General features: G+C 46.8%; 53 protein-coding genes and 1 tRNA gene (2 of these 54 only partly in view). 9 read left to right on the forward strand and 45 right to left on the reverse strand.

All coding sequences use genetic code 11. The features are described from left to right. The 18 genes from ACMXI2_RS22625 to ACMXI2_RS22710 all read right to left on the reverse strand — a co-directional run. On the reverse strand, positions 1 to 199 hold the 5' portion of the coding sequence (locus ACMXI2_RS22625; protein ID WP_483778325.1) for a redoxin domain-containing protein. The gene continues 941 nt to the left of window position 1, outside the view; only the first 199 of its 1,140 coding nucleotides appear in the window; the start codon lies at positions 197 to 199; its stop codon lies off the left edge, out of view. 70 nt (positions 200 to 269) lie between these two features. After that, positions 270 to 1,352 (reverse strand): redoxin domain-containing protein, encoded by a 1,083-nt coding sequence (locus tag ACMXI2_RS22630; protein ID WP_483778326.1) that lies wholly within the window; start codon positions 1,350 to 1,352, stop codon positions 270 to 272. Positions 1,353 to 1,610: 258 nt separating this feature from the next. Further along, positions 1,611 to 2,204, reverse strand: a complete 594-nt coding sequence (gene hisIE, locus ACMXI2_RS22635; RefSeq protein ID WP_483778327.1) for a bifunctional phosphoribosyl-AMP cyclohydrolase/phosphoribosyl-ATP diphosphatase HisIE — start codon at positions 2,202 to 2,204, stop codon at positions 1,611 to 1,613. A gap of 23 nt (positions 2,205 to 2,227) precedes the next feature. Next, positions 2,228 to 2,983: an imidazole glycerol phosphate synthase subunit HisF gene (gene hisF, locus ACMXI2_RS22640; RefSeq protein ID WP_483778328.1), complete on the reverse strand. Its 756-nt coding sequence runs from the start codon at positions 2,981 to 2,983 to the stop codon at positions 2,228 to 2,230. Between the two features lie 11 nt (positions 2,984 to 2,994). After that, positions 2,995 to 4,140, reverse strand: coding sequence for a 1-(5-phosphoribosyl)-5-[(5-phosphoribosylamino)methylideneamino]imidazole-4-carboxamide isomerase (gene hisA / locus ACMXI2_RS22645; protein WP_483778329.1), 1,146 nt, complete (start codon positions 4,138 to 4,140; stop codon positions 2,995 to 2,997). Between the two features lies 1 nt (position 4,141). Next, complete coding sequence (hisH, locus tag ACMXI2_RS22650; RefSeq protein WP_079470571.1) at positions 4,142 to 4,735, reverse strand: imidazole glycerol phosphate synthase subunit HisH; 594 nt, start codon at positions 4,733 to 4,735, stop codon at positions 4,142 to 4,144. Positions 4,736 to 4,739: 4 nt separating this feature from the next. Then, positions 4,740 to 5,513 carry a tryptophan synthase subunit alpha gene (gene trpA / locus ACMXI2_RS22655; RefSeq protein WP_483778330.1) on the reverse strand — a complete coding sequence of 258 codons (774 nt, stop codon included), beginning with the start codon at positions 5,511 to 5,513 and terminating at the stop codon, positions 4,740 to 4,742. Positions 5,514 to 5,521: 8 nt separating this feature from the next. Next, positions 5,522 to 6,730: a tryptophan synthase subunit beta gene (gene trpB / locus ACMXI2_RS22660; protein WP_483778331.1), complete on the reverse strand. Its 1,209-nt coding sequence runs from the start codon at positions 6,728 to 6,730 to the stop codon at positions 5,522 to 5,524. A gap of 6 nt (positions 6,731 to 6,736) precedes the next feature. Then, the gene (locus tag ACMXI2_RS22665) at positions 6,737 to 7,372 is read right to left on the reverse strand and encodes a phosphoribosylanthranilate isomerase (protein ID WP_079470575.1); all 636 of its coding nucleotides are present in this window, start codon (positions 7,370 to 7,372) and stop codon (positions 6,737 to 6,739) included. A 4-nt stretch (positions 7,373 to 7,376) separates the two neighbouring features. Beyond that, complete coding sequence (gene trpC, locus ACMXI2_RS22670) at positions 7,377 to 8,180, reverse strand: indole-3-glycerol phosphate synthase TrpC (RefSeq protein WP_483778332.1); 804 nt, start codon at positions 8,178 to 8,180, stop codon at positions 7,377 to 7,379. A 15-nt stretch (positions 8,181 to 8,195) separates the two neighbouring features. Next, on the reverse strand, positions 8,196 to 9,191 hold the full coding sequence (gene trpD / locus ACMXI2_RS22675; protein ID WP_483778333.1) for an anthranilate phosphoribosyltransferase: 996 nt from the start codon (positions 9,189 to 9,191) through the stop codon (positions 8,196 to 8,198). Positions 9,192 to 9,251: 60 nt separating this feature from the next. After that, a complete protein-coding gene (locus tag ACMXI2_RS22680; protein ID WP_483778334.1) occupies positions 9,252 to 9,821 on the reverse strand; it encodes an anthranilate synthase component II in 570 nt (189 codons plus the stop codon). A gap of 1 nt (position 9,822) precedes the next feature. Continuing rightward, a complete protein-coding gene (locus ACMXI2_RS22685; RefSeq protein ID WP_483778335.1) occupies positions 9,823 to 11,235 on the reverse strand; it encodes an anthranilate synthase component I family protein in 1,413 nt (470 codons plus the stop codon). A gap of 256 nt (positions 11,236 to 11,491) precedes the next feature. Continuing rightward, the gene (gene hisB / locus ACMXI2_RS22690) at positions 11,492 to 12,628 is read right to left on the reverse strand and encodes a bifunctional histidinol-phosphatase/imidazoleglycerol-phosphate dehydratase HisB (protein ID WP_483778336.1); all 1,137 of its coding nucleotides are present in this window, start codon (positions 12,626 to 12,628) and stop codon (positions 11,492 to 11,494) included. Further along, positions 12,625 to 13,698 (reverse strand): histidinol-phosphate transaminase, encoded by a 1,074-nt coding sequence (gene hisC / locus ACMXI2_RS22695; protein ID WP_483778337.1) that lies wholly within the window; start codon positions 13,696 to 13,698, stop codon positions 12,625 to 12,627. Before hisC ends, hisB begins: the two co-directional genes overlap by 4 nt. Before the next feature lie 10 nt (positions 13,699 to 13,708). Next, a complete protein-coding gene (hisD, locus tag ACMXI2_RS22700) occupies positions 13,709 to 15,001 on the reverse strand; it encodes a histidinol dehydrogenase (RefSeq protein ID WP_483778338.1) in 1,293 nt (430 codons plus the stop codon). A 15-nt stretch (positions 15,002 to 15,016) separates the two neighbouring features. Then, positions 15,017 to 15,871 carry an ATP phosphoribosyltransferase gene (gene hisG / locus ACMXI2_RS22705; protein ID WP_483778339.1) on the reverse strand — a complete coding sequence of 285 codons (855 nt, stop codon included), beginning with the start codon at positions 15,869 to 15,871 and terminating at the stop codon, positions 15,017 to 15,019. Positions 15,872 to 16,294: 423 nt separating this feature from the next. Continuing rightward, entirely contained in the window at positions 16,295 to 17,284 is a 990-nt protein-coding gene (locus ACMXI2_RS22710) for a DUF8189 domain-containing protein (protein WP_483778340.1), read from the reverse strand. 328 nt (positions 17,285 to 17,612) lie between these two features. On the opposite strand from ACMXI2_RS22710, the gene ACMXI2_RS22715 reads away from it, so the two are divergent. Beyond that, positions 17,613 to 18,032, forward strand: a complete 420-nt coding sequence (locus ACMXI2_RS22715; protein ID WP_483778341.1) for a LexA family protein — start codon at positions 17,613 to 17,615, stop codon at positions 18,030 to 18,032. A 63-nt stretch (positions 18,033 to 18,095) separates the two neighbouring features. After that, complete coding sequence (locus ACMXI2_RS22720) at positions 18,096 to 18,848, forward strand: SOS response-associated peptidase (RefSeq protein ID WP_483778342.1); 753 nt, start codon at positions 18,096 to 18,098, stop codon at positions 18,846 to 18,848. Between the two features lie 81 nt (positions 18,849 to 18,929). Here ACMXI2_RS22720 and ACMXI2_RS22725 read toward each other — a convergent pair whose 3' ends face one another. The 4 genes from ACMXI2_RS22725 to ACMXI2_RS22740 are packed head-to-tail and all read right to left on the reverse strand — an operon-like array spanning position 18,930 to position 26,382. Next, the gene (locus ACMXI2_RS22725; protein WP_483778343.1) at positions 18,930 to 20,267 is read right to left on the reverse strand and encodes an alkaline phosphatase family protein; all 1,338 of its coding nucleotides are present in this window, start codon (positions 20,265 to 20,267) and stop codon (positions 18,930 to 18,932) included. Positions 20,268 to 20,284: 17 nt separating this feature from the next. Next, positions 20,285 to 22,051, reverse strand: coding sequence for a RagB/SusD family nutrient uptake outer membrane protein (locus ACMXI2_RS22730; RefSeq protein ID WP_483778344.1), 1,767 nt, complete (start codon positions 22,049 to 22,051; stop codon positions 20,285 to 20,287). 12 nt (positions 22,052 to 22,063) lie between these two features. Then, complete coding sequence (locus ACMXI2_RS22735) at positions 22,064 to 25,390, reverse strand: SusC/RagA family TonB-linked outer membrane protein (protein WP_483778345.1); 3,327 nt, start codon at positions 25,388 to 25,390, stop codon at positions 22,064 to 22,066. 17 nt (positions 25,391 to 25,407) lie between these two features. Then, the gene (locus ACMXI2_RS22740; RefSeq protein WP_483778346.1) at positions 25,408 to 26,382 is read right to left on the reverse strand and encodes a FecR family protein; all 975 of its coding nucleotides are present in this window, start codon (positions 26,380 to 26,382) and stop codon (positions 25,408 to 25,410) included. 169 nt (positions 26,383 to 26,551) lie between these two features. On the opposite strand from ACMXI2_RS22740, the gene ACMXI2_RS22745 reads away from it, so the two are divergent. From ACMXI2_RS22745 to ACMXI2_RS22765, 5 genes are all read left to right on the forward strand, one after another. Continuing rightward, a complete protein-coding gene (locus tag ACMXI2_RS22745; RefSeq protein ID WP_483782407.1) occupies positions 26,552 to 27,148 on the forward strand; it encodes an RNA polymerase sigma-70 factor in 597 nt (198 codons plus the stop codon). 177 nt (positions 27,149 to 27,325) lie between these two features. Next, complete coding sequence (locus ACMXI2_RS22750) at positions 27,326 to 27,517, forward strand: hypothetical protein (protein ID WP_483778347.1); 192 nt, start codon at positions 27,326 to 27,328, stop codon at positions 27,515 to 27,517. A 38-nt stretch (positions 27,518 to 27,555) separates the two neighbouring features. After that, complete coding sequence (locus ACMXI2_RS22755; RefSeq protein WP_483778348.1) at positions 27,556 to 28,029, forward strand: PRC-barrel domain-containing protein; 474 nt, start codon at positions 27,556 to 27,558, stop codon at positions 28,027 to 28,029. 120 nt (positions 28,030 to 28,149) lie between these two features. Further along, the gene (locus ACMXI2_RS22760; RefSeq protein WP_483778349.1) at positions 28,150 to 29,124 is read left to right on the forward strand and encodes a hypothetical protein; all 975 of its coding nucleotides are present in this window, start codon (positions 28,150 to 28,152) and stop codon (positions 29,122 to 29,124) included. Between the two features lie 109 nt (positions 29,125 to 29,233). Beyond that, the gene (locus tag ACMXI2_RS22765; protein WP_483778350.1) at positions 29,234 to 29,503 is read left to right on the forward strand and encodes a hypothetical protein; all 270 of its coding nucleotides are present in this window, start codon (positions 29,234 to 29,236) and stop codon (positions 29,501 to 29,503) included. Between the two features lie 53 nt (positions 29,504 to 29,556). Here the strand turns inward: ACMXI2_RS22765 and ACMXI2_RS22770 are convergent, their stop codons facing one another. The 8 genes from ACMXI2_RS22770 to ACMXI2_RS22805 all read right to left on the reverse strand — a co-directional run bounded on the left by ACMXI2_RS22770 (position 29,557) and on the right by ACMXI2_RS22805 (position 42,907). After that, positions 29,557 to 30,588, reverse strand: coding sequence for an isoaspartyl peptidase/L-asparaginase family protein (locus ACMXI2_RS22770; protein ID WP_483778351.1), 1,032 nt, complete (start codon positions 30,586 to 30,588; stop codon positions 29,557 to 29,559). Between the two features lie 23 nt (positions 30,589 to 30,611). After that, a complete protein-coding gene (locus ACMXI2_RS22775) occupies positions 30,612 to 31,646 on the reverse strand; it encodes a cyanophycinase (protein ID WP_483778352.1) in 1,035 nt (344 codons plus the stop codon). After that, positions 31,646 to 33,043, reverse strand: coding sequence for a RagB/SusD family nutrient uptake outer membrane protein (locus ACMXI2_RS22780; protein ID WP_483778353.1), 1,398 nt, complete (start codon positions 33,041 to 33,043; stop codon positions 31,646 to 31,648). The genes ACMXI2_RS22775 and ACMXI2_RS22780 overlap by 1 nt, the downstream gene beginning before the upstream one ends. A gap of 12 nt (positions 33,044 to 33,055) precedes the next feature. Further along, the gene (locus ACMXI2_RS22785) at positions 33,056 to 36,409 is read right to left on the reverse strand and encodes a TonB-dependent receptor (protein WP_483778354.1); all 3,354 of its coding nucleotides are present in this window, start codon (positions 36,407 to 36,409) and stop codon (positions 33,056 to 33,058) included. Between the two features lie 111 nt (positions 36,410 to 36,520). Continuing rightward, a complete protein-coding gene (locus tag ACMXI2_RS22790) occupies positions 36,521 to 37,597 on the reverse strand; it encodes a FecR family protein (RefSeq protein ID WP_483778355.1) in 1,077 nt (358 codons plus the stop codon). 90 nt (positions 37,598 to 37,687) lie between these two features. Next, the gene (locus ACMXI2_RS22795) at positions 37,688 to 38,239 is read right to left on the reverse strand and encodes an RNA polymerase sigma factor (RefSeq protein ID WP_483778356.1); all 552 of its coding nucleotides are present in this window, start codon (positions 38,237 to 38,239) and stop codon (positions 37,688 to 37,690) included. Between the two features lie 14 nt (positions 38,240 to 38,253). Next, a complete protein-coding gene (locus ACMXI2_RS22800; RefSeq protein ID WP_483778357.1) occupies positions 38,254 to 41,298 on the reverse strand; it encodes a S41 family peptidase in 3,045 nt (1,014 codons plus the stop codon). Between the two features lie 70 nt (positions 41,299 to 41,368). Continuing rightward, positions 41,369 to 42,907, reverse strand: coding sequence for a hypothetical protein (locus ACMXI2_RS22805; RefSeq protein ID WP_483778358.1), 1,539 nt, complete (start codon positions 42,905 to 42,907; stop codon positions 41,369 to 41,371). A gap of 167 nt (positions 42,908 to 43,074) precedes the next feature. Here ACMXI2_RS22805 and ACMXI2_RS22810 point away from each other — a divergent pair. Further along, positions 43,075 to 43,145: transfer RNA gene (locus ACMXI2_RS22810), tRNA-Gln, on the forward strand. Between the two features lie 121 nt (positions 43,146 to 43,266). Then, entirely contained in the window at positions 43,267 to 44,640 is a 1,374-nt protein-coding gene (locus ACMXI2_RS22815) for a hypothetical protein (RefSeq protein WP_483778359.1), read from the forward strand. Positions 44,641 to 44,777: 137 nt separating this feature from the next. Here ACMXI2_RS22815 and ACMXI2_RS22820 read toward each other — a convergent pair whose 3' ends face one another. The 15 genes from ACMXI2_RS22820 to ACMXI2_RS22890 all read right to left on the reverse strand — a co-directional run. Further along, entirely contained in the window at positions 44,778 to 45,329 is a 552-nt protein-coding gene (locus tag ACMXI2_RS22820) for a glycoside hydrolase family 73 protein (RefSeq protein WP_483778360.1), read from the reverse strand. Positions 45,330 to 45,331: 2 nt separating this feature from the next. Beyond that, positions 45,332 to 46,237, reverse strand: coding sequence for a carboxylesterase family protein (locus ACMXI2_RS22825; RefSeq protein WP_483778361.1), 906 nt, complete (start codon positions 46,235 to 46,237; stop codon positions 45,332 to 45,334). 6 nt (positions 46,238 to 46,243) lie between these two features. After that, a complete protein-coding gene (locus ACMXI2_RS22830) occupies positions 46,244 to 47,776 on the reverse strand; it encodes a carboxylesterase family protein (protein WP_483778362.1) in 1,533 nt (510 codons plus the stop codon). Positions 47,777 to 47,781: 5 nt separating this feature from the next. After that, the gene (locus ACMXI2_RS22835) at positions 47,782 to 48,537 is read right to left on the reverse strand and encodes a hypothetical protein (RefSeq protein ID WP_483778363.1); all 756 of its coding nucleotides are present in this window, start codon (positions 48,535 to 48,537) and stop codon (positions 47,782 to 47,784) included. Further along, positions 48,534 to 48,908, reverse strand: a complete 375-nt coding sequence (locus ACMXI2_RS22840; protein ID WP_483778364.1) for a hypothetical protein — start codon at positions 48,906 to 48,908, stop codon at positions 48,534 to 48,536. Before ACMXI2_RS22840 ends, ACMXI2_RS22835 begins: the two co-directional genes overlap by 4 nt. Next, positions 48,905 to 49,426, reverse strand: a complete 522-nt coding sequence (locus tag ACMXI2_RS22845) for a hypothetical protein (RefSeq protein ID WP_483778365.1) — start codon at positions 49,424 to 49,426, stop codon at positions 48,905 to 48,907. Before ACMXI2_RS22845 ends, ACMXI2_RS22840 begins: the two co-directional genes overlap by 4 nt. Further along, positions 49,423 to 49,680, reverse strand: coding sequence for a hypothetical protein (locus ACMXI2_RS22850; protein ID WP_483778366.1), 258 nt, complete (start codon positions 49,678 to 49,680; stop codon positions 49,423 to 49,425). The genes ACMXI2_RS22845 and ACMXI2_RS22850 overlap by 4 nt, the downstream gene beginning before the upstream one ends. Positions 49,681 to 49,682: 2 nt before the next feature. Then, on the reverse strand, positions 49,683 to 50,018 hold the full coding sequence (locus ACMXI2_RS22855; RefSeq protein ID WP_483778367.1) for a hypothetical protein: 336 nt from the start codon (positions 50,016 to 50,018) through the stop codon (positions 49,683 to 49,685). 17 nt (positions 50,019 to 50,035) lie between these two features. After that, the gene (locus ACMXI2_RS22860; RefSeq protein ID WP_483778368.1) at positions 50,036 to 53,839 is read right to left on the reverse strand and encodes a beta strand repeat-containing protein; all 3,804 of its coding nucleotides are present in this window, start codon (positions 53,837 to 53,839) and stop codon (positions 50,036 to 50,038) included. A 3-nt stretch (positions 53,840 to 53,842) separates the two neighbouring features. Next, on the reverse strand, positions 53,843 to 54,217 hold the full coding sequence (locus tag ACMXI2_RS22865; RefSeq protein WP_483778369.1) for a hypothetical protein: 375 nt from the start codon (positions 54,215 to 54,217) through the stop codon (positions 53,843 to 53,845). Positions 54,218 to 54,456: 239 nt separating this feature from the next. Continuing rightward, complete coding sequence (locus ACMXI2_RS22870; protein ID WP_483778370.1) at positions 54,457 to 54,801, reverse strand: hypothetical protein; 345 nt, start codon at positions 54,799 to 54,801, stop codon at positions 54,457 to 54,459. A 277-nt stretch (positions 54,802 to 55,078) separates the two neighbouring features. Further along, complete coding sequence (locus ACMXI2_RS22875) at positions 55,079 to 55,624, reverse strand: hypothetical protein (RefSeq protein WP_483778371.1); 546 nt, start codon at positions 55,622 to 55,624, stop codon at positions 55,079 to 55,081. Further along, positions 55,621 to 56,259, reverse strand: a complete 639-nt coding sequence (locus ACMXI2_RS22880; protein WP_483778372.1) for a hypothetical protein — start codon at positions 56,257 to 56,259, stop codon at positions 55,621 to 55,623. Before ACMXI2_RS22880 ends, ACMXI2_RS22875 begins: the two co-directional genes overlap by 4 nt. Continuing rightward, positions 56,241 to 57,209: a hypothetical protein gene (locus ACMXI2_RS22885; protein ID WP_483778373.1), complete on the reverse strand. Its 969-nt coding sequence runs from the start codon at positions 57,207 to 57,209 to the stop codon at positions 56,241 to 56,243. The genes ACMXI2_RS22880 and ACMXI2_RS22885 overlap by 19 nt, the downstream gene beginning before the upstream one ends. A 51-nt stretch (positions 57,210 to 57,260) precedes the next feature. Next, positions 57,261 to 57,671, reverse strand: the 3' end of a protein-coding gene (locus tag ACMXI2_RS22890) for a hypothetical protein (RefSeq protein WP_483778374.1). 900 nt of this gene lie beyond the right edge of the window; the window shows 411 of its 1,311 coding nt (coding positions 901–1,311); the start codon falls outside the window, past its right edge; it ends in the stop codon at positions 57,261 to 57,263.

Consider the following 57,671-nt stretch of genomic DNA (forward strand, 5'->3'; position numbering starts at 1 on the left):
ATTTACCGTCTTTGATCTGCGCGCTGTCCATGAAGTTCTCACCGCTCTTGCGCATCCGGAGGTATATAGTAGCAGGATTGTGCTGCTGAGAAACAGTTCCCTGTATAGTATATGGTTTGCCTGTAGCCACACCTTTCTTGTCCTGGGCAAACATCATCGCCGGCGCTAAAAGGGCAACACCTATAATTGCTTTTTTCATTGGTTTTTGTTTTACGAATAACAAATTTGTAAAATCCGCCGCTCTTTAACAACCTGATTTTGATAAGCGGCTATTTTAACAACTGTTCCAGCTTTGCCTCCAGCTCTTCCCCACGCAGATTGCGGGCAATAATTTTCCCGGCGGGATCTACGAGGAAGTTAGTGGGAATAGACTGAACGCCATACTGCACTGCTACTTCATTGCCCCAGCCACGCAAATCGGATACCTGGGTCCAGGCCAGTCCATCCTGGCTGATAGCCCGTAACCAGCGCTCACGGTTATCGTCCAGCGAAACGCCCAGAATGGTGAAGTTTTTATCCTTGAACCTGTTATAAGCCTTTACTACATTAGGATTCTCCTGGCGACAAGGACCACACCAGCTCGCCCAGAAATCAACCAGTACATACTTACCACGGAAAGACGACAGCTTTACCGGCTTCCCTTTACTATCCTCTTGCGAAAAATCGTCGGCGGCCACATTCGACACGTTCGCTTTCAGACTTTTTACATAGGCGGTTACACTCTGCCCGTACTGACTTTCCTGCACCGACTTATCCAGTGATTCAAACAATTGTCTGAACTCCTCCGGTTCCAGCCTGCTGCGCAGTTCGTTCATCATCAGCCAGATACTGGCAATGCTCTTCGGATGCGAGGTAATAAACTGTTTACCGGTATTCACCACTTCCCGGCTGAAAGTCTCTGCTTTCTTACGGAAGGCATTCTTTCCCGGCTCATCTTCAGGATTAATCTGTTTTGCTTCGTCATTCAGCTCCTGCGCCTGTTTAATCAATGGCTCAAATGCTTTCTGGTACTCCTGCATTGCCAGCGTATTCTCATTTCCTTTCACGGAAGTGGCAATAGGATAGGTAGCCACAGAGGTAGTAAACTGAACAGGCTCATTCCCTGTTACAAACAACATCGGGTAATTTACATCCCGCAATATCAACGCATACACTGCTGGCTCTTTACCGCCTTTTACACGGAAGCTGAACTGCTCATTCTTTATCACTGCCGAATCATCCGGGTTATTATCCTGGTCGTCAAAAAGATAGATGGTTTTGCCGTTGCCTCCCCTCACAATACCCGACACCTGCTGGGCATTTGCACCTGCGAAAACCAATACCGCAACGGCTAACAGGAAAATCTGTTTCATTACAAATTATTTTAATTAGTTAGTGGGGTGTAATATACGAAGAGATTTTTTTATGGAGATGGGTGCCGGCTTCGCCAGCACTAAATTGTCTTGCAGCAGGATTTAACTGATTAAAATGATTTCGCTGATTTGATTTTGTTCATGAGTGGGCTTATAAGTTAGTTATCAACCTCTAATAAATAAAAATAAAATCAGCGAAATCATTTTAATCAGTTAAATCCTGGGCAAGACAATTTAAAAACCGGCGAAGCCGGTATACTATTTATGCCGCTGTTTTAACACCGATATAACATCTGACAGCTGGAAACCCTTTGCCTGAAGAAGGATCAGGTAATGGAACAACAAGTCAGCAGATTCGTTGAGGAACAGCTCATCGTTATTGTCTTTGGCTTCAATCACTACTTCTACGGCTTCCTCTCCTACTTTCTGTGCAATTTTGTTGATGCCTTTGGCAAAAAGACTGGCAGTATAAGATTTATCGGAAGGATTATTTTTCCGGTCAGTAATGATGTTTTCCAGGGTGGAAAGAAAGTCGTTGCCCACATTCCTTTCATCCCAGCAGGTATCAGCGCCGGTATGGCATACCGGGCCCACGGGACTGGCCTTAATGAGAATCGTATCCTGGTCGCAATCTATCATCAGGTCTTTTACGATCAGGAAATTACCACTCTCCTCTCCTTTTGTCCACAAACGGTTTTTTGAGCGGCTGAAAAAAGTCACCTTGCCATCCAAAACGGTTTTCTCCAGCGACTCCCGGTTCATGTAACCGAGCATCAGCACCTTATTGGTGATGGCGTCCTGTATAATGGCCGGTACCAGGCCATCGGGCGACTTTTGAAAATCTATCTGCATTGTTTACTTATTTCAGGTATCACTTAAAATCTTACGTTCACTCCCTTGTTATAAAGAAAAGTTTTGAGCGCAGGAATTTCTATTTCTTTATAGTGGAAGATGCTCGCAGCGAGTGCAGCATCTGCTTGTGCTTTTTCAAAAACGTCGGTAAAATGTTCCATTGTACCAGCCCCGCCGGAGGCGATAACAGGCACATTCAGGTGCTGTGCCAACTGCCCGGTAATATCCAGCGCAAAGCCTTTCTTCGTACCGTCGTTATTCATGGAGGTGAGCAGTATCTCACCCGCGCCACGACCCACTGCTTCTTTTGCCCAGTCGAATGCTTTTACATCCGTTTTCACACGGCCGCCATTCAGGTACACGTACCAGTCGCCGTCCTCAAAGCGGGTATCAATAGCCAGTACAATGCACTGACTGCCAAATTCACGGGCCAGCCTGTCTACCAGTGCCGGATCTTTAAAAGCAGAAGTATTTACAGAAATCTTATCTGCACCGGATTGCAGCAGCACGTATACATCTTCCACGGAAGAAATACCGCCACCAACAGTAAACGGAATATTCACATGACGGGCAATGTTTGTTACCAGCTCCGCCAGCGTTTTTCTCCGTTCGTTCGTTGCCGTTATATCCAGAAACACCAGCTCGTCAGCTCCCTGTGAAGCATATAAAGCACCCAGTTCCACAGGATCGCCGGCATCGCGGATATTTTCAAAATTGATGCCCTTCACGGTACGGCCGTCTTTAATATCCAGGCATGGTATGATGCGTTTGGTCAACATGTACTAATAGTTTACAGGAATGTTTTTAATGCATCCATAGAGATGTTACCTTCATAGATCGCTTTACCGATAATAGCGCCACTACAGCCAATTTCCTGCAGGGCCGCCACATCTTCAATATTACTCACGCCGCCGCTGGCCACAAAGTTAATACCCGGAAAGCGTTCTATAATTTTTTTATACAGATCGATTGACGGTCCCTGTAAAAGGCCGTCCTTAGCGATATCGGTACAAAAGATATTGGTGACGCCCCGTGCGATATTGCTTTCGAGGAAATCAAATACAGATAACTCCGTTGTTTCCAGCCAACCGCCTACTGCGATCTTTTCTTCTTTTACATCTGCGCCCAGGAATATTTTATCTGCCCCATATTGCTTCACCCAGCTGAAAAACAATTCCGGTTGCTTCACAGCCACACTACCGATGGTAGCCAATGCAGCGCCGCTTTGAAATACAATCTCCAGGTCTTTATCCGTTTTGATACCACCACCAAAATCTGTTACCAGACTGGTTCTGCCGGCAATACTCTCCAGCACTTTCCAGTTTACCACCGCTCCTTTTTTGGCGCCGTCGAGATCTACCAGATGAAGGCGGCGAACGCCGATAGCCTCAAATTCCTTTGCCACTTCCAGCGGATGTTCGTTATATACCTTCTGCTGATTGTAATCGCCCTGGGTAAGCCTTACGCATTTACCACCGATGATATCGATAGCGGGTATAATTTCAAATTTCTTAGTAGTCATGTTTTGCTGATCCAAAGGCAGTTCCATTCTAACAAAAGTGATTCCCCCTTTAATAAAGTAATCACCTTTCGTCGTGTAGCCCAGCCTGTCATAAAATGTTACTGCAGTATCGCGGGCATTACACCAGAGCAGTTTTATTTTTTCTTTTTTACAGATATCCGCCAGATGCGCCAGTATCGCTTTGCCAAAGCCTTTTCCCTGTGCAGCCGGCGCTGTAACCAGTTTGCGGAACTGCGCACTGTCGCGGCCCAGGAAAAGGGATACCACTGTTACCAGCTGCCCCTGATCAAAAACGCCGAAGTGTAATCCATCTGCATCGTGGTCTACTTTTACAGCGTCCAGCGACTCATTGGGATATAACACATCCCTGCGGAGCTGCAGCGTATCATCTGCGCTGATTTTCCGGATGTTCATCTTACAGGTTCAAAAAGTTTTCAATAATACGGGCGCCGGCTACTGCGGATTTCTCCGGGTGAAACTGTACCGCGTAAAAATTATCCTTCTGCAAAGCAGCACTGTAGTTGATCACGTAATTGGTGATGGCTACAGTATCTGCGCCGAGGGCTGCATAGTAGCTATGTACAAAATACATGTAGGAATTCTCCGGCACATGTTCAAACACTACACTGTGCAAACCGGTGATGTTGTTCCATCCGATCTGTGGTATTTTCAGCAGGTTTTCCACCGGCGACTGAAAACGTTTCACATCCACATCAAATACACCGAGGCATTTGGTATCGTTTTCTTCCGAATATTTACACAACAGCTGCATCCCCAGGCAAATGCCCAGCACCGGCTGTTTCAGACCGGCAATCACAGCATCCAGTTTCCTTTCTTTCAGGTACTGCATCGCCGTGCTGGCTTCACCCACCCCGGGAAAAATCACCTTATCGGCCGACATGATCTCTTCGTGATCATCCGTAACAGTACCGTTTACGCCTAAACGCTCCAATGCGAATTGCACAGAGCGGATATTGCCGGCGTTATATTTTATGATAACCGTTTTCATGTTATTACTGAATTATTCCCGAAATAAACGTTTTCACCGTTTCGTCAATATTTTTGCTGTGCTCAATGGCCCTGATAAAAGCAGTACCAATAATAGCGCCATTGGCATATGCAGATGCCGCCTCAAAAGTAGCTTTATCTTTTATACCAAAACCAATTAAAACCGGGTTTTTGAGCTGCAATTGCTTCAGCCGCTCAAAATAAGCCTGCTGGTCTTTCATATCCTTGTCTTTTCCCGTAGTGGAGGAAGAAGACACGGCATAAATAAAACCCTTACTCAGACTATCTATTTTACGGATCCGTTCTTCACTGGTTTCCGGCGTTACCAGGAAAATCAGGTGCAGGTTATACTTTTCAAAAATGGGCCTGTATTCATTTTCATATTCCGCCATCGGCAGGTCCGGCACAATGATACCATCTACGCCTACTTCTGCACATTTTGCACAAAAGGCTTCGACACCGTAAGTTAATACCGGGTTGAAGTACCCCATGAGAATAACGGGCACCTGTATACGATCCCTGAAGCTGGTAAGTTGTTCAAACAGTTTGTGAAGACTCATCCCGTTCTGCAACGCTTTGGTGCTGCTGTCCTGGATCACAGGGCCATCCGCCAGCGGATCGGAGAACGGCATGCCCAGCTCAATAAGATCCGCCCCATACTGTTGTAACGCGGTCATTACCGGCAGGGTGTCATTTAACTGCGGAAAACCAGCCGTACAATATATATTTAAAACGTTGTGCCGTTTAACGGCAAACAGTTGATCAATACGATTTTGCATAATCCATTTTATTTATTCATGTGACGGATATAGGTATCCAGATCTTTATCACCGCGACCGGAAAGGCATACCACTACTACATCATCTGTATTCAGTGGCAGGTCTTTCAGTTTAGCCAGGGCGTGAGCCGATTCCATAGCAGGAATAATTCCTTCCAGCAGGCTCAGTTCATAAGCTGCTGCAAGCGCCTCATCATCGGTGGCCGACAGGAATTGTGCGCGGCCCGATTCATATAAATGGGCGTGCATCGGTCCGATGCCGGGATAATCAAGTCCTGCGGAAATGGAATGCGGTTCCACAATTTGTCCGTCGTTGGTTTGCATCAGCAATGTTTTGCTGGCATGGATAATACCAATGGTGCCCAGCTGCGTGGTGGCGGCGGAAAACCCGCTGTGTACACCCTTTCCACCAGCTTCTACTGCTACCAGTTTCACTTCTTCCCTGTCGAGATAGTGGAAGTAGGCGCCGGCTGCATTGCTACCGCCACCAATACAGGCCAGTACATAGTCAGGATTTTCGCTGCCGGTTTTCTCCAGGAGCTGTTTCTTTATCTCTTCGCTGATCACCGACTGAAAACGGGCCACCATATCGGGGTATGGATGCGGGCCTGCAGCGGTACCTAAAATATAGTGGGTATCTACCGGGTTGTTGATCCAGTCGCGGATTGCTTCGTTGGTGGCGTCTTTCAACGTTTTGCTGCCACTGGTGGCCGGCACTACAGTGGCTCCCAGCATTTTCATACGGGCTACGTTGGGCGCCTGTCTTTCTATATCGATGCTCCCCATATACACCACACACTCCATGCCCATGAGCGCACATACGGTGGCAGTAGCCACGCCATGCTGACCGGCGCCGGTTTCAGCAATGATACGGCGTTTCCCCAGTCGTTGCGCCAGCAGGATCTGCCCGATAGTATTGTTTACTTTATGTGCGCCGGTATGATTCAGATCTTCTCTCTTAAGATAAATTTTCGCTTTATATTTTTCAGACAAACGCTTTGCAAAATATAAAGGGGAAGGCCGTCCTACATAATCCCGCAGCAGGGCTTCAAAGTCCTGCTGAAAAGTAGGATCACTGAGGATGCTGAGGTATTGGGACTGTAGTTCCTGTACATTGGGATACAGCATCTCCGGGATATATGCCCCGCCAAATCTGCCATAATAGCCATTCTTATCCACCTGATACCTGGAGTTGCCGGTATTAATCGCAATATCCATGACCGTCTATTTTATTATTGATGAATGAATTTGTTTCACAAATTGTTTTACCAGCGGGATGTTTTTCACACCCGGACTGTCTTCAAACTTACTGTTCACATCTGCAGCAAACAACGCCGGCAACTGCATCTCCAATATTTCCGCTGCCTGATCCGCACTAATGCCACCACTTAAAAAGAAGGGATGATCAAAAGGATAAGCAGCCAGCAGCTCCCAGTTAAATCTTTCGCCGGTACCGCCATAACCTTTTACAGAAGCAGTATCGAACAGGAAATAATCCGTTACCGGTATAAAAGGCGCTACCTCGGTTTGCCAGTTAACGTTGTCACCTATACGAAAAGCTTTCACTACCGGAATAAATGTGCGGACAGCGGCGCAAAATTCCGGTGTTTCATCGCCATGCAGTTGCACCAGGTCCAGTGCGTAATCGCTCACGGTGCGCTGGATCTGCTCCAGCGGCGCATTTACAAACACCCCTGCTTTCTTGATGCGGGTGGTTTCCCGTACCGATCTTGCATCTATTTTGTTACCGGCAAAACGCGGGGATTTTTCGTAAAAAATAAACCCCGCATAGTCCACGCTGTTATCTACCAGCGCCTGCAAGTCATTTATCCTGGTAATGCCGCAAACTTTAATACGCATAGTGTTATGATTTATGCTGCAGGTCGTTGAGTGTTTGTACAAAATTTTCAAAGGCACGCGCAGGATCTTCCTGTTTCATGAAATGCTCGCCTATCAGGAATCCCTGGAACCCGGCGGCTTTCAATGTTACAATAGCAGCAGGATCGTTGATACCGCTTTCTGCCACTTTAACTTTATCCGCCGGAATTTTCGGCGCCAGTTCACAGGAGCGGTTAAAGTCCACCTGGAAAGTGATCAGGTCGCGGTTATTCACCCCTACCAAATGAGTATGTCCGGTTACTTTTTCCAGTTGCGCTTCACTGTGCACTTCCAGCAATACTTCCAGTCCGAGGTTATGTGCAAAGGCGGCCAGGTGTGCTACCTGTGCGGCATCCAGGCATTCTGCGATGAGGAGTATTACATCCGCACCAATGGCCTTTGCTTCCAGTATCTGGTATTCATCTATCACAAAATCTTTCCGCAGAATCGGGATCTGGTTGAAGCTGCGTGCCTGTTGCAGATCGTCGGAAGAACCGCCAAAATATTTTTCATCGGTGAGTACCGACAGCCCGGAAGCGCCGTAACGGGTATATGCAGTGGTCACCTGTTGAACAGTAACATCGCCATTGATCACTCCCTTTGAAGGAGAGCGGCGTTTGAACTCTGCAATGATGCCCGTTTTTTCCGGCTGTTGCAGGAAATGGCGGAGCGACAAGGTTTCCCTCGGGAATGCCGGCGACTGCTCCAGGTCCTGCGCGCTGCGCTGCAGCTTGCGGGCAGCTACTTCGATGTGTTTATGAGCAACAATTTCTGCTAAAATATTCTTCATGATAAACTATCTGTACTACGACTGCAAAGCAATCAGTTTTTTGAACGCATTATGTGCACTGCCCGACTCCAGGGATTCTACCGCGGCGGCGAAGCAATCTTCATACGAATTATATTTTCCGAGGCTGTACAAACCCATTGCTGCGTTGGCAAAAACAACGGAATTCTGTGCCCAGGTACCTTCTCCTTTCAGGATCTTCATAAAGATCTTTGCGGCTTCTTCAGTAGAGTTACCGCCATAAATATCTTCCTGGTGAACTTTACGTTTGCCCAGCTGTTCCGGGGTCCAGTCCTGTTCACCTTTGTTGGTGATCACTTTGGTATCTGCCGTGAGGGATATTTCATCATATCCATCCAGGCTGTGAACAATCACAAACTGTTTGTCCGTTTGCTGGAACAGGTAGTTATATACCCTTGCCATTTCCAGGCTGTACACGCCGATCAGCTGATGTTTGGCCAGCGCCGGGTTCACCAGGGGGCCGAGCATGTTAAAGAACGTACGGATACCCAGCTGGCGGCGGATACCGGCTACATGTTTCAACGCCGGGTGGAACAGGGGTGCGTGGAGAAAACAGATACCCGAATCTTCCAGCTCTGTTCTCAGTTTGGCATCGTCATTCTTGAATTTATACCCTATCAGCTCCATTACATTGGAGGCGCCGCTTACAGAAGACACGCCATAGTTGCCATGTTTGGCTACTTTGGCTCCTGCGCCGGCTACCACAAAGCACGACAAGGTAGAAATATTAAAAGTATTTTTCGCATCCCCGCCGGTACCAACGATGTCCAGTACATCGTAGCCGTTGAGATTAACCGGTACGCAGAGTTCCAGCAAGGCATCACGGAAACCCAGCAACTCATCGATGGTAATGCTGCGCATCAGGTATACAGTCATGAAAGCGGCCAGTTCGCTTTCATTGAACATGCCTTTGGAAATGCTGATTAAGATATCTTTGGCAGCTTCGCGGCTGAAAGTTTTATGTTCAAAAAGGTAGTTAAGAATCTTTTTCATTTTTGGAAGAATTTTGCTGATTGGGTGTTCGATAATGTTAAAACGGGTGTCCTGTTGTTCTTACAGGCTTAACCAGTTTCTTACAATCTTTTCTCCCTGCGGGGTAAGCACACTTTCCGGGTGAAACTGTACACCACTTACATCATACTTGTTATGTTGCAAGGCCATGATAAAACCGTCTTCATCTTTGGCAGTGATCACCAGTTCTGCGGGCAGGGTAGATTCGTCAATTACCCAGGAATGATAACGTCCCGCGAGTATTTGTCGTGGTAAACCGTTAAACAGCCGTCCATCTTCTTTAATAATATTCACATTGGTAGCTACGCCGTGGTATACTTCTTTCAGGTTGGTGAGAGAAGCGCCAAAAGCCTGTCCTATGGCCTGCTGGCCTAAACATACCCCAAAAATGGATTTGGTGGGCGCATATTCTTTGATCAGCGGCAGTAGTAATCCCGCTTCTTCCGGGATGCCGGGACCGGGCGATAAAATGATTTTATCGTAGTCGTTTACTTTTTCCAGTGGAATTTCATCATTGCGTACCACGGTTACTTTACCGTTGATGATTTTTTCCACGAGATGAACGAGGTTGTATGTAAATGAATCGTAGTTATCGAAAACGAGGATATTCATACTAAATTTTTTGTGCCAGCAGAATGGCTTGTTTTAACGCATTGAGTTTGTTGTTCACTTCCTCCAGTTCTGAAGAAGCTACTGATTTAGCTACCACGCCGGCGCCAGCCTGATAGTACAGGGTATTCATTTTACTGAGTATGGAGCGGATCATGATGGCGTGGTTGAAGTTGCCGTTGAAACCAACAGCGCCGATGCAACCGCCGTAGAAGCCACGCGCAGTGGGTTCATACTGATCAATGATTTCCATAGCGCGGTATTTCGGTGCGCCGGACAGTGTACCTGCCGGGAAGGAGGAAGCCAGGAGGGTGAAGGGATTCAGCTTTGGATCTACCTTTCCGGTTACTTCGCTTACCAGGTGAATTACGTGGGAATAGAAGTGTACCTGTCTGTACGAAGCCACTTCCACTTCTGTGGCGTTTCTGCTGAGATCATTCCGGGCCAGGTCCACCAGCATCACATGTTCTGCGTTTTCCTTCGGATCTTCCAGCAGTTTATTCGCCAGCAGTTTGTCCTGTTCATCATCTCCGGTACGGCGGAAAGTACCTGCAATGGGGTGAATAGTGGCTTTGCCATCTGTAATCACGATCTGTGCTTCCGGTGAGGAACCCATTAATTTGTAATCGCCGTAATCGAAGAAGAAAAGATAAGGAGAGGGGTTGATGGAGCGGAGGGCGCGGTAAACGTTGAATTCGTCGCCTTTGAAGGATTGCTGGAAAGCTCTGGAAAGTACTACCTGGAAAACGTCTCCGCGGAAGCAGTGTTGTTTGCCTTGTTCTACCATCTGCATATATTCCGCGTCCGTCATATTGCTTTCCTCTTCCCCGGCAGTGGCAAATGGATACCCGGGGGAATCTTTGTGCCGGATAAGCGACTCCAGTAGTTCAAACTCACTGTCGATGCCCTCTACCTGGTTTTCACAAAGATACAGTTCATCTTTAAAGTGATTGATCGCTATTACATATTGATAGTAGCGGTAACGCATCAGCGGGATGGTGTTACCTGCCTGTTGTTTCTTCTTATTAAATTCAATGGTTTCAAAGAACTGTACGGCATCAAAAGTAGTGTAGCCGAAGAGGCTCTGCGCCATTGGTACCGGGTGTTTACCGGTGAAAGAATAGTTGCCCAGAAACTTTTCCATTTCATCCAGTACCTGTTGCTTATTCTTCAGCTCTTTCTTTTCTACAGGCAGGTTGGGATACTTAAACTCGAAGTGCGACGTGGAAGTAACTTCGATACCTGCAATAGGCTTCACACAAATAAAGGAATAACTGTTGTCACTGGCCCTGTAGTCAGTGCTTTCGAGGAGGATAGAACCCGGGAATTTATCGCGCAGCCGCAGATATATTCCCACTGGCGTGAAAATGTCTGCCAGCATCTGTTTGGATCTCGTTTTTACTTGGATGGTACGCATGATGTATTGGGTGAAGTATTTGTTTTATTTGAAAAAGGGAAGGGCTGAAAAAGCGGAAGGCCCGCTGTGTAACAGCGGGCCTTCCAAATATATTTCTAAACGAAACATGGCACTGTAACACAGATCAGGAATTGATTCCGTGCCACCACCAATGTTTGTTTGTAATGATATTTTGCATAGCGAGAACAAAAATGAAACATTTTTTTAGAAAATGCAAATTTTTTTTGTCGAAACAGCGGAGCGGGACTGCCTTTCCCTACAACACGCCTTTGGTAGAAGGCAGCTGCATATTGGCCGGATTCCGCTTTACCGCCATTTTAATGGACTTGGCAAAGGTTTTAAAGATGGCTTCTATCTTATGATGCTCATTTTCGCCTTCCGCCTTAATGTTCAGGTTCGCTTTCGCGCCATCTGAAAAGGATTTGAAGAAATGATAGAACATCTCGGTAGGCATCTCCCCTATTTTTTCCCTTTTAAACTCCGCATCCCATACCAGCCAGTTACGACCGCCAAAGTCAATACCCACCTGGGCCAGGCAATCATCCATCGGCAGGCAGAAACCGTATCTTTCGATACCCCGTTTATCTCCCAATCCTTTGGCAATGGCTTCTCCCAGTGCAATACCGGTATCTTCTATGGTGTGGTGCTCATCGATATGCAGGTCGCCTTTGGCCGTGATCTTCAGGTCTATAGCGCCATGACGGGCAATCTGGTCGAGCATATGATCAAAGAAACCCAACCCGGTATGAATATCCGCTTTACCGGTACCATCCAGGTTTAGTTCTATATTGATATCTGTTTCATTGGTTTTACGTACATGCGTTACCGTTCTTAACCCCAGCTTCAGGAACTCATAGATCCGGTTCCAGTCGGTGGTTTCAAGGGCAATCACAGATTGCAGGGCCACCGTGTTATCGCTGATCTCTGCGCTACCCAAACCCGAGCCTTCATTAATCCAGATAGCCTTTGCGCCCAGGTTCTTTGCCAGTTCCACATCGGTGATGCGATCGCCGATCACGAAAGAGTTGGCCAGATCATAGCTGCCATCCAGGTATTTGGTGAGCATACCGGTGCGGGGCTTGCGGGTAGGCGCGTTGTCAGCCGGAAAAGAGCGGTCAATAAACACCTCATCAAACCTGATCCCTTCGTTCTCAAACGCTTTCATGATCATGTTCTGCGCAGGCCAGAAGGTATCTTCCGGGAAAGAGGCGGTGCCCAAGCCATCCTGGTTGGTAACCATTGCCAGCTCATAGTCCAGCTCAGCGGCGATCCGCGCCATATTCACGAATACTTTGGGATAAAACTCTATTTTGTCCAGGCTATCGATCTGGTAAGTTGGCGGCACTTCCTTAATCAGGGTACCATCACGGTCTATAAAGAGCACTCGTTTCATGCAGATGCTGTTGTGGCTGTTTTCAGGTTAAAAGATTTCAATACTTCCAGCAGGCGCAGGTTCTCAGCCGGCGTACCTATGGTGATCCGCAGGCAGCCCATACACAGTTCTACTTTGGAACGGTCGCGCACTACAATTCCCTGTTCAATAAGGTAGTTGTAAATGCCTTTCGCATCGGTGGTTTTCACCAGGATAAAGCTGGCATCGCTGGGATAAATGTGCAGTACTTCCGGCAGCTGGATCAGCGCGCCGGAAAGCAGGTCGCGTTCTATCACTATTTCACGGATCCATTCATTTACCTGGCTTACGTTTTCCAATGCCTGGAGCGCCAGCTCATTGGTAGCCTGGCTGATATTATACGGAGGTTTCACCTTGTTAAAGGTGTTCACAATATCTTCACTGGCAAAAGCCATCCCGATACGGAGTCCGGCCAATCCCCATGCCTTCGACAGCGTTTGCATTACCACGAGGTTGGGGTATTCGGTGAGTTCCTGTATAAAGGTTTTCTGACGGGAGAAATTGATATAAGCTTCATCTATCACTACAATACCATCAAAATTATTCAACAGCAGTTCAATATCCGAACGGTTAATAGAATTACCGGTAGGGTTATTGGGAGAACAGATGAAGATGAGCTTTGTATTGGCGTCTATGGCCTGTTGCAGTGCGGGAATGTCCAGCTGAAAATCTTCTGTCAGCGTTACCTTGCGGATAACAGCATCGTTGATATGCGCACTTACTTCATACATACCATAGGTAGGCGGACAAAGAATCACATTATCCACACCCGGATTTACGAATGAGCGGTAAAGCACGTCTATGGCTTCGTCGCTGCCGTGACCAATAAAAATATTCTGCGGGGGCACGCCTTTGATATCAGCAATTTTGTATTTGAGCTGCCATTGCATCGGATCAGGGTAGCGGTTGTAGTTCACCGGCAACGGAGATCCGAAATTATTCTCATTCGCATCCAGGAAAATAGACGCTTCTCCTTTGAACTCATCTCTGGCAGTAGAATAAGGTACCAGTTTTTTTATGTTTTCCCTTACCAGGGTATCGAGATTAAACATATCGTATTAATTAATCTGTTATTAGTGAGCCGGTGTATTCCAGCTGTTTTAATCTTACGGTAACGGCGTTCTTATGCGCCTCCAGTCCCTCTGCTGCTGCCATTGCTTCTATGGTAGTACCAATATTTTGCAACCCTTCGGGAGATATCTGCTGAAAAGTAATCTTTTTCACGAAGCTATCCAGCGAAACGCCGCTGTAGGCCCTGGCATAGCCATTCGTAGGCAGCGTGTGATTGGTGCCGGAAGCATAATCACCGGCGCTTTCCGGGGTGTAGTTGCCCATGAAAACGGAACCGGCATCTGTTACTTTATCTGCCAGGTTCTCTGCTCCTTCACAGGCCAGGATGAGGTGTTCCGGCGCATAGGTGTTCAGCATATCAATGGCGGTGTCCATATCCTTTACCAGGATCATCTTGCTGTTTTCCAACGCTGCGGTGGCAATGCCTTTTCGGGGAAGTGCGTCCAGCTGGGCGTTCAACGCATTGGTCACGTTGGTGAGTACTTTCTCACTCGTGGTTACCAATACCACCTGGCTGTCGGGGCCATGCTCTGCCTGCGATAGTAAGTCGGCGGCCACAAAAGCCGGCACACAGCTATCATCCGCCAGCACAGCCACTTCTGAAGGGCCTGCCGGCATATCGATGGCTACGCCGCTTTTATTTACCAGTTGTTTTGCACAGGTAACATACTGGTTACCCGGACCAAAGATCTTATATACCTGCGGCACGCTTTCCGTACCGTAAGCCATAGCGCCAATAGCCTGCACACCACCGATAGTAAATACTTTTTCAATTCCTACCAGCTGTGCAGTGTACAATATCGCCGGGTGCAGGGAAGGCGTGCAAAGCACTATCTCCTTACAACCTGCTATCATGGCTGGTATTCCCAGCATCAGGATAGTGGAAAACAGCGGTGCGGAACCGCCTGGGATATATAAGCCTACCTTTTGTATAGCTACCGATTTGCGCCAGCATTGTACGCCGGGCATGGTTTCAATTACCTGTACCTTTTCCTGCTGAGCGCGGTGAAAGGTAGTAATATTTTTTGCCGCCTGCTGGATAGCCGCTTTCAGTGCGGGTTCCAGGGTAGCTTCTGCAGTGGCAAAAGCAGCGGATGGTACCTGTAAATTTTCCAGCGTTACTTTATCAAATTCAGCTGCAAATTTTCTGACGGCGGCATCTCCGCCGGTACGTACTTCCTGCAGGATATCGTTCACTTTCTTTTCGAGCGTGGAGGTATCCATTACAGGTCTTTGCAGCAGCGTATTCCAGGAACTTTTATCGGGAAATCTGGTTATTTGCATCGTTTACTCAATTTATCAGATCACCATTTTTTCGATGGGCACTACCAGGATACCTTGTGCACCGGCCTCTTTCAGGCTTTCGATGATATCCCAGAAATCATTTTCATTCAGCACTGAATGTACAGAGCTCCAGCCGGCTTCTGCCAAAGGAAGTACTGTAGGGCTTTTCATGCCCGGCAGCAGACCAATAATTTCATTCAGTTTTTCATTGGGCGCATTGAGCAGGATGTACTTATTATTTTTTGCTTTCCTTACTGCCTGGATGCGAAACAGAAGTTTGTCCAGCAGCAGCTGTTGTTCCGGCTTCAGGCTGTGGCAGGCTGCCAGCACGGCTTCCGACTTCAGCACTGTTTCCACTTCTTTCAAACCATTCATGAACAGGGTAGATCCGCTGCTCACCAGGTCACAGATTGCATCCGCCAAACCTATACCGGGCGCTATTTCCACGGAGCCGCTGATTTCATGGATCTCTGCGGTGATACCGTTTTGTTGCAGGAACGCTTCTACTATCACCGGATAGCTGGTAGCAATACGTTTGTTCTGCAGGTCTTTCACGGAAGTATAATCCACTGATTTCTCCACTGCCATAGACAAGCGGCATTTACCAAAGCCCAGTTTCTGAACAATATTTACCTGCTTTTGTTTTTCCAGCACTACATTTTCTCCTACAATTCCTATATCTGCCACACCATCTTCAATGTATTGCGGAATATCATCATCGCGCAGGAAAAACACTTCCAGCGGGAAATTGGTAGCTTCTGTCTTCAGCTTATTAACACCATTGTTGATGTCGATGCCGCACTCCTTCAAAAGCTTGATGGAATCGTCGTGCAGGCGGCCAGATTTCTGGATTGCAATTTTCAGTTTCATCCCTGATAAAATAAAAAAAGGGGCTTACCTCCTCGGTAAGCCCCTGTTGATGATGTAATATGGTGATATACACAAATCATCCCCTGCCTACCCTTGTGGTAAGATATGATGGTGGTGATGTGTATGTTTGTTTGTAATCATAATTTCAGGTGCAAAAATAGGAAGTAAAATGAAATAACAAAGGTTTTTTTTGGAATTAACCGGAAATTTAAACATAAGCGCTTATATATAATCACTGGTATAAATGGTTGTTCTTTTACGCTGTTGATCAGTTATTATCCAGGTTAATATTGATAGCAAAAAGATGAAGCTCTGAAGAGGTAAACTTTATTTTACCGATAACAGAGAAGCATCCCTATAAATAACGAAGCGGGAAACCATCGCTCCCCGCTTCATCTTTTAAAAAATTTAATTCCTTAAAAATCAGTTAGGCACGTTAGTCCATGCAGACCAGCCCAATACAGAATCCCATGATATTTGTACCAGCAGACCACTTGAACCCGGTGCATAAATATTAAGGGAATTACCTGATCTTGCAGCTACAGCAGGTGTACCAACGATACTACCTCCAAGTGTTTGCCAGCTGGACCATGAGTCGGAAGTAGGTGAAGAAACTGTATTATACAATTGGGCCAATGTGCCATCGGTACCCTGTGCATAAACATTTACTATCCACAGCGACCTTGATACTGTAGCCGGACCGGAAGCAATGCTGCCACCCAAATCGGTCCACGGCAGCCAGTCTGCGCCTAACACCCATTTTCTGAGTACCAGGTTATTCGTAGTTCCTTTTGCAAATACATACAGGTTACTTGAATCGAGCGTTGCAACTGCCGGTGCGGAAGTAATATTTCCGCCCAGGCTTTGCCAGGTAGACCAACCTACTCCCGGCGCCCAGTATCTCTGTATCAGGTGATTCGCAGAGTCACGCGCGAAGGTATTGATGTTTATACCATCCCTGCTGATAGCAGCAGGTGCAGAATTAAGCTGTCCGCCCAGGTCTGTCCAGCCAGACCATCCGGTTGACGATGTCCATCTTTTTTCTATCAGCGTATTAGTGGTACTCTTCGCATATACTACCAGCGAATTGATATTCAGAGAAGCCACTGCAGGTGCAGATGTAATGGTTCCGCCGAGGTTTTCCCACGCCGACCATCCCGATACCGGTGACCAGGTACGGTGAAGCAGGCTATTAGTAATACTCTGCGCAAACATGTCTACAACATTAGAGTTTTTCCTGGAAATAACTGCCGGGGAAGATGCTAAACGGGTGACAGTATCCACCACTAAGGTGTCAGCTCCTAACAATGAACGGGAACCGGCATCAAGCGGTTGAATTTCATTCAGTGCATTATGGGAGCAGGAGGCAAAGGTAATAAGGCCCACGAACAGGGGCAGCAAGGATTTTTTCATGTAATGAGGGAATGGGTTTTAATAGAATAATCAATCTTTAAACTAAAACAAAAACAATGTATTTCCTCCCAAATATATGTGATAAAAAATTTATCCCGAAGATAATTATTGAACTAGATATGTTCCCTTCCCATCTCCTCCAAAAAATCCCACTGCGCCTGTTTTAGCAGCCGGCTGTCACAGCGCACTGATCTCCTGTCACTTACTTTTCACCCGCTGCAGTTGCAGATTTCCACCTTTTGCAAACGATGTGTTAATGAATTTTACAAACTAATAATTTTAGCTTTATTTTGCTAATAATATTAGTATTCACAAAAACGATAGTTATATGCAAGTATTGAAACTGAGTGACCGGCACATCACCCTGCCATTCTTTAACACCAGTGTCCCCGCAGGGTTTCCCACGCCTGCCCTGGATTACGAGGAAGAACAGATTGATCTCTCCCGTATCCTGCAGCCAAATCCCACCACCTCCTTCATTATCAGGGTAAAAGGCGATAGCATGACAGATGCCAGCATCCCCGACGGTTGCATGGCCGTTGTAGACCGCTCCATCCGCCCATCTACAGGAGATATTGTAGTGGCGGCGCTCAATGGGGAATATACTGTAAAACGCCTCGTAAAGGCAGGCCGCAGCTGGGTATTACACCCCGAAAACGCTTTTTATAAACCCATTGTTATTACTGAAGATGCCGACTTCCAGGTATGGGGCGTGGTAACTGCGGTGATTGTAGATATGCGTAAATAGCGTACCGGGGCAGATACAGAAATAAAAGTACCTTTATCAGATATAACATCCCGACAGATCAATATGTGTTACGATATCGCTTTTACCTCCAGCATAGAGAGCATTTTTAAATACCTGCCGCGACTGAAACCTGGCGGCAAACTGGATATCCACTTCGATCCCACCTGGCACAAGATTGGAATGTCGTACCCTGAATGGCCGGTGGTAACCAACAACAACGGATTCAAACTGGAAAAATATACCTGGGGTCCCGTACCTAAAATGCTGGACACCCTGGAAAAAGTAAAACGCCAGCGACAACTTTTCCTGAATGCCCGCAGCGAAAAAATACTTGAAAATGGTACTATGTGGAATGCCATCCGGCATCAGCGTTGCCTGGTTCCCGCCAGTGGCTTCTTTGAATACCGGCACATCCCCGGATGGAAAAACAAAGTGGCCTACTATATTAAACCCAAAGAACAGGAACTCTTTTTTATAGCGGGGCTATGGGCAATGTCTAACTCCTGGGATGTGGATAAACCCGCACGCATACCCGCTTTCACACTACTAACCCGCGCCGCCAACCCACTGATGGCACAAATCCACAACGGTGGCGACAACGCCGGCAGAATGCCCTTGATGCTTACTACTGAACTCGCAGAACAATGGCTGCAACCAGATCTAACAGATACGTATATACGAACCATCATACAGTATGAACTGCCCGCAACACAACTGGAATGCTGGCCGGTGAATTCTGTCAGAAAAGTAAAGCCCGACAACGCAGCAGTAATAACCCCGGCAGCCTATGAAAATTTACCTTCCCTGCAGGCGTAAATAATTTTCACCGATAAAAGACAAAAAAACGGGCGCCCCTCTCACAAGGCACCCGCTTACTATTGCTACGTTTTCAATGCTTTATTTAGTAACCACACCCGCCGGCACTTTGCCATCGGTATTATCCAGCGATAACCCAAGCAGTTGTGCTACCAGCGGCGCCACGTCTGTTACATTCATTTCTTTTACATGAGCACCTGCCACTATCCCGGCTCCGGAAGCCACAAAGCCGGTTTGTATCTGCTTAAAATCCGGGAAATAACCATGCGTTCCCCCTTTGGCAGCCCGTACCAGTTCCCCGGTAGATGCGCCGCCAATGGTTACGCCATCTGATGCGGAAATAGCCAGGGCAGCATGCGGATCAGCCCCCACTGCATCGAGCTGCTTACGGGTAATAACCCGGAACAGCTGCTGCTGTGCAGCTGGCAGCGCTTTCAGCAATGCCAGCACTTTCTGCTGTGTAGCCGCATCCTTTGGATCTTTCAAATGCAGGAAAGCCGCTCCGCCGGAAGAATGAAACTGCGCTTTCCAATCGCCCGTTTTGGCATTGTTCAGCAATCCGTTTTGCGCCAGCAATACATTCGGGGAAAAGCTTTTGCTGATATTCACAAAACCATGATCACCGGTAACAATGATGGTGGTATTTTCGTATATACCTGCCCGTTTGAGTGCTTCTATAATGGTACCCAATGCCCTGTCGGCGCCGGCTACGGCCTTTCTTACCAACAACCCGTCACGGCCCTGTTCATGTTCGTAATGGTCCGTGCAGGCCAGGTGCAGTGTGGTAAAAGCAGGCTTATAGGTAGCGATCAGATAGGCCGACATGCGGGCCACATTTTCATCCAGGATCATTTCTTCATCTTCCATCGTGAAGTCCTTTGCACCCAGTTTACCGGTGGCATGCTCCTGTACTTCCTGCCACAGCGATACCGGGTTGGTTACCGTAGCCATCAACTCCCGTCTGTCTTTTTTACCAATAGACCATACATCTGGTATATTGTAATCGATCGGTGCGCCTACGGATACCGGCCAGATTACATTGGCCGATTTTTTACCGGCTTTATGCACTGCATCGAACAGCGTGGGCGTTTTTATACTGTCGTAATAAAAATACCAGATCCCGCTGGCGCCATTGGGTTCAAAAGGCGTGTTGTAATAAATACCATGCCTGGCCGGTGTTACGCCGGTAATCAGCGACGTATGATTGGGATAGGTAACAGTAGGAAATACACTGTTTACCCCATCTGCATAAGCACCGCTGTCTTTCATTGCCCGCAGGTTCACCATACCCCAGGAAGCATCGGTGTAAAACTCAGGCCGGAAGCCATCAATGGTAATCAGCACCACATGTGAAGCGCGCTGTGCATAAGATGTGAATCCTATCATCAGCAACAGTGCCATACCGGTAATCTTCTTCATACTATTTTTATTTTACTTTATTTCCATTCAGGATTCTGCACCAGTTTAGGGTTCAATACCAGCTCATTATACGGTATCGGGTATACGTACTTATAATCTGCCCACTGACGCTCAATATTGCTCAGCCAGATCAGGTTTCCGCTGTTACCGGCAGATAATTTGGTCTGGTCGTCATCAATCAGGAAATAGTACACACCCGGCACTTTAGTGGCCGGCGTTTTCTTTACAAAGGATACATCGGGCTTTCCATCTTCATTCAAATCCATCAGGGCATCCATAGCAGGTACATACAAACCAATATAAGGCTTCAAAAGTAAAGGACCAAGTCCCCAGCGCACCAGGTCATAAAACCGGAACCCCTCCAGGATCAGTTCAATCCCTCTTTCACGGCGTACTTCCAGCAATACGGCGTCTGTTACGCTTGCGTTAACATTCGGACGTGCTGTTTTATCCTTGAAATAATCGACGAGGTAAGGATCGGCTGTTGCCGGCATTTCGGTACTCTTCAAACCTGCGCGGGTTCTCAGTAATTTGATGGTGCTATTCCAGTCTTCCGCGGTGAAACTCTTCAACTCAGCCTTCGCTTCTGCTTTATTCAGCAATACCTCTGCATAGCGGATAATGGGAACGGAGTTGTTATTCTCTGCCACACCATCGGTAGCTTTTGAATCCATCGTAAACTTCAGCGGCTGGTAACCAGTATAAGTATACGTAAAATCAGGCGGTGCAATCTGTCCGTCGCGGCTGTATTTTCCCATGCGGATAGTTTGCTGCAAACGCAGATCCCTGTCCTTTACTTCTTCATTGAAAGGCAGGTTATCATAACCGGGCTTATCTGTAAACCGGCTGCCATCGATGTTCAGGTAAGTATCGGTAAATGTTTTAACAAGACTGATCCTGTTACCGTAAGTAGCGCTGGTAAAAAACCAGTTGGCATCATTGAATACCCGCAAGCTTTTATTGCACACATATGCCAGGATCACTTCATTCACATTCGGTGTTTCATTGATAAACAGGTTGCGGTAGCTCATAGTGGCATCGCTGCCGGTGTTCAGGGTATACAGTCCGCTCTTTATCACCTCGTCGGCAGCACTCACCGCGGCATTCAGCCAGTTGTCGTAGCCTGGCGTCTGCGTTCCCGGACGATGCTTACGGTAGGTGCCTTCAAATAAACATACGCGCGACTTATACGCCAGCGCCACCCAACGGGTGATTTGTGAACAGGTGTTGTCTTTTTTATTGCGGATATTGGCGCAGGCGAAATCAAGATCAGCCAGTACACTGTCCATTACCACGGTACGGGAATCGCGGCCTTTATACAACTCCGGATCGTCGATGGTCATCGTTTTACTATACCAGGGCACGTCACCGAAACGCTTCACTTTTTCAAAATAAAACATAGCACGAAAAAAACGGGCAATACCGGCATAGTGGTTTTTGGCTTCATCAGGAATTTTCGCCTGGCTGTAATGCTCCAGGAAATAATTGATATTACGCAGGTCGCCCCAACTCCAGCCACTACTCTGCGTAGCAGCGTATGCGTCGCGCTGGATAAACGTATTCACATCTTTTCCCGCCATATAATCACTCATCACATCTCCCCTGATAATCGCATTTCCATCAGGTAATATTTTATAGAAAGAAGTAGCATACAGCTGCAGATCCTGCTCTGTATTAAACGCATTGTCAGGATTCAGTTTATCAAACGGCTTCAGGTCAAGATCTTTCTTACAAGACACCATCGCCAGGATCAATAACAGGTAAATACTATTTTTCATCTTCATAAACATTAGTCGTTAAAAAGTTACACTTAAACCAACGGTATATGTTTTCAGCATCGGGTACGACATACCGTTACCGGCACCAATACCCGCAGCATTGTTATTCAACTCCGGATCAGAACCTTCAATCACTTCCGGATCCAGCGTTTTCATAATGCGGTACAGCGGCGACCATGTCCACAGGTTCTGACCCGTGAAGAACACCCTTGCATTCTTCATCTTAATCCTTGAAATCCATTCCTGCGGCAGGTTGTAACCCACTGTCAGGTTCTTTAAACGGATGTAAGCCACGTTCTGCACATACTTTGATTGCTGCACGGTCAGCTCTGCCTTGGAGTTGAGCGCAGTGTATCCCCGGAAGCGCGGGAAGTAAGCATCCGGATTGGTTTCCGACCAGCGGTTATCCATGATCTCCTGCGGCATCCAGCTATAAGGACGGTTGTATTGCCCCCAGAAAAGAGAAGCATCTGTACCCGGCCACCAGTCGCGCTTACCAATCCCCTGGAAGAAAAAGTTCACAAAGAAATTATTCCAGTTGGCGCTACCGGTGATCCCAAAAGCATAGCGGGGTTCGGTATTGCCAATCACCTGCTGATCGCCCGGCTTGTATACCGTGCCCTCGCCCTGGTCTATTTTCTTGTTTCCATCAAGATCTTTAAAACGGATATCCCCGGGCAACAACTTATTTGCATTAGACACGCGGATAAAAGACTGGTCAACATCATACTTGTTAATTTCATCCTGGCTCTGGAAATAACCATCATTTACAAAACCCCACATATCACCTACGCGCATCCCTTCATAGTAAGTGTTGATCAGCTTATTGGGATTGTTGAACCGGGTGATGTACGATTTATAATCAGACAACACTACACCAAACGAATAACTGAAAGGTTTACTGCCGGCTTTAAACTGATCAGACCAGTTCACCGATAATTCCCAACCCTTTGTTTGCAGATCGGCATAGTTTCCTTTCGGCACGCTGGCGCCAAACACAGCAGGAACCGGCAAGCCCACGGTAAACATGTTAGTGGTATTGCGGGTGTATTTGTCAAAGGAAACTTTTAACCGGCTGTTCAGCAACGATACGTCTATACCACCATTCAGCGTAGTGGATTTTTCCCAGGTAAGACCATTAGGTATCACATTGGGCTGCTGCGTATAATCCGGTATCACACCGTTGATAGCCATCTGCAGTTTGCTCACCGACATGGTTTGCAGGAACTGGTAAGGGCTTACGTTACCATTACCCAATGCGCCATACGAAGCCCTCAGCTTCAAATCGCTTACTGCTTTCGGTGATACATTCCAGAACTTTTCCTTCGATACGCGCCACCCGGCAGAAGCAGAAGGAAAGAAGCCAAACTGCTGTGATTCGGGGAACTTGGAAGAACCATCGTAACGACCATTTACTTCCAGCAGGTAACGCTCATCATAGTTGTAGTTAAGGCGGAAGAAGCCACCGAGTGTACACCATTCATAACCGCCACCCGTAAGCACATAGTTCAAGCCATTCATCAGGGAAAAATCGGGCATATTTGGATTAATCAATCCGTCGTGCTGATAATACCGCGATTTAAACAGGGTGTTTTCGTAGTTATATCCTACCAGCAACTTAAAGGTATTTTTCGCTACGCGTTGTTCATAATCCGCATAGAGGTTCATACCGGTATAGGTAGTCCGGTCGTTTTCTTCATTCATCTTGCTTTCACCGCGGGTCAGTGTCTGACCGGGCGTTTTACTGTAAGGCACCGGGGTATACAAACGAGTTTCCACACTGGAAGTATAAGCATAGGTGAAGTCGCCGTTCACATGCAGTTTATCATGCAGGAAAGACGTGGTAAAGCGTGATGTATTTCTCAGCATCAGCTGCGTCTGATCGGAATAGTTATTCCCTGTTAAGAAACTACCGAATACAATAGCGGCGTTTTCAGTAAGGGAACCATCCGGGTTTTTCAGCATGGCAATAGGAAATGCTTCATCGGAAATTCTTCTCCATACCGGCGTATTGCTGGGGTGGTTGAGGATAGGGAAGAAATAAGTACGTTGGGAGAAATCGAAATTATTTTCCAGCTTCAGCCAGTCGAACGGCCTTACCGCTCCTTTTGCCCGCACATTGTACATCTTGAATTTATCGGGGTTATACCGGAAGATACCGTTCTGCGACATATACCTGCCGGAGAGATAATATTCCGATTTTGCATTACCACCGGAGGCCGACAACGTTTGTTCTGTACCCGGGTTCCGGTCTGCATACAGTTCTTTAAACCAGTCGGTGTTACCGTAGTAAACATAATTGCCCGTAGCAGGATCGATATCTGTTTTTGGCAGGGAAGGGTCGTCGTTCCTGCGTTTCAGCTCGTCGAGGTAATCCAGTGAAAAAGGGAATACGCTGTTGGCTTTGGCGGGGTGCGACTTATAATCGTTCCATGCGTAATAGGCTTCATCAAAATTTTTGGCCCATTCGTAACCGTTAGTAACAAACTGTGGTTTAACGGTGCGGTCGTTCAGCGAGTAATTACTGGAATAAGTAAGCTGCGTATTATTTTTAGCAGGATTTTTTGTGGTGATGAGTACTACGCCAAAACTACCGCGTGCGCCGTAAATAGCAGCAGAAGCTGCATCCTTCAATACGGTTACACTTTCAATATCGTTAGGGTTTAATAAATTGGGATCGCCGGGAACGCCATCTACCAGCACCAGTGCGCTACCGCCTGCTCCGATGGAGGTAGTACCTCTTACATTATAGGTGGCGCCGCGGATGGGCTTACCATCCGTGATACGGATATTAAGATTCGGTAATACTCCCTGTAACCCTTTGGTGGCGCTGGTCATGGGCCTGTTTTCAAATACTTCTTTCCCTACCTGGTCTACCGCCCCGGTGAGATTGATCTTCTTTTGGGTACCATAACCCACCACTACTATTTCGCTGAGTGCAGCCGAAGATTCTTTCATGACCACGTAAATAGATTGCTCTTTCTGCGGGTCGAGATTGTTTTTCGTAATCACCTGCGTAACATATCCCACATAAGCGATCGTAAATACAAACGGACCTTGCAGATGTGAGTTATCAAAAGTAAATACGCCCTTTGCATCTGTGATGGCAAAGCTTTTCAGGCTATCGGGGCCACTTTTTAGTTGTACAGAGGCGCCTGGTACAGGCTGTCCTTTTTCGTCTTCAATTAAGCCTTTGATCCATGTTTTCTTTTGTGCCTGTGCCGGCAGCAGGTTGATAAAAGCCATCAGGAGCAGCAGGCTGATAAATTTACAGCCATGCAGGAACCTGTTGGAGTGGTTCAGGGGCAAAGCTCCGCCCTTCACTAGCAGGTAGCGATGTGTCATAATGCGCAAATGTTTAGTTAGTGATTCTTTTCTATACGGTAACCTGTATTTGTTGATATAATTTTCAAATCGTGCAGCATCGCAATACGATGCAGTACCTGTGACAGTGAATCGGTATCCCGGATTATCCCGGAGAAGGCGATATCGTTAAAGGCAGCAGCTTTCAGCTGAATGTTCACGTGATATCCCCTGGAAATAGTATCGAATACATTGGACAACGGCGCCTGGTCGAATGTGGCGGTAAATCCACGTAAAGAACCAAAGGCAACCGGCGGTGCAGCAGCGGCTTTTCCGGGTGTCGGTTGCAAGCGTGCAATTCCTGTGGCAGCATTACAAACCAGCGATTGACCCAGAGTGAGATAGCGCACCTCGGCATTGGTCTTCACCATTACTTTACCTGTATGGAGAATTACTTTTACTTCCTTTTGTTTACTGGAGATAGTAAAGCTGGTCCCCAACGCGGTGGTGGACACGCCCTCGCTCCATACCGTAAAAGGTTTGGGCGCATTGGCTGCTACATTGAAATACCCTTTACCCCGCAGCAACACTACCCTGTTTTTTGTACCAAACGGGGCCGCAAAGCGGATCTCCGCGTCCTTATATAATATTACCTGTGAGCCGTCAGGCAAATGAAGGATCTGCTGTTTACCGGAAGTATTGGCGATGGTGGTCGTATCGGGTTGTATTACTTCCTGTTTGGCTGCTACTTTTCGTGCAGGCGGCAGCGTGGTATTGAACATCCACAATGCACCGGCCGCTATTATTACGGCAGCGGCAACAGCGGCGGCACGGCGCAGGTACACCATCCGGCGCTTTTCCCTGATGCGGGTGGCTATTACGGCATACATCTCATTTCTTTCTGCAGAAGTAAAGGCATTTATCTCCGGCACTTGCTGTTGCTCATACCAATGATCGTATTCTGCCTGCTCCGCTTCTGTAGCAGTTCCGTTCAGGTATCGGTCCAGTAAATATTGCAGGCGCGATGGCGTCATCAGTATGGGTGTTTGTAATACTTATCACCTGAACAGACATTTACCCCCACTCCTTTTTTCCAAAAAAGAACGAATTCATATTTAGTTAACATTGGAAGAAGTTGTTTACCATAAGTTAACATGGAAACTTTTCCCCAGTAGATATCTTTGCTGGCAAAACTGAACGCTTATCTGCTCCGCCGGTCAACATACATGTGATAACTTATGGCAACAAGCCAGGAGTGGCGATACCAAAGCCTTTGAGCAGTTGTACCGGGCCACTGTTATTTCACTCAGCAACCAGGCGTTCCGTATTCTGAAAGACCGGGAACAGGTAAAAGATATTATACAGGATATTTTTACCAGTTTATATCTCAGGAGAGATGAACTGCCCGGGGATGTTAACATCAGCGGTTATCTAAACAATGCCGTTAAATATAAGGTGTCCAATCAGCTGCGTAATAAACTGCTCAAAGAAAACCATCACCAGGTACTGATCAGGCAGGCGCATCAGCAGGAAATGGTACAGCCCGTGCAACTGGAACAGCACGAACTGAAAAACCGGATCGCCCGCAGCATTAATACGCTGCCACAAAAATGCAAAGAGGTATTTATGCTCAATTACTATGGCAATATGAGCTATAAAACGATCGCACAGGAAATGGGCATCTCTGTAAAAACAGTGGAAAAACACATGAGCAAAGCGCTACAGGTACTACGCCGGGAACTGAAAGAAGAACACTACCTCAGTATGTTGCTGGTAGCATTGAGTATCTGCACCGGATGATAATTTCCGCAATACGTAGGAAAAAGACCCTAAAAAAAATGGCTGAACTCCCCGGAATTACCCGGTAAATCCTCCCCAATCAGCCATACATCAGGAAAATAATGATTTACTGTTTTTTTGTGTGCATTGGTATAATGATTGCCGGATAGTATATGAACCTTTTTCAATCATATAACTATGGCACACTTGGAAGTTCAACCCAGGAAAAGAAATCCATCGTGGGTATGGCTGATCTTAGGGCTTGTTATCATCGCTGCTATCCTGTTTCTACTGATGCGCAGCAGTAATAGTAATCAACGGAACATCATTACTAACACCGATACCAGCCATGTTGCACCTGCAGCAGATACTGCCGGTACGCAACCGTAACAGTCCTCACCCGTTCATCATCTTAAAAAATTATTACCATGACTATAACTGCAACTAACCGCCTCGAAGAATTAAGCGATAGCAAATTCGAAATCGTAGACGGGCAGCCCGATATCAGGCACTGGGAAGTAGAAGATCTGAAGGGCCATAAATTCGGAAAAGTAGATGATCTGCTGTTTAACCCCGCCTCACGCAGGGTACGCTATCTCATCATCAACCTGAAAGGTAACGAGATGGGGCTCACCGACCGCAAAGTATTGTTTCCTGTTGGCGTGGCCATCCTGAATGAAAAAGAGGATACGGTATTACTACCGGAAGTAACGCCTGTACAGATCAGTATTTTGCCTTTCTACGAAAAAGGAGTAATCGTTACGCCCGAAACAGAACAGGATATCCGGAATGTATTTGCTTCACCGGATTCGTATAGAGCCGATAGCGACTTCTACAACCACGACCAGTTTAACCAGGAAAGATTTTATGGCGACCGGACGCCACGGGATAACCGCGTATAGTACTTGCCTTAAATAATCGTCCGTTGAACGTTAGCCTGCAAAAGAGAAAGCCTCCCGTCGGAGGCTTTCTCTTTTGCAGGCTACACTAAATATCCTTTATTTGTACACAAATTACTCCGGATGAAATATGTTTTGCTGTGTGGCCTCGTGTTACTTTCTTTTGTTATAAAAGGCCAGAACCTGGTGAACTACCGTGATACGGCGAATCATTTCTCCGTAGGAATTCCCAACGGATGGCAGGTAATAAAAAACAAACAGATCCCTTCCCTGAAATTTATGGCACAGCGGAGTTCTGCCGATAGCGCCCTTCCGGCGCCGGAAACCTTTGCCGTCAATGTGGTAGATGAGCCCCGCTCCAATGTGGATGCCATCACAAAAAAGCTCCTGTATTATATCGGCCGCAATCCCTATTTCAAACTGCTGGATTCCGGCAGCATTGTGAGCGCCGGGAAACGGATGATCTGGCTGGACGAAATACACCTGGAGCCAAACAGAACCGACACGATATTTGCCAGCATTTTTATTGCCTACGCAGACAATAAAACCTACCTGCTGACAGCCACTACCCTTTTACCGTTTTCTGCCGGTTTTAAGCCTTTATTCCACGAAATAGGCCATTCCTTCAAAACAGGGAAAGCAGCGAGGAAAGAACGCCTTAAAATAGCATTGCCGGCCGGTATTAAATGGACCATAATCACCGATACAGAAATGGATAACCTGGCCACGCGCCAGTTCCTGCCCGCCGATGAAACCCCGCAGCAATGGACCCTGCTCATCAACGATATGACAATGGAAAATGCACGGGTCAATAACATTGACCTTGCCGTAAAAAGCTTTTCAGACGCCGCAGTAAATAAAGCATCCCAGGCAAAGATCACAGTGCTCGGAAAAGAAAATATCCCCCAACGGCGTTGGGCGCTGTTTAAAGTAGAAACACCCGGCGCCGGAAACCCGGAATCACAGCTGTATTATGTGATACAGGGCCCCAAATCCTTTCACGCCGTTTTTATCGCCAAAAAAACAGAAACTTTGCCGGCCGATTTTGTAAGCAAGTGGAGCGCCATTTTCAGAAAAAGTAAAGTGGTGATTGAATAATTATCCCACAACTGTGTATTTATTTACGCAGCTTCCCTTATTAGCCCCTTGTAAATCAAGCCGTTTTTAGTGGTGCGATGTTTGGGTTATTTTCTGAAAAACATGCTTTATGACCACACAACCTAAAACACCCGGACCACTCCTCGACGACGATCTGCAACCGGATGATATTATTAATCAAAAACAACAACCGGTACCCCCAAAAGGCAACCAGGATGAGCAATCACGACGGGGAGACGACACTTCTGATGAACTATTGGAGGAAGAAGATGATGACGTGGAAATAGATGAGCTCCTGGAGGAAGAAGATATTACGGATGAGGATGTAGCTGAAAACAGCCTGGAAGAAGATGATTCACCAAAAAGACCGTTGGAATGAAAACACGAACGGATACGGGTACTACGCCCCGCATCCGTTCGTTATTTTAATACTTACTTATAGATCGCAATTTCAATTTTTCCGTCTTTGGTAACAGCGCCCCGGTACATGCCTTCCGTATTGAAAGACATGGTCATGTTCCCTTTTTTGTCCAGCGCAATCAAACCGCCGTCGCCACCCATATCCCCTACTTTTTTGATCACCGTATTCCCCGCCTGCTGTACAGAAAGTCCTTTATACGCCATGAGAGCAGATAAATCGTAAGCCACCACATTACGGATATAAAACTCACCCCAGCCGGTACAGGAGATCGCGGCTGTTTCATTGTTCGCATAAGTGCCTGCGCCAATAATGGGAGAATCGCCGATACGGCCATATTTTTTGTTGGTCATACCACCGGTAGAAGTAGCCGCCGCCAGGTTGCCCTGGTGATCCAGCGCCACGGCGCCCACCGTACCAAATTTATAATCCATGTTTTTGATACCCAGTTTTTCCGGGGTCGTATAGGCGTTGGATTTAGCCGCTGCAATAGAATCTTCCCGGATAGCCCTTTGCAGGTCCTTCCAGCGCGATTCCGTTCTGAAATAAGAAGGATCCACTATTTCCAATCCTGCTTCCTTTGCAAACTTTTCCGCACCAGGACCTACCATCATCACATGCTCCGACTTTTCCATCACAGCTCTTGCAGCGCTCACCGGGTTACGCACCGTGGTTACGCCGGCTACGGCGCCTGCTGCCCTGGTTTTACCATTCATAATAGCGGCATCCAGTTCGTTGCGCCCTTCATGAGTAAACACAGCACCTTTGCCTGCATTAAAAAGGGAATCATCTTCCAGTACTCTTACGGTGGCTTCCACTGCATCTAAACTGCTTCCGCCGGATTGCAGGATCTTGTAACCCGTTTCCAATGCTTTTTGTAAAGATGCTTTGTAAGCCGCTTCTTTCCCGGGGGTCATATTCTTTTTGAGAATGGTACCTGCACCGCCATGAATCACCAGTACATAAGATGATGCCTTTTGCTGCGCCATTACAGGCAAAGCAAAAAGTACCGTCAGAAAAAATAAAATGCCAAACCTGCCTTTCATATCAAATTTTATTAAGAGAATAATCAGATTGCCTTCTTCTTCAGCTGGCCATTTTCCACCCACCACCAGTACCAGGCGCCGCCGCTGGCTGTTGCCGCATCAAAATCAACTACCCGGAAACTCCCATTGCCGGAGGCGCTCGCAGGAATCTCATATACTTTCAATGCCTGCCCGTTATGGCTCCATTGCAGCGGCTGTCCCGGGTCGCAAAGTTCCGGTTTTTTAAGACTGTCAGTCAGGATAAAATAGGCCTTACTCACGCCAAAAACTTTTGCTATCCCTGCTTCGTCAATACACACCGCTGTTTTTTCATCGGGTGCAATACCCCGCGGGAAGATGCCCTGGTCCTTAATAATGCGGCTCATAAAGGTAACATGCCTGCCTTCGCGGCCACGCTTCAGGTAATGCTGATCGCTGATTACGTCACGAAGATAAGGCGCATGCAGGAAATCGTTGTTATACACTTTTACCAGCGAATCATACGGATTAGCCAGCACCGAATCAGACACTGCACTGCCGCCTTCGCCACTGTAATAAAATCCGCTCAGGATAGCACAACCCGCGCTGGTACCACCTACCGGCACTTTCTTCTCCTGCAGTAAATAATTAATCGCATCATTCACTTTAGTGCCTCTCCATTGGTTCATGTAGCGCGACTGATCCCCACCGGCAATAAACAACATCTCCGCATTGCGGATAATATTGGCTACCGTATCATTATTAGCCACCTCCCGGCTGGTGATATTCAACGTTTCTACGGAATTCACTTTTCCGAGGGAGTCTATGTCACTATTATAACCACCGTTGCCGGAGGCTGTAAGCACAACTACATCACCGCCGCCACTGCGTTCAATCATCCACTGAAAAGCGCCGTCTACATTGCCGCCGCCACCAATCAATGCTACACCGCCTTTTACCGGCGTAATTACATCTGCCGTATCGCCAATGATTCCGATAGAGGCCGGTCGACCGGCAACAGTTGGCTGTTTTGGAACATGCATGTAACAGGCATTTAAACACATAGCCGTTACCGTTAGTACAATCGTTATCCTTTTCATCAATAGACCGGATTTTGTTTCATGTTTTTATTGGCTTTGGTTTCCGCATCAGGAATAGGGAATACATATCCTTTCTGGCCGGGTTTCAGCAACACAGCGCCTAGTGCGTTGATGGCATCTTCCGGGTCGCGGGTTACAGAAAGACCCCTTCTTCTCAGATCGAAGAGACGATGCCCTTCAAAGGCCAGCTCCTTGAAACGTTCAGTATACAAAGCGGTGATCAACGCATCTTTATTGCTGAAGGACTGCGGCGTGTAACCATTGATGCGTGCGGCACGCAGGCTGTTCAGGTCAGCAGCGCCGTCTCCCACCCGGTTACTTTCTGCCAGCGCTTCAGCGCGGATCAGGTACATTTCTCCTGTTCTGAAAAGTTTAATATCTGCCAGACCAAGACTACCGGAAGAACCAAAATATTTATTCACCAGGTACTCGGAGTTGCCCGCCCCACGGGTATCGTCAAACTGTATGTAAGCAGGATAACGCACGTCGTTATTTTTATCAAACAGGTTAATCAGTTCAAAAGAAGGCGCATATAACACTACGTCCCTGTCGAAATAAGCGCTGCCGATCAGTTCATCATTACTGCCTGCTACCTGTTTCAGCTTCCAGATAACTTCAGTCTCCTTAGTATCTTTCCAGATGCCGGGAAAATCGCTGGCATCAGCCAGCGGCAGCGCATCAATGGCTTCTGTAGCATACGTTACCGCATCACTCCATTTTTTTGCGTATAAAGCCACTCTAGCCTGGATAGCAGAAATGGCCGGAAGCGTGATCCTGGTGTTATCGTCTGCTTCAGCAGGGATCAGTGTTTTAGCCAGCAGCAAATCTTTTTCGATGGCGGCTACTACTTCTCCAAAAGTATTCCGTGCAGGAAAACTATTAACGGAAGTATCCATATAAGGCACTCCCATAGCCGCCGGCTCATATGCTTCTGCATAACTCTGCAATAACTGGAAATGACAATAAGCGCGTATTGCCAGCGCCTCTCCGCGGTACTGATCTTTCAAACCTATCTCATCACCTTTGGCAGTAACATTACTCATAGCTCCCAATACCCGGTTAGCGCGGTCAATGGCAATATAATATTCCCCGAAAGATGCGGTAATGGTGGTGTTGCTGGGATCTACCCGCCAACGGTAAGTGGCAACGCCGCCACCAGTACCATTTTCACTTGGCAGGGTACATTCATCGGTAATCAATGATACGCTGTAGATGGTGTTGTAGGTAAGACCGGCATAAGCGCCAAGTAAACCGCCGTTCAGATCATTCACCGTCCGGAAGGTTCTTCCCGGATCTATGATACTGTCGGTAGGAGAAAGGTCCAGTTGCTTATTACAGGCAAGTATACACAACGACAACAGGAGTGTAAAAGTATATTTGATATAACGGATCGTCATGAGCTCAATGATTTAAAAATTAACGTTCAGGCCAAAAGTGTAGGTTCGTGCGCTGGGGTAATCAAACCTGCCCTCACCATAGTTATTTTCCGGATCAAAACTTTTCCATTTGGTCCAGGTGTACAGGTTCTGCGCCTGTGCAAAAATCTGGATGCCTTGCACAAACTTCAGGTGGGTCATCATTTCTTTCGGAAAATTATAGCCGATATTTACATTCCTTAAACGCAGGTAAGATGCATCCTGGATATCTTTGGAGGAAAATCCCCTGCTGGCATCAAACTTAGGCAGGATGGCATTATCGCCCGGTTTCTTCCATCGGTCATACAACATGCGCACCGACTGATTACTGCTGGCAAAACTGGGATTCTCGTTGTAATAATCTTCGTTGAGATAGCGCATGGTTTTATCCGCAAACGTAAACAGCGCATTCAGATAAAATCCTTTCCAGGTAACCGCCGTATTAAACCCACCGGTGAAAGGAGGAATATAAGTGCCGAACTCCGCTACGCTCAAAGCCGTTTCATTGTAATCGCTCGTTTTATTACCCGATCTGTCATAGTACAACGGATCGCCTGTTTGCGGGTCCACACCGGCCCATTTAGGCGCATAATGAGATCCGTAAGGCAAGCCTACCCTTACAATCTGCGTGGTACCCTGCGTAAATTCACCGGAAGCCCCCAGATCAGTGATCACATTTTTATTATACGCAAAGTTCACACCTACCGACCAGGTGAAATCTCTTCTCTTCACAATATCTCCCTGGAGATCCATTTCTATGCCCCTGTTGCGCATAGCGCCGGAGTTGAGGAACATGGTGGAAAACCCGGAAGTGATAGATAAAGGTTGTTCTATGAAGAGGTTATTGGTTACTTTATTATATACATCTGTTACCAGGCGGATACGGTTATTCATTATACCCAGGTCAAAGCCAACGTTAAATTCTTTGGCATATTCCCAATCGTAGTTAGGATTACCCGGCTGGTTAGGCACAATAGCCGGATTACCGCCATACTGGTCGGTTCCGTAAGTACGGAAGTAAGCAAAGGGGCCGAGATTGGAAAATGGATTGGCAGAAGTACCATAGCTCGCACGGAAGCGCAGGTTATCTACAAAGCTTACATCTTTCAGGAAATTTTCTCTCTTCACTTCCCATCCAACACCCAGGGAATAGAAGCCATGCCAGCGGTTGTCCGGTGGTACGGTAGAAGCGCCGTCATACCGGTAACTGGCATTCAGTGTATATTTTTCATTGAAAGTATACCGGCCTACGCCAATCCAGGAAGCCAGCGCACTTTTGGTACGGCCTCCTCCCAGCAAAGCATTGTAGGGCGAGCCGGGTGTAATGGCCGCAGGAGTGGCGGGCAACCTGTCGTCCAGGTCATAACCGGTATAGTCAAATGCGCGGTAATTATTCCTGGTAAACTCAAAATAACCGGATACTTCAAAATCATGTTTACCGGCAACTTTTGAATACGTTAACCCGGAAGTGCTCACCAGTGTAACATTCCTGGTAACGCCTTCTCCAAAACTGCCTCTTCCGCCGTTATCTACTTTATAACCGGAATAGGAATCCGGATTTACATAACGCTCGGTGGTAGTTTCCCTGAAGTCTATACCCAGCCTGGTTTTCGCTACCAGTCCTTTTGCCAGGATATAATTCAGTGAAGTACCGATAATGCTTTTCAGCTGGTTGTCTTTGCTGCTGGTATTTAATAATGCTTCCAGTGCGTTACTGCCTTCCCGCAGATCATATACCGGGTACACATCATCATTATAATTGGTGACGAGGGTACCATCCGGTGCATAAGGGTATTCATAAGGCAGGGCGTAGTATACAGCTGCCAGCGGGTTGCTGCCGCTGCTGGAAGCTTCTCTTTCTATAAAGGAAGATTCAGAATAGGCAAGTCCCACGTTAATGTTGGCGGTTAATTTACCGGCGTTAAAATCCAGGTTATTTTTAAAGCTGTAACGTTTCAGTTCAGAACGTTTGGCGATCCCCTGCTGATCATAATAATTCACGGAACTGTAAAACCGTACGTTTTCATTACCACCGCTCACGCTCAGCTGTTGTTCCTGGAATTTACCTGTTTGCAGGAAAATCTTTCTCCAGTCCGTATTTATATTTCTTAAACTGTCGATGATACGGTCCGCTTCCTGCTTTTCCTGTGGTGTTTTATTGGCGTAGTCAGGATTTTTATTGGAGAACTCCCAGCCGGGTCCCAGGTTAGCGCCGGTTTCCAGGCCGATCTCTTCTTCAAACTGCAGGTGTTGTGCAGCATTCATCATCTGGAATTTGGGGGTGGTCATATTGGAAAAACCATATTGCGATTTATAGGACACTGCTAATCTTCCGGCCTGTCCTTTTTTGGTGGTGATCACAATTACGCCATTGGAACCGCGCGACCCGTATAATGCTTTGGCCGAAGCATCTTTCAATACGGTAACAGAAGCAATGTCTGATGGGTTGATGCCCTGAAACTGACCTGCTTCAATGGGGATACCATCCATTACATATAAAACGGAGGAGCTGCCATTGATGGTACCTACACCGCGTACGGTAATGGTGGCGGCGGTACCAGGCTGACCGGAACCCGCAGATACCACCATTCCCGGAACCCGCCCCTGCAGGATCTGGTCGAAGGTGGCCATAGGCACCTGTGTAATTTTATCGGCCCCCACTACGCCGGCGGCGGCGGTAGATTTATCCCTGGCATAATTCGTATACCCGGTAACCGTTACAGCATTCAGCGTTTTGATATCTTCTGTTAGTATCACATTGATTTCACGCCTGTTGCCAATAGTTACCTGCTGACTAACATAGCCTACCAGTGAAAACTGGAGCGTGGCAGCATTATCCGGAGCAATGAGCGTATAGGCGCCATCTTCATTGGTAAGTGTACCGGCGGTGGTGCCGGAGGCTCGTACGGTAACGCCGGGTAAAGGCAGGTTATCTAATCCCCGGACGGTTCCCCTGATAGTAATATCTACGGCAGATTTACTTTCTGTACCGGCGTATACTACTACCAGCCCGTCTTCTTTCAGGGAATATGCCAGGTTGGTACCTGCAAATGCCTGTGAAAGCACTGCATCCAGTGTGGCTTCTTTTGCTGCTACCGTCACCCTTTTGTTTTCAGGCAGTGTTTTATCATGAAACACAAAGCGGTAGGCCGTTTGATGCTCCAATATTTTCAGCAATTGTTTGATACTTGTTTCTTTTACCTGCAGGGTGATCGTCTCCTGCGCGAAACAAATAGCCTGCACCTGAAGGCAGGTTAAAAAAAGAAGAACCGTTAATTTCATAGTAAGCAGCAATTTGCCGGTGGGAACAGGTTTCCCCTTCCATTCCAGGAATACAAGTTTTAACATACCTTTGATGTTGGTTTAGTAAATGATCATTCAGGACATTTTCTAGCCTAATTCCGGGGGGAAGTGTTCCACCACTTCCCCCTTTCTTATATTTGGTTGATGTATAATTATTTATTTACTGATAATAATTTCTCCGTTTACCATTTTAAAGCTGAATGGATAAGATAACTGCAGGGCATCCAGTGCTTTCAGGATCGTTTCACTTTCAAAGGTGCCGGAATACCGGTAATGCTTTACTTCTTCATCTGCAAAGGTGACCCGGATACCATACCATTTTTCCAGCTTGCCTGCTATCACTTCCAGTGGCTCGTTTTCAATTTCCAGCCGGTTTCTTACCCAGGCTATTTCCCTGGCTTTGTGATTTACCGGATCAGCGTCCAGCGGCACTACTTTAAAAGGATTGGCCGGCGCTGAAAGCCCGGCTGCATTCGTTGTTAGTTTCTGATTGGGTTGCAATATGATCTTCTCTTCCGGTTTGCCGGCCAGTGTAACTTCCACCTTTCCTTTAAACAAGGCGGTTTCCGATTGATGGCTGCCGGCATAGGCGCTTACATTAAAAACGGTACCCAGTACCTTAATATCAAAAGCGGTAGTATGTACAATAAATGGATACTGTGCATGTTGTGTTACATCAAAAAAAGCCTCTCCTGAAAGGGTTAGCTGCCTGTTGGCTTCATTAAATCCTGCGGCCAGTTCTACGGTACTGTTTTGCCGCAAAATAATGGAGGAACCATCCGGCAGCACTACCGTTTTACGGAGATCCTTGCCGGCATTGATAATCACCATGCTTGTTTTGGGAGAAGTGATATCGGCAACGGTATTGGTACGGTTGAACAGGTAAATGGCTCCGGCCAGCAACAGGATGCCTCCCAATGCAGCGGCATATTTAAATAACGGATTGATTTTTCTGCCGGGAGGAGTGATGGGCTGCCCGTCCAGGGCCGAATGGAGAAGCTCATATTGTGAAATACCATCTTTCAGGTGTTTCAGTTGCTCCAGGCGGTTACCCTGCCGGGCCGACAGGACCTCAATCATATACCGGGCTTCCTGTACAGCGGCCTTCTTTTCGGGATGGCGGGTCAGCCAGCTCTCCCAAAATAATATATCTGTGTCGTTCTCTTCCAGGCAATAGCGCTGGAAAGATTCATCACATGCAAAGTCGGCAGCTTCGAAGTCCTGGAAATTCATGTAGGTATGCCTTTAACTATACAGACGGCGAAACCCGCCGTTTTTCCTAAGGGTTTTATAAATTTTTTTTCGGGAGATGGGAAAGTGCTGCTATTTCAGCATTTTCCTTAATGCTTTGATGGCATCATAAATGGTATTGTAAGCCGTTTTCACGGTTTGCGAAGTTTGTGCGGCGATCTGTTCATACGACAATCCTTCAAAAAATTTAAGCCGTATCAGCTCTATCTGTCGCGGGGTTAGCGCTTTCAGCGCCTGTTGCAGCCGCTGTTTTAATTCTTCATCCTGTTGTACCTGGATAATAATTTCTTCATAAGATAATTCGCGCTCCGCTTCTTTATCCGTCATCCGGTGAATGGCGGCATGGATCTTCGACTGGTACGCCAGCTGATCCAGCAGCTGGCGTTTCAGGGCGGTAAATAAATAGGCCGGTACATTGGTTACCGGGCGCAGCGTTTGATGCCCGGTCCACAGCTGTAAAAACAATTGTGTGATACAGTCCTTTACCAGTTCATCGCTGCCGCAAATTTTCAATCCAAACCTCAGCAGATGTGAATAGGTATTATTATACAGTGCAAACAACGCCTGTTTATCGCCGTTTCTCAGGCGCTCCCAGTGAATATTATTGTCTTCTTCATAAGACATAAAAATGCAGGTCGTTATAATGTTGATATCGCAGTTTCCTTCATCAATTCCCTGATGGCTGCTTCCAGTTGCTGATCTCTTCCTTTAATTATCTCTTCCCGCGTGTTATTCACACGTATATCCGGCTCCGTCTGATGATTTTCCAGGTAATACCCTTCCCTGCTTTTTACACCCAGTGAAGGCACGCTCCAGTGGAGGTTACCATCAGATAATGTTTCCCCGGTCATGAAGGTACAGCTTCCCGGCACCGGCATACCTACCAGCCTGCCCATATGGAGATACTGATAGTCGAACACAAAACAACTGCCATCACTGTAGTTAGCTTCGCTGGCAATCACCACCGACGGCTTTGTCCAGCGGAAGCCGGGTTCCATGCTCTCTACCTGGGAGTCTGTCGTATTTTTCCTCACCTCCGTGCCACTCAGCATCATACCCAGGTCTGAGGCCAGGTCGCCTCCCCGGTTAAAACGGGTATCCACCACAATGCCTTTGCAGCCGGCATATCGGCCCATTATTTCGCTGTAGGCGTTGCGATAGGCAGCATCATTCATCCGGTATAAATGTATATATCCCAGCTGTCCGTTGCTGAGGCGTGTTACTTCGTCCCTGTTACGTTTCACCCATCTTTTATACAGCAGATCGCTTTCTGCTTCCGGCGTAACCGGCGTTACCACTATATCCCGCTGCTGACCGCCATCACTAATACGCAGCCGGGTATTTTTACCTGCCCGGTGATTAAGATATTGGGAAAGATCTTTATCTGCCGTAATCTCCTCTCCATCTATGGCTGTAATGAACATGCCTGGCTTCCCGCCAAATGCCTCCTGATCCAGCGGACCATTGGGAAGTATCTCACTTATTTTCACACCAGCTCCCCTGTAAGATACATCGTAACAAATACCCAGGGAAGCGGTTTCTTCTTTTTCTTCCGCAATATTGCTGCCTGTTGCCCCGCTGTGACTTACATTCAGCTCACCCAGCATTTCGCTCAGCATCTCTGCCAGTTCAAAGTTATTGGCAATATGCGGCAGAAACTTTTCATAATTCCGGCCATACGCTTCCCAGTCGGCGCCGTGATAACCGGCGGTATAAAATGCTTCCTTTGTTCGTCGCCAGATATGTGAAAACATCGCCTTCCTTTCTGCGGGCAGATCTATTTTCATAGTACCGTTAATGGTAATGCTATGCTGCGTTTTCCCGGTGGTATCCAATTGCAGGATACGGGCGTCTGCCAGCAGGAAAAGTTGTTGTTGTGCAGTATCCCATTGCAGGGAGCAATCTTCCGCCTTAACAGACAAAGGCATCGTGGATGTTTTGGTGGGTATATCCGTTATCCACAATTGAAAAGCCGCACCGGCTTTTACGAGATAGTATAATTTATGACCGTTTTTACTCAGTAATACATCCGCCAGCATAGCGGCCGATGGGGTTAGTTTTGTAATCCGTTCCGCATCTTTAAAACTGCCGCCGGAAAACGGTAACGCATATACGTCCTGTTGCCGGCTGCTGCTGGTGGAAAAACCCCGCAGTCCGTTCCGGTCGCTTTTCCAGATCATCATGTTTCCGTCCATTGCCCATTGCGGCGCCTCATCGGCAAAGCCGCTTTGCGTAATATTTTGTACACTACCACTACCATCGGCTGCTACGAGGCCTACTTCCTGGTTGCCGGCGCCCGGCTGGTTGTATTGAAGCAGGAGATACTGGGTGTCGGGACTCCAGCGAAAATACTGATCGTGATCCTTACGGCTGAATAACGACGCAATGCGACGGCTCTTTCCCGAAGCGATGTTATATATTTTTAAGGTCACCCTGTTTTCAATATAAGCTACTTCTTTTCCATCGGGAGAATACAAGGGCTGATAATTTTCCTGGCTGTTGGCCAGCAACACATTTTCCTTCGCATGCAACAGATCCATTTCGCAGAGCTGCCAGCCACGGCTGCTTTCACTGGCATACAACAATTTTGTGCCATCCGGTGAAAAGCTCAGGTCCGCCTCTTCTCCGGGAGTATGCGTCAACTGCCTGATAGTGCCCTGTTTCATATCGGCGGAAAATACATCTCCCCGGAAAATAAATGCGCACTCCTTACCGGAAGGTGAAACCACACTGTATTTAATATGATCCGCCACCGGCACTACGGTTGTGTTTTCTATGGTCCGGCTGGTAACACGTATGTTTACTTTTTGGGGCGCGGCGCCCGGCGCCTGCAAATAAATATCTCCGTTGAAACCAAAGCACAGCGTGCCATTGCCGGCTGCGCTCAGAAACCGGACGGGGTAATGTTTAAATGTTGTGAGTTGTTCCGATGTTCCGGAACGTTCCAGCCACAAACGGTGTACATTAAAACTCCCGCTCTCTTCACTCAGATAACAGATGGCCTTTCCTTTATTGGTAAACACCGGTGATCTGTCTTCCCCGCGAAAGTTTGTCAATTGTTGGTAGGTATCTTTCTGCGTATCATACAGCCATATATCCCTTGCTGCAGCAGATACCTGGTGTTTTCGCCACGGGTTCTCGCGGTTCTTCTTATCGTGATAAATAATATATTGATCATTGAGCTTTGCATCTTCCGCGGGAACAGCTAGTAGCTGCGTTACCCGTCCACCATTTACGGATACACGATATAGTTCGGGTTGCGCATCTGAAGGAAACTGCCGGTTATCCACCACATCCATTCTCACGCCACCAAAAATCACCTGCTGATCATCTTCACTAAAATCATATGGATACTCATCTGCCGAATGAAAGGTAAGCTGCTTTTCATTTCCCCCGCCGGCAGGTACCAGGAAGATATCCGCATTACCATAGCGGTCCGAAGCAAAGGCAATACTGCGGCCATTGTGGCTCCATACAGGCATCCACTCTTCCGCACTGCTATTCGTCAACTGTATAGCAACGCCACCAGTAGCAGCTACGGTGTATAAGTCGCTTTTATAAGTAAATGCTATTGTTTTTCCATCAGGAGAAATAGAAGGATAACGCAGCCAGCAGGGCGAACTTTGGGCAAAAATATATTCCCCCCCAAACAAGATGAGTAAAATAATGATCAGTCTTTTCATTCGCAGTTTGTAACAACCCGGATAAAGATACAAATATATAATTCATATTTTCCGGGGTTACTACACCTTGCTAAATGCCCAGCATCACGCGCTCTTCCTCAGCTTCGGCTTCTTCCTGAGACGCTGGTGGCGCATCGGTTACTTCTGTGAGCAGCAGGGTATATCCCAGCAGCAATACAATTAATAATACCTGGTACCGCAATACAATAGGCGCTGCAAAAACGCTGAACGCAAAATTCAGCCCGATGAAAGTCCAGCACAACAGCAGCGCGATATTAAATTTACGGCTGGTTTTCCGGATCCCTTTTTTAATAAAATAGCGGATCGTTTCTTCTATAAATAACAAATGACAAATCACTATCAATGAAGGGAACAACGACATCAGCGTACTTTGCCAATTGTTGTATTTGCCTTCCGGCTTTGGCTTATCCCCATCTTTAAAAAAAGTAGCTACTTCTTTATTCACCAGGTTAATGATAGGCCGGTTATACCCGCCTAATACTTCCAGCTCCGGTAACAAATAAAGCTTTGCATTGCCCAGCAAATAATAGCGGGTAAAATCCCAGGGATATTTCCGGATCATATAATTTCCATAGTCGCTGTATAAAGGCGCTACGCCGCACCAGCCGGCATATACGTCTTTGTCCTTATGCTCCAGCCCATAGTCTCTCAACAACCCCTTCTGCGGCCCGTTCATGTCCCACATAAAATACGATCCGTCTGACACAACAATTCTTCTCGGCAGCTTCTTCAGCGCCGTCATGTAGTAATATACTGCCTTATGCGTTTTGGCAAACTGCTGTGGCACTCCCACAGAATCCAGCGGCACATACTGCATCATATACATGGCATTATTCATGATCTGCCAGCCACTGAAAGCAGAAAATATTTTTACCCCGGAATGCTCCGCAGTTTTCTGACGGGTAAACAGCACAAACGAAACAATCAGCACCACCGGCAATAAAATAGCCACCACTTTCTGCCACGGCCGGTAAGCAGATAATAAAATCGGTATCAGCGCCACCAGCGGGTAAAACATGGCATTATACCGCACCGTAAACGCATATCCCAGCAACAGCCCGTGAAATACCAGCAACAGCGTAGTTGGCTTGTGCAATATCCAGAGCAACAGGGTAATCCAGGTAAGTCCAAGCGAAAGGAACAGCGCATCTGAAATAAAATAATTGCTCAGAAACGGGAACAATGGGTTAATAAGCAGAAAAGCATAAAAGCCATACCTGAAATAGCTCTGCGGATTAAAAATGTAACATACACTGAAATAAAAGAAAAAGGCGCTGGCTTCCAGCAATACAAACTGCACCACGGTAAGCATTGTTTCCGAACGGAAAAACTGGTGAAACAACCACAGGAATTTGGAATATCCTATGGGCCAGAGGTTGTAATTCCTGTTCTGCAGGGCCGTTTCCATATAAGACCCGGTATCCGACGTAAAATCTATATACGGGAAGAAATGTTTGAATACCACCATCTTGATCACCGCAACAATAACAGCTGCTGCCAGGAGCAGGCCATTGCGCCGGCTGGCAAATATAAAGGCGCCGAAACCAGGAGCGGGAGTAACAAAGGACCGGGGAGATAGTAATAACATAGCCAGTTTTGAGGGATTTTACATATGGCTACAAGTATAAAAGAAGCCACTGAATTGAGGTATCAGTGCATGATTTTCAGTGTTTTAAAGATCTTTTTTTGAGAAAAAAGGATTAAAAATTTGGTAATTATCAGAAATGTCATAATTTCGCGGTCCTGAATTGCTATTGCCTGATAGTATAACGGTAGTACGACAGACTCTGACTCTGTTTGTCTTGGTTCGAATCCAGGTCAGGCAACTTTCCCGGAAACGCTTACCCATTAAGTGTTTCCGGTTAATTTCTCTCTCTATTATTTGTAGCAAAATACGGCAAACTCTAACAGTTGCCTCTAACAGTTAATCCTTTTAAATTTTGCTGCATGAAACCAATTTCAGCACCCGAGAATCAAAGAAAAATGCTACTGAATGGTTGTTACAGAACACCCATTGCCGTTTACCCTACAAATTGGCACACCAAAAAAGGCTCTATGCGAAAGAGCTGGTACATATGGTATCGGTACTTCGATCCGTTGTATAAAGACCTACATCCCAACGGCATGCTTATATCAATTCGCGGCATGAATGATATTAAAGTGCTGGAAGAAAGGCAAAATGAAACCAGGTTACGCCTCGAGGAAGCACTAAAGCTGCTGGACACCTACAATTACAACCCGATAACAAAAAAGATCAATACGGCGCCCAAAGCTGGCATAATGGCCACTGATGAGGTTACACCTCAAACCCTATTTATAGAGGCTCTCAGGGTAGGGAAAAAGCGTTTAAACTATGTCCCCCAGGCATTACGTGATGTTGAATCGGTAATCAATGGTACTGAACGTGCAGCGAAGGCATTGGGCATCGATAACCTTTTTATTCGGGATGTAAGCCGTAAGCACTTTGTTAGGATTTTTGAAAAGTGCAGAGAATTGAATGAAAGATTCTCAGTCAACAGGCAAAATATGTACCGGGCCTATCTCATGGCTATTTTTAAACAGCTAATTAAGTTAGAGGCAGCCGAACATAATCCGCTATCTGCGATTGAAAAAGAAACCAAAGGAGATGTAAAAACATTGGATGGCGCTGAAGATAGGACAGACTCGATTCATGATGTGTTGACGGCCGAAGAAAGGAAGCTTGTTGATACCCACCTGTACGAAAAGTGCTATACATATTGGCGGTATATGCAAACCTTCTTCCATTCTGGCGCAAGATCCACCGAGTTGTTTCGGGTTAAAGAAAGCCATGTAGACTTAAAGAAGCAGCGATTCAAAACCCTGATTATGAAAGGCCGGAAATGGGTATGGGTTTGGCGTACCATAAAAGACATAGCCTTACCGCTATGGGAGGAGATGCTTAAAGAGTGTACACATTACCGGAAACTTTCCAGCCAGCATGCTACCGATCCATACCTTTTTGGGAAAGGATTGCAACCCAATGTTACAGCAATTAACCCTGAAACAATAAGCAGGCGCTGGCACCGGTGGGTAATTACCGATAAAATGAAAGTGGTTAATGGGAAGATTAGAAAAACAAATGGCCTGGGCATTAAGAAGCGATTCTATGATATTAAGCACCTTCATTCCACCGAAATCATGGATACCTTAGAAGGTAGAATAGGAATTGAACAGGCTGAAAAAGCAGTTGCGGAAATGAACGCTCATACCAGCACCGACATGCTGCAGCAGGTATATGATAAGAAAAACGACGCCAGGAAACAAAATAGGATAAAAGGTATAAGAAACAGCTTTGCGTGACCAGTGTCAGGTGAAAAACAAAACGGCTGGGTAAATACCCTGCCGTGATTGTATTATGTAAACTATGTTTCATAATAACGTAAAGTTCCCTAATTCCCATAACACACTATTACGGGAATCCGTAAAGCCCTGAACTTTTAAGCTGGTACGGTTAACCCTAACATGGACAATCTCCTCTCTACCGAATCAATGCAATCGTGAAGCAGTTCAGCATAGGTCGGCTCTGTAGCATAGCCTGCAGCTGCTATTGCAGTTGCAAATTCATGTGCATCGGTAAATTTGAATGCTGGTGAGTAACGTGGGTTTTCCTGTAGGAATTTCCCATGATCCGCAAATCCCTCCGCGGCTGTGTCATAGGCCCGGAACCAATCATCCACATACCACCGGTACATGGTCTTCCCATCGGCATCTTTAAATTGCACAATCCTGTGAACAGCGGGGAATTGGTGTAGGGATCTGTTGCTATCCGGGAAAACCTCCTGTGTGGGCAGCTGCTGCCTCTTTCCCTTCCAGCCTTTGCCAGCCTTGATGCCAAAAAACGCATTCTGTGGGGCCTTATTGCCCCAATCGCTTTCCAGGCCGGCATCACCCAGCACAAAGGTTACTGGCTGCTTTGTTTCTCTCCAGGACTTCACTGCAGCAGCGAAATAGAGCTTTATGAATGTACTTATCTTATCGTTTCTATTCATGGCTATTGTTTTTCAATATCCCCGTTGTCATAGACTTTCAGGGTCGCAATCAATTTTCTACCGGGTACCGGTATGGTGTCTACTGGTGGACCTACCACCGGTGGCTGAGTCACCGGGCCCCGAGCGTTAGTCAAAAGCCACTCAAACACGTTCAGGTTTTTACCGTTTAACTCCCGAGTGATTGATCCGTTGTATATCGCATCCCATCCCCCATGGCCGCCGGAATAAACCGTTGTAAAGGCATTTCCGCCTGTAGCATTGATGCTGGCAGTATATGCTTTAGCATTATCAGTAAACCCGTCCATATTTCCCGAAATAAACCATACCGGTGTATTGTATTTACCGAACAGGGGAAGGTTTTTTACAGCTGATTGTTCCAGAGCTGCAGGAGAAAGGCTCGCGACTGCGGCTATCTTCCCCGCAAACGATTCATCCCAATTTGCATACATCATAGCAGTCTGTCCGCCGGCGCTCAATCCAGTGGTATAGATCCTGTTGGTATCAACCCGTAGCCTCATGTTAGACATAATGAATTTCCATGCATATCGCATGGCTGAGGGATATGGTGACCAGCCACCGGCGTCCTGCATGGCCACAACAATGAATTTTTCCACCTTACCCGTGATTGGATTAACTGCCTGCGGCTCCCATCCGTTTTTGATTCTACCCAGCAAATAACTTCCTGTCAACCGGCTAACGTCTTTCCCAGCTTCTCCAACACCGTGGAAAAAAATAATGGTTGGATAATACTTCTGCGCGCTGTCCTGGTATTCTTTTGGGGTATACACAACAGTGTTGGATGGAAAGGCCGGCAACGCCCATTGCGTGGACGGGCTCTGAAAAATTGTAAACTGCGCTGAGGCAATAAGGCTACATAACAGTAGCAAAGCAAGTAATTTGAGTTTCATTTTTAATTATAATATTTCTGTTAGCATAATTGCACATAAACCACCGTCGTTGCTACTTCCGGGGTATTGCGCGTTAAGTGTCATTTGAATTGTTCCCGAAGATGACTGAAGGGCGTCCCAGGTGAGATAATCCATAACGTTGTAAACATCATCCAGGGAGTTTTTTGTAATGCCGCCAATGATACCCGTTATCCCGAAATGTGCAGTTCCCGATTCCGTTTTGTAATAAGGCATAATGTCAATTCGGTATGTGGCGCTGTCGTTCATTCCGGTGAATGACCATGTGTTACCGGCATAGATCCTGCGTGACTCGGCAAATACGCCTTTATCGAATCCGTGATATGATCCAGGCTGGCCAGGTAGATCTGCATCCCACTGGGTATATCCAAACGTGATTGAAACACCGGTCAGGTTGCCATCCATATCTACCAGGTTAGAAACAGTAGATCCGCTGGCAGTACTTGTGATTTGGTTGTAATTCCCGGTGGCCGGATAGGTAGAGGTTCCAAATGACAGAAGGATACGTTGTTTGCCTGTTTCATGGAAAGCCTGAAGCGCGGACAACCTGGATAATAATGCCGTTTTCTCTGAGCTGGGAGAAAGTGCGTTCACGATCTTTGTGGCTTCCAGGTAGTGAAAATAATCCTGGGAATCTTCGGCGCGCTGAACATAGTTGCCAGCTTCATCTTCGCGGATCAAACTATGGAGTAACAGCCAGTCCTCGAAATTCCAACCCGCCGTGGCGAAGTTTAACAGATATGCATTCCAGGCAGCTCTACTATGATCAGCCCCAAATGGGAACCTCGATAACGGCGAGATTCGGCCGTTTTGTGCTAATAGGGCTGCTAATGGTCCGCTGGTGTTTCCTACTCCGACTGTAGAATCCGACAAACCTACCATCCAAAAGCCGGGAATGTCCTTTATTGACGCTGCATTTGCGCTGGCGCCGTTTGTCGGCGGAGAACTGATACAATAACCGGCAATCTCGATATTGTGGGCGATCAGGTATGCAATTACCCCTTCTGCACCATTACTCAATCCTGTCAGGTAGATTTTATTGGAATCGACATTGTAATAGGTCTTATAGTAATTTATTGCCTTTACAATCGCTTCCAGATACTCACTCCACCCACCCGTGGTAAGCTGCGGGGAGCCAGTAAGGCACTTCATCAGTTGTCCCGTTTCCGAAATAACCTGCGGTAAACCATCCTGCAGGACATCTTCTATATTTGTACCAACCTGGCCGGCGCCATGTAGAAATATATTCAGCGCCGTTGGAACGGCTCCAGTATAACCAGCCGGTATAAGCGTGTACGTTCGGCGGCCAGTAAGGCTATCGTAGATATTATCATTCGGACCACCGGTGCCGAAGAATTGCTGCGGGGTCGGCGCACCAGAAATAATTTCCACCCATCCGGAGGAGCCACGAACATGATCACCATTCTTTAATGGTATCCATGCCGATCCGTCGTAGATCTTTGCACTACGGTTGATGGCATCTGCCCAGATGGTACCTGTGTTTATTTTTAGATTGCTCATTACGCTTATGGTTGTATCCAGATATCACCGGCGCGGTATGTTCCGCCCGTTGGCTCTTCTTCCTGCTCAAAAACCTGTACCGGATGCACATCTGCAGCGTTGGCCTTTAAAGCCAAGCCAGCATCAACATAACTCTTTGTTGTCGGATCAGCTTCCAATGTCGCTACGGCTGCCTGCAGGGACGTATCATCGTAGTTACTGAGTCCTGCCAGCTTGTTTTTCTCAGCAGTGGTATAATCGTTCGTAGACAGGCTCTTTCCGGCAATCTTATCTACTTTACCGGCAAGGGCCTGGGTAATTGTTGCAGCAAAATTCGGATCATCACCCAGGGCAGCCGCAATTTCATTCAGGGTATCCAAGGTACCAGGTGCCGAGGCAATCAGGTTTGCAATTGCTGCAGCAATTGCCTCAGTAACCGCTTGCGTGGTCGGATACTTCGTGTTATCGGGGACTAACAGGGTCGTAGCTTTGTTAGCTAGGTTTTCCGGTGTGAACCCTAAAGCCGCCTGCTTTGCATTCCACGATGCCTTCTCGGTGTCAGTGGAAAAACGATGTGTTGGGTCCTGGATCATAGTGTCAGCAGCTTGGCTACCGCTATGATTGGCCCTATCAAGGTAATACGCTGGTGGAGAGCCGGCGAGTTCGTCAGAATCATTGACTATGCCATCGCTATTTGTATCATAAATAGCGATGGTCATATCCCCGATAGATCCACCAGAACCAACGTGTATTGCTGGTGCTATAACAACTTTCGTAATCATTCTGATATATTTTCAACGTACACCAATGGCCCTTTCAGGCAAATACAGGCATCATCTGCGTTCTGAATCACCAGCATATCATACTGGTAGCGTCCAGGAGGCAGATTATCCTCCGTATATTTCTTGTCCAGTACCAAAACCTTACGGCCAGTTTCCTGGGCAGTCTGGATTGTAAACCCTTCGCCTATTTTGTATTTCAATACAACCTGTCCGGAACAGCTTTCGACGGCCATATGCACATCTACAAGTGTCGTGGGGTCAACCGGATCACCTTCATCAGTTTCATAAAACTCGAAGGCGAAGCTCAGACTTCCCATGCGTTGTATCCGAATGGGTAGTTCAGCTGCTATTACATTTGTTAGCTCCATCATTTGAATATTCCTTTAATTAAGCCCGATATAGCTCCGGTTTTGAACTTTATGATCACCCATACTCCAACTGCGGAAGCAATCCCGAAAAGCCACCAATATGCGGTGTTTCGCTGATTTTGAAACCTATCCCTTTCCGCCTGTAAAACAGCATTCGCCCGCAACAAACTGTCCGCCTTCATGTCTGCCAAACCGCGCGCGATCAGCATCGCCCCATAGGCATTGCTATTCCGGATTATACTGTCCGCATTCACGGTAACTGGAGGGCATGGCGCCTGTATGGTGAGCTGTCCGCCCTTGCTTTTTACGGTACCCGAATCAAAGTCTGGACAGTTGGCCTGCAACCGGAGCTGGGCCACTCCTCCCGGCATGGTGATAGGAAAGGATATGTAATTGCTATCCGCATACCTCCCCTGAAGGGCTCGCAGGTAATCACGCTCCTTCTGTGCCTGTTCTGATGCAAGCTTCTCTGCAGACTTGCAGCCGGCCAATAACGCGACTATGATTAATAAATACTTCATTTTACGTAGGTATTAACTTTTGCTTCTAAAAGTGCAGTTCGTACTTTCAGATCGGCGAGATCAGCCTCAATCTTTGCTTTCCAGATCTTATTGTCGGCTGCCTGCACTTCCTGATTTCGCTCTATTCGCGCCGTAGATTCACCGACGTTATCGATCTTACTTGCCTGTCTGCCAATATATCCAACTACGGCCACCGTCTGAATGATTACGATGGCAACCTGAATAATATTTAATCGTACTTCGCGTATGTCCATTGTTACTTATTGTCAAGTTTTTTAATCAGGCCGGCCAGCCTATCCACGGAAAACCCAATCAGGAAAGCCAGATATGTGGTAAGCTGTTGTCCCAAAAGTTCCTGTGAAAATCGGATAGTGATAAAGATCAAAATAGTGCTGATCACAATCTTCTTCCAGTTATCACGGATGAGAAACTTGTAACTGAACTGCGTTGGACTTTCAGAACTGTGAACATCGCGTTGATTAGCCTTTAAAAGCGTATTCAAAACCGCTCCCACGAAAGCGTATAATACGGCTACCAGAAAAGGGATTAGGGCGATACCGCCAAGTACTTCCGTAATGATTTGATCTTTCATTCGTTAGTTTTTAATTTTTATGGTTGACTCGTTATAATCCAGTTTGTTCCGTCGCTTTGAACCGTTATTCTGGTAGTGGCAGATAATGCGGCATTAACCCAACTTGTATAAGATGTCCCTCTAAAAACAACTCCGGGAGAGAACGCCAAGCCATTTGATGTGACATTCGCAGCCTCATCGACTATTACATATTCTCTCCCTGTATTCGCTGAAGCCGCTGGTAAGGTTAGTACAGGCGTTCCAGTTGTTGCACGGTTGATTATCGTATAGTCGTCAACAGTTGCCGTATAGCTTGCTGTTATTACTCTAACTGCCTTCACGTTCCCGGCAGACCATGTAGCCAGGCCAGCACCATCCGAGGTTAAAACCTTACCAGCGCCAGGTGAGCCACCAGAAATTTTAAGTTGATTAGTAACTTCAAAATTTCCAGTTGTCCCATTCACAGTTGCCCTAACTGTACCTGCACTAGTCTGAAAGAGTACATTACCTGTACCCATAGTTCTTACGAAAACATCCGCTGAACCTGACAACCCAAATTCACCTATTGGAGCAGTTCCCGTACCCAGTATGTAAGCATCTGTTGCCCATATATTACCTTGTACTTGTAACGGAGAAGACCGTCCTGTAGAAGGTGACGAATTTCCTATACTAAGAATGCCATCAGTACTTATTGTTACTTTCTCACTACCACCAACATTAAATCTGAAAGCATCCCCACCAGCAGCGACATTGAATAACAAATCCGTTGATGTAGGGCTTGAAACTGATTGTGTAATTACTCCCGAAGGCATCGTAACCACTCCAGTAGAGCGGGCAATGGTCAACGGCGAACCTAAGTACGATCCTGAATTATCATACCTGCCAATGTTAAAATCATTTCCCACATTACCGGCAGCTTCTGTTGTCGATTTGAATAATGACCATCTACGATTGGCAGAACCGTCACCATAACCGGTGTTTGTGTGAATTGTAATATCTGCTGTTCCTGTAACGGCAGTTGTACCGAAAGCATCAGCAATCCCGATCCCTGATATTCGTAGATTAGCTGATTGATCGGCCCCTATTTGATTTTGAATGAAGTTGGCAGTTGTATTAACTAAGTAGCCACCGGCATTGGTACCAATTGAAGTAGCATTTAAAAGGGCCGAGAACTTATATCCAGCTGCATCGATTGTAAAATCTTTTCCATTGGGATCTGCGGTACCGCTACCACCTCTCAAAGTAGTTGGATAGTAGGTTGCAGTGCTGGTTCGATCTATGCCCGCGAAAATCACGTATCCCCCAGGTACGCCTACTTCCGCGGCAGGGCCACTATTTGCAGGACCACCCCAACCTTTGAATCTCGCAGATCCGTTCCACTGCTGACTACCAAGACCATCTAAACTACTTACTAAAGTGGTTCCGCCATAAATAGAAAGCGCATTACTTGCAGAATTTTGGTCAAGGTTCAACCATATCCCGTTTCCTTGCATCCCTATATTGTATCCTGCATGAGTAGCATCAACAGTACCCCACAGGGCAATTTTTGTTCCCGCGCTTCTTGTGGTAAAGGCAGGAGAGGCTGATCCGACAGAATTAAAATTCAATAAGTTTGAAGTACCCCCTGTAAGGCTGATGCCAGATACAAAAGAACCCAACCCCGTATGTGTTGAGGCTCCTGTAATTGAAGCAGCTCCATCTACTATTAAATTTGTGCCTATCCGACCATTACCACTAATATAAAAGTTAGAAGTAGTCTGTAAGGCAGTGCCGTTCTGAATATAATTACTAGAAGCAGCAGCTGGTGCAGCTCCTATATCTGCTGGAGTCAAACTTCTGGTAGTGGCTCCTGTATAATGTCCAGCACTATTAAAGTTTAAGGTGGCAAACACGGTGGCGCCAGATAGTGTATTATTAGTAGCTATACCAGTAGGATGATTGGCCTGGGTAAATACTGGATTCCCTCCTGCCGTAGGTATTTGGCTAAATGCCGCTACTCCCGTAGAGCGTGTAATGCTAAAAGGAGTACTGATAATATTTCCTGTATTATCGAAGCTTTGTAACAATAAATTATTGCCAACATTCCCAGCCGCTTCACCGGTAGATCGTATCCAGCGCCATCTTATATTAGTACTGGCAATCGAGGATCCTTCATACATTAGTAAATCTCCAGATGACGACGCTACAGGGTTGACTGCAACAAATCTATTAGCAATACCTGGTCCAGCAGACCAAAAACCTGCTCCTGACTGTGCTGCTGATACTTGATTCTGGATATAATTCCCAGAACCGCTTCCAGGTGCAGCATCGGTGATTCCATAACCGGCCAGAGTCGTAGGAGTACCGGTGATCTTACTCCACGGTAAAGAAGCTAACCAGCTGGGGTTTGGGTAACTACCTGATAAAAGGGGATACCGCGCATCGCCGCGGGCATTGGTCCAGTACAAGTTCGTTCCTTCAGGGACATTGGTAGTCGTACCATTCCAGCCGATAACACCGGTGGTGCTACCGAAAGTTATTGGCCCACTACCCGAAAGCAGGGGACGCACCTTTGTTGAAAAACTCGGTATATCGGCAGTGTCAATTCCGGTGCCGGATGTAACCCGCCCCTGCGCATCTGTGATAACCTTAGTATAGGTACCGGCAGTACCAATATTACGTAAAGTGGTAGCAATGCCGGTAGTGCCGGTACCGGTTATATCGCCGGTGAGCGTAATAGTTTGATTTCCTGTAATAAAAGCGGGTGCCCCGGTGATCTTAGACCAGGGCAGAGATGTTAACCAAGATGGGTTACTGTAACTTCCAGTCAATACTGGATATCTCGCATCACCTGTTGTTGCTGTAAGATATCCGGCAGACGCATGATTTCCCCAGCCAAACGCCGTATTCCAGTTGGAAATATTGGTAGCAGTAATAGCTTTCACATTTGCAGGAACGGAAGGATCTGTCTCCGCTGCGTTCACACGTGCGCTGGTGAAATATTTGTTGGTTGCTCCTTCCGCGACATCATCTGTGGCCAGCACAACAGCACCTTGCTGCCCGTTTACACTCGTTACGGTCGCACCGTTGGGGTTGCGTTGCCAGATAGTGCCGTTGTAAATCACATCATCGCCAGCTGCGAAAGTTATGTTGCCTGAACCGAGATTGCGTGTTCCTCCTACGGTTACCCGGTATGTCCATCCTGCCGTACCGGTACCATCGACCAGAGTGGGCGTGTTAGTACTGGCATCCCAGGTGCCTTTATATACTTGCGCTCCAGAAGGAAGATATGCTGCAGGTACTTTACCATCCGATCCAATCGGCGCCACGCCATTGATTGCCCCCTTTTGCGAAAGCGGAATAGCCAGGTTGATTCTATTACTCAGGCTGACAGTATCCCCTTTACGCAAATATTTGCTGAGCATATTGGCAGTATCAGAAACGTTCACCTTCGCATTAATTCTATTGCTCAGGCTCGCCGTATCGACTTTTTGCAGGAAGCGGGCATCCGACTGGGATGTGGTATAAAAGCCAAGTTTAATGGCAATCTCACCACCGGTGTTTTTGTGTAGGTAAAGCGTATCGTTTGAGATACGACCAGAATCCACCACTGTAGCATTTGAAACTATTGGCACCCACTTATGAAGAATACAATCATACGTATAGACGATACCGTTCTTTTTTGCAACCTGCTGGCACGGATTCGCATTTATAGACGGGCTCAAAACGGTATCCTCCGGCAGATGGAACCAGCCATTTGCGCGGAGTTCAAGAAACCCAACCCGTGTATTATTATCGGTTATTCGCTGGCCGTAGGCAGCAGCTGTAAACAAAAGAAATAATATAGTAATAATCCGTTTCATACTTTAGTAGATTACGATTGTAAATACCTGGTCTAATTCCAGGATATCACCTTCCTGCAATAGTTCCCATCCGCCGGCAGTGATAGGGCGATACTGTATTAAATTCATCAGGACACCATCGCGGTATAACCGGAATCTTTTGCCAGCCAGCTCTGGTTTGCTATAGTAGTTTCTGCCTGCCCAACCAGCTTCGATAATTATTTCTTCATCAGTCGGTGCGATTTGCTCCTGAACTGCTGCCGTAATACAAGCCAGAAAATCCGGCCAGCTATACCGCAAGTAATCATCCGGAGTGATGACGAATATTGTAGCATCATCTGCCGGGCAGCCTATGGCTACACTAACCGAATCCCGTAATTCTATCGCACAATCAACCATTAGAAAATTGTTATTACCTGGTTATTAATTTTAAGGCTGCAGCCACCAATCCCCAGCACATAGCAACAACCTTCACTGGTTCCTGTAAGACATTCTATCATGCTTTTCCTGTCATAGTCGCTGCAGGTCGCCGCCGGCACATCGCCCCATGAGCCTCCAGGCATTGCGCCCTGGCCGACTCCGGTAAGGCACCCAGCCAGTTCCGCTTCATTCTTCTTCAAGCAGTCAACTATCAGCATTTACTTATAGAGCTTTGTTATAAAAATGAGATTCAAATTTGTGCATACCGATATATAGATGATGTACCAGATCACGCTGCCCACAATGCCGAAAGACCATATCCCCAGCGAAAGAATAAAGACGATATAAAACAGGAATGATACCTGGGCAATCGCATGAGAAAAGCACACCTGGCAGCCACCCATTACCCGATATAAAAATTCTTTTCCATCCAGATCCCACTTACGGAGTTGTTTTTGCCAGTTCTCAGCCCAATTGCCGGGTTGAATGCTCACCCAGAGCATGAACGTAAAGCCAGCGACAGCAAGCCAAAAAATGAGCGTAAAAAAGAGAAATACCATCATACTGAAAGTGTTATTTTATTTGTAAATCCGTATGTATTGAACATGAAGTGTTTTCCTGCAGGTGTAAATAGCTGCATCTTTAACAGGATCTGTTCAGGATAATCATTAGGAATGATTATTTCCTCACCAATCACCAGCTCCAATTCTTTTTCCAACCAAACACCATTGAAGCAAACCCGCACCTTCCAGGCACCGGGCTCTGTGGCAGATATTCCAGTAGTTATTGGGCCACAGCTATCAAAACAGCCCAGGTTGCGTGTTACTCTGCATCCACACATTAGCATTCAGGTTTACAAGGGTTAGGAAGACAGTTATCCGGCATTCGGGCAAACTGCGTTGTAAATTGAAATTCTAAAGAAACTACCTGCCGTTCATTAAGATGCTCCAAAACGTATTGGATATCTTCTTTCCGGATCTTTGCCAGTTCCTTTGCCACCGCGACCTCGCGGATATATACCGAGCGTATCGGACGAATCCTTTCCTTGCCATATGAGAGTAGTGTATTAAGTAACCATTGTACGAGTTCTTTTGGCCTGGCATCATCGACAATAGCCACCAGGAAACATCGCAATGTTTCATCAAGAACCCGACTGTTATCTGAAAGCTGCTGGCGACTGTCCGAGTAGTCGATGGTGGCCTCGGTCCTGATGTAGAAATAATCACCAAATTCATCATTCATGCCAATGCAAAACTTTTCGCTTCCTTCTCCCTGGTAGATAAGCCCGGTAAGTTCATCCAGGAAAACATTGGCAAAACCTCGGTCGAAAAACCGGTTCTTATCTAACACGAAGTCACGGAGCAATATGAAGTCAGTACTGATCATTGTGATACACCTGTAATTATTTCTTGTTCAACAATCCGAAGTTCATTTATAACCTCCCGGCTGTACCCTTCTTTCTCTGTATCAGTGGCGGGGAAAATGGAGTTGGCCGCCTGTTTAAAATGTTCTTCCAATCCTTTCCGTTTCAGGGATTCCTTCGCATCATTAAAGCCTATCAGCACTTCTTTTTCCTTTGCCTGGAGTGTATATGATTTTGAGAGATCCCCTCGCATCATCAGGTTTACAGTGCCTGTTTGACGGCCCTGTATATCCCGGAACTCCTGGTAACCTTGCTTCAGATACATTGAAGAAAGTTTTTCCTTCTTAACCTTATAGGTCTTTTTACCAGTCTTAACCAGCTTCTGTCCCTTATAGCCACGTTTCCCACCCGGCTTAAAGGCGCTTTTCTTTACAAACTGGTCTTTAGTTGCGTAATAAGGCTTTGTACTGTAGCTGCCAATACGGTTGCCGCTACTATCAAGTCCATCCCGGAAGATTCTCAGCTGCATGGTTGATAGCAGCGAAACAGCGCCGACCATGATAACACGTTCGGTAAGTCTTTCGCCGGCATCATTCGCCAGCTTTTTTAAGTTCTCATTATATTGTTCCAGTGTAAGGCTCATACGTTTGTTACCCATTTAGTTCTGTTACAATCGAGACAGGTATCACGGACGCTCTTTAGCAGCTTAGGAAGCACTTCGGCAAAGTCGTTCCATTTTTGGCGGTAGGTGTTTTCAAATTCTAATTGCTTTTTCTCTGCCTCTTCACGGTTGTAGATGGTAAAATTGTTAAGCCTATCGCTGGACAGCCTTTCCTGCTGAACCAACGCCCGCATCTTATACCAGACGATTTCACCAACGAACTGTTTGCTCCAGGAGCAAAGCAGCTGAGTATAATCACACTCGCAACTGAAAGAAGCATTGATGCCAAAGCCCTCTGATTTCACCTCTCCGGTACCATTCCATCCCTTCACGTAACCACATTCATTGGGCATTGTGCCCCCGCATCCGATTAAGCAGGTAAGAGCGCTGCTGTAGGTGGTCAGTGCGGTATTATCCAGGTAGATCCTCACGATTGATCCGGAGGCGGTATAATCCAACAGGAATGTATTCTGCTGGCCGCCTACGAGTTGAACCGGATAACTAAGCTCATTTCCATTGTCCCACAACTTTAGTTCTATGCTCGCTACTGATTCTACGGGGAAAACGTGTACCTCATGGATCTTCAATTTTCGCAGTGCTGATGGCTTTGCCGCATGAATAGATATACCGCGATTTAGAGGCGCTGCCGGGTTTTGAATGTTCTGTTTGAACGTGCCGGTGTCAACAAATCCAACTACTGGATTCACGCCATAACCGGACATGAGTATCATTTTCAGGAAGTCGCTTTGTACCTCCTGCAGCGCCACATCACGTGCGTTCAAGAGCATATTACGGCCCCTTACATACTTCTCGTCGGTAATGGCTGCGACACCTTTATATTTTATTTCAGGCGCCTGCCAGATGTCATATCCGGAGGATGATTTCACCGGAACAGCACCTGCACATAAATCTTTTATGGAAACGATATCCTGAAGGCAATCAGACATGCAGAAAGAATTAAGGGAGGCCGAAGCCTCCCTGTTTAATGTTGAAAGTTATTATCCAGCTACGGGCGTAAACGCATAGTTGGTAGCGTTGATCTTGCCGCTGATTGCGCTATAACCGGTATAGTTCAACTTTCCTGCGTTGAGCGTGAAGCCGGCGCCGAATTGGTTAAACATAGCTGTCATGTCGGCATCATTGGCCAGGGTCACCTGCGGGCGGAAGGTGCTGCCGTTAAGTGTGAAATCATTCACAATTAACGGGTATGCAAAGCCCGGATCGTATTCATAGACCTTAGCCGCCACAGTGCCGCCAGAGGGAACACCATCTTCAGGGCAGGTTACAGGTGTTGGAGGGCAGGTAGTGAACTGCATGATACCATTCAATCCCTGAATACCGCAGACATTCATAGGCAGCGTGAAAATATCCCAGTTGATACGGAACTGAAAATTCCAGGACTTGGTGCA

Source organism: Chitinophaga sp. G7 BAM 1005, assembly GCF_057126945.1.

Bases quoted from the DNA above. Each gene is read 5' to 3' on its own strand.
- trpA (WP_483778330.1), bottom strand. From the start codon at position 5,513: ATGCAAAATCGTATTGATCAACTGTTTGCCGTTAAACGGCACAACGTT.
- ACMXI2_RS22790 (WP_483778355.1), bottom strand. From the start codon at position 37,597: ATGAATTTCCAGGACTTCGAAGCTGCCGACTTTGCATGTGATGAATCT.
- ACMXI2_RS22840 (WP_483778364.1), bottom strand. From the start codon at position 48,908: ATGATGGAGCTAACAAATGTAATAGCAGCTGAACTACCCATTCGGATA.
- ACMXI2_RS22865 (WP_483778369.1), bottom strand. From the start codon at position 54,217: ATGGTTGATTGTGCGATAGAATTACGGGATTCGGTTAGTGTAGCCATA.
- ACMXI2_RS22720 (WP_483778342.1), top strand. From the start codon at position 18,096: ATGTGTTACGATATCGCTTTTACCTCCAGCATAGAGAGCATTTTTAAA.
- hisD (WP_483778338.1), bottom strand. From the start codon at position 15,001: ATGCAAATAACCAGATTTCCCGATAAAAGTTCCTGGAATACGCTGCTG.
- ACMXI2_RS22735 (WP_483778345.1), bottom strand. From the start codon at position 25,390: ATGACACATCGCTACCTGCTAGTGAAGGGCGGAGCTTTGCCCCTGAAC.
- ACMXI2_RS22725 (WP_483778343.1), bottom strand. From the start codon at position 20,267: ATGAAGAAGATTACCGGTATGGCACTGTTGCTGATGATAGGATTCACA.
- ACMXI2_RS22775 (WP_483778352.1), bottom strand. From the start codon at position 31,646: ATGAAAAGGATAACGATTGTACTAACGGTAACGGCTATGTGTTTAAAT.
- ACMXI2_RS22885 (WP_483778373.1), bottom strand. From the start codon at position 57,209: ATGTCTGATTGCCTTCAGGATATCGTTTCCATAAAAGATTTATGTGCA.
- trpD (WP_483778333.1), bottom strand. From the start codon at position 9,191: ATGAAAAAGATTCTTAACTACCTTTTTGAACATAAAACTTTCAGCCGC.
- ACMXI2_RS22815 (WP_483778359.1), top strand. From the start codon at position 43,267: ATGAAACCAATTTCAGCACCCGAGAATCAAAGAAAAATGCTACTGAAT.
- ACMXI2_RS22770 (WP_483778351.1), bottom strand. From the start codon at position 30,588: ATGAAAGGCAGGTTTGGCATTTTATTTTTTCTGACGGTACTTTTTGCT.
- ACMXI2_RS22680 (WP_483778334.1), bottom strand. From the start codon at position 9,821: ATGAATATCCTCGTTTTCGATAACTACGATTCATTTACATACAACCTC.
- ACMXI2_RS22870 (WP_483778370.1), bottom strand. From the start codon at position 54,801: ATGATGGTATTTCTCTTTTTTACGCTCATTTTTTGGCTTGCTGTCGCT.
- ACMXI2_RS22740 (WP_483778346.1), bottom strand. From the start codon at position 26,382: ATGACGCCATCGCGCCTGCAATATTTACTGGACCGATACCTGAACGGA.
- hisIE (WP_483778327.1), bottom strand. From the start codon at position 2,204: ATGCAGATAGATTTTCAAAAGTCGCCCGATGGCCTGGTACCGGCCATT.
- ACMXI2_RS22780 (WP_483778353.1), bottom strand. From the start codon at position 33,043: ATGACGATCCGTTATATCAAATATACTTTTACACTCCTGTTGTCGTTG.
- ACMXI2_RS22850 (WP_483778366.1), bottom strand. From the start codon at position 49,680: ATGGACATACGCGAAGTACGATTAAATATTATTCAGGTTGCCATCGTA.
- ACMXI2_RS22805 (WP_483778358.1), bottom strand. From the start codon at position 42,907: ATGTTATTACTATCTCCCCGGTCCTTTGTTACTCCCGCTCCTGGTTTC.
- ACMXI2_RS22830 (WP_483778362.1), bottom strand. From the start codon at position 47,776: ATGAGCAATCTAAAAATAAACACAGGTACCATCTGGGCAGATGCCATC.
- ACMXI2_RS22730 (WP_483778344.1), bottom strand. From the start codon at position 22,051: ATGAAGATGAAAAATAGTATTTACCTGTTATTGATCCTGGCGATGGTG.
- ACMXI2_RS22825 (WP_483778361.1), bottom strand. From the start codon at position 46,237: ATGAAACTCAAATTACTTGCTTTGCTACTGTTATGTAGCCTTATTGCC.
- ACMXI2_RS22630 (WP_483778326.1), bottom strand. From the start codon at position 1,352: ATGAAACAGATTTTCCTGTTAGCCGTTGCGGTATTGGTTTTCGCAGGT.
- ACMXI2_RS22845 (WP_483778365.1), bottom strand. From the start codon at position 49,426: ATGAAGTATTTATTAATCATAGTCGCGTTATTGGCCGGCTGCAAGTCT.
- hisA (WP_483778329.1), bottom strand. From the start codon at position 4,140: ATGAACATCCGGAAAATCAGCGCAGATGATACGCTGCAGCTCCGCAGG.
- ACMXI2_RS22760 (WP_483778349.1), top strand. From the start codon at position 28,150: ATGAAATATGTTTTGCTGTGTGGCCTCGTGTTACTTTCTTTTGTTATA.
- ACMXI2_RS22750 (WP_483778347.1), top strand. From the start codon at position 27,326: ATGGCACACTTGGAAGTTCAACCCAGGAAAAGAAATCCATCGTGGGTA.
- ACMXI2_RS22835 (WP_483778363.1), bottom strand. From the start codon at position 48,537: ATGATTACGAAAGTTGTTATAGCACCAGCAATACACGTTGGTTCTGGT.
- ACMXI2_RS22685 (WP_483778335.1), bottom strand. From the start codon at position 11,235: ATGCGTACCATCCAAGTAAAAACGAGATCCAAACAGATGCTGGCAGAC.
- trpB (WP_483778331.1), bottom strand. From the start codon at position 6,730: ATGGATATTGCGATTAATACCGGCAACTCCAGGTATCAGGTGGATAAG.
- ACMXI2_RS22710 (WP_483778340.1), bottom strand. From the start codon at position 17,284: ATGAAAAAATCCTTGCTGCCCCTGTTCGTGGGCCTTATTACCTTTGCC.
- ACMXI2_RS22800 (WP_483778357.1), bottom strand. From the start codon at position 41,298: ATGAAAAGACTGATCATTATTTTACTCATCTTGTTTGGGGGGGAATAT.
- hisB (WP_483778336.1), bottom strand. From the start codon at position 12,628: ATGAAACGAGTGCTCTTTATAGACCGTGATGGTACCCTGATTAAGGAA.
- hisH (WP_079470571.1), bottom strand. From the start codon at position 4,735: ATGAAAACGGTTATCATAAAATATAACGCCGGCAATATCCGCTCTGTG.
- trpC (WP_483778332.1), bottom strand. From the start codon at position 8,180: ATGAAGAATATTTTAGCAGAAATTGTTGCTCATAAACACATCGAAGTA.
- hisC (WP_483778337.1), bottom strand. From the start codon at position 13,698: ATGTTTAATCTCGATACCCTGGTAAGGGAAAACATAAAAAAACTGGTA.
- ACMXI2_RS22860 (WP_483778368.1), bottom strand. From the start codon at position 53,839: ATGAAACGGATTATTACTATATTATTTCTTTTGTTTACAGCTGCTGCC.
- ACMXI2_RS22765 (WP_483778350.1), top strand. From the start codon at position 29,234: ATGACCACACAACCTAAAACACCCGGACCACTCCTCGACGACGATCTG.
- ACMXI2_RS22755 (WP_483778348.1), top strand. From the start codon at position 27,556: ATGACTATAACTGCAACTAACCGCCTCGAAGAATTAAGCGATAGCAAA.
- ACMXI2_RS22785 (WP_483778354.1), bottom strand. From the start codon at position 36,409: ATGTTAAAACTTGTATTCCTGGAATGGAAGGGGAAACCTGTTCCCACC.
- ACMXI2_RS22665 (WP_079470575.1), bottom strand. From the start codon at position 7,372: ATGCGTATTAAAGTTTGCGGCATTACCAGGATAAATGACTTGCAGGCG.
- ACMXI2_RS22820 (WP_483778360.1), bottom strand. From the start codon at position 45,329: ATGAATAGAAACGATAAGATAAGTACATTCATAAAGCTCTATTTCGCT.
- ACMXI2_RS22795 (WP_483778356.1), bottom strand. From the start codon at position 38,239: ATGTCTTATGAAGAAGACAATAATATTCACTGGGAGCGCCTGAGAAAC.
- hisF (WP_483778328.1), bottom strand. From the start codon at position 2,983: ATGTTGACCAAACGCATCATACCATGCCTGGATATTAAAGACGGCCGT.
- ACMXI2_RS22875 (WP_483778371.1), bottom strand. From the start codon at position 55,624: ATGATCAGTACTGACTTCATATTGCTCCGTGACTTCGTGTTAGATAAG.
- hisG (WP_483778339.1), bottom strand. From the start codon at position 15,871: ATGAAACTGAAAATTGCAATCCAGAAATCTGGCCGCCTGCACGACGAT.
- ACMXI2_RS22715 (WP_483778341.1), top strand. From the start codon at position 17,613: ATGCAAGTATTGAAACTGAGTGACCGGCACATCACCCTGCCATTCTTT.
- ACMXI2_RS22855 (WP_483778367.1), bottom strand. From the start codon at position 50,018: ATGAAAGATCAAATCATTACGGAAGTACTTGGCGGTATCGCCCTAATC.
- ACMXI2_RS22880 (WP_483778372.1), bottom strand. From the start codon at position 56,259: ATGGGTAACAAACGTATGAGCCTTACACTGGAACAATATAATGAGAAC.